55 protein-coding genes and 1 other RNA gene (2 of these 56 running past the window's edge) are annotated in these 55,678 nt (G+C 63.3%); 19 read left to right on the top strand and 37 right to left on the bottom strand.

The genetic code is table 11. The features are described from left to right. Nucleotides 1–392 carry the 3' portion of a glutathione S-transferase family protein gene (locus tag A9K65_RS17630; RefSeq protein WP_064993770.1) on the top strand. The gene continues 355 nt to the left of window position 1, outside the view, so 392 of the gene's 747 nt are visible here — the last part of the coding sequence; its start codon lies off the left edge, out of view; the stop codon is at nt 390–392. Here the strand turns inward: A9K65_RS17630 and A9K65_RS17625 are convergent. Next, nucleotides 340–1,635: an NAD(P)/FAD-dependent oxidoreductase gene (locus A9K65_RS17625; RefSeq protein ID WP_084015796.1), complete on the bottom strand. Its 1,296-nt coding sequence runs from the start codon at nt 1,633–1,635 to the stop codon at nt 340–342. The two genes, A9K65_RS17630 and A9K65_RS17625, sit on opposite strands and share 53 nt — an antisense overlap. A 44-nt stretch (nt 1,636–1,679) precedes the next feature. Continuing rightward, a complete protein-coding gene (locus A9K65_RS17620) occupies nt 1,680–2,090 on the bottom strand; it encodes a helix-turn-helix domain-containing protein (protein WP_013531060.1) in 411 nt (136 codons plus the stop codon). A 135-nt stretch (nt 2,091–2,225) separates the two neighbouring features. Here A9K65_RS17620 and A9K65_RS17615 point away from each other — a divergent pair, with 135 nt between their 5' ends. Continuing rightward, nucleotides 2,226–3,119, top strand: a complete 894-nt coding sequence (locus A9K65_RS17615) for an SDR family oxidoreductase (protein ID WP_064993771.1) — start codon at nt 2,226–2,228, stop codon at nt 3,117–3,119. Between the two features lie 185 nt (nt 3,120–3,304). On the opposite strand, the gene A9K65_RS17610 is transcribed toward A9K65_RS17615, so the two are convergent. Together A9K65_RS17610 and A9K65_RS17605 are read right to left on the bottom strand one after the other, a co-directional pair. Further along, entirely contained in the window at nt 3,305–5,224 is a 1,920-nt protein-coding gene (locus tag A9K65_RS17610; protein ID WP_013531058.1) for a potassium transporter Kup, read from the bottom strand. 103 nt (nt 5,225–5,327) lie between these two features. Continuing rightward, nucleotides 5,328–6,068 (bottom strand): pyridoxine 5'-phosphate synthase, encoded by a 741-nt coding sequence (locus A9K65_RS17605; protein ID WP_064993772.1) that lies wholly within the window; start codon nt 6,066–6,068, stop codon nt 5,328–5,330. Between the two features lie 134 nt (nt 6,069–6,202). Between A9K65_RS17605 and A9K65_RS17600 the strand changes: the two genes are divergently transcribed. Next, entirely contained in the window at nt 6,203–6,625 is a 423-nt protein-coding gene (locus A9K65_RS17600) for an STAS/SEC14 domain-containing protein (RefSeq protein ID WP_013531056.1), read from the top strand. Here A9K65_RS17600 and A9K65_RS17595 read toward each other — a convergent pair. The 10 genes from A9K65_RS17595 to A9K65_RS17550 form a co-directional block, all read right to left on the bottom strand. Next, nucleotides 6,618–7,745 carry an ATP-dependent RecD-like DNA helicase gene (locus tag A9K65_RS17595; protein ID WP_063168263.1) on the bottom strand — a complete coding sequence of 376 codons (1,128 nt, stop codon included), beginning with the start codon at nt 7,743–7,745 and terminating at the stop codon, nt 6,618–6,620. The genes A9K65_RS17600 and A9K65_RS17595 overlap by 8 nt on opposite strands. A gap of 144 nt (nt 7,746–7,889) precedes the next feature. Then, nucleotides 7,890–8,255 carry a nitrile hydratase accessory protein gene (locus A9K65_RS17590; protein ID WP_198327503.1) on the bottom strand — a complete coding sequence of 122 codons (366 nt, stop codon included), beginning with the start codon at nt 8,253–8,255 and terminating at the stop codon, nt 7,890–7,892. Beyond that, on the bottom strand, nt 8,242–8,901 hold the full coding sequence (gene nthB, locus A9K65_RS17585; protein ID WP_064993774.1) for a nitrile hydratase subunit beta: 660 nt from the start codon (nt 8,899–8,901) through the stop codon (nt 8,242–8,244). Before nthB ends, A9K65_RS17590 begins: the two co-directional genes overlap by 14 nt. Then, nucleotides 8,898–9,521, bottom strand: a complete 624-nt coding sequence (gene nthA, locus A9K65_RS17580; RefSeq protein ID WP_064993775.1) for a nitrile hydratase subunit alpha — start codon at nt 9,519–9,521, stop codon at nt 8,898–8,900. Before nthA ends, nthB begins: the two co-directional genes overlap by 4 nt. A gap of 79 nt (nt 9,522–9,600) precedes the next feature. Then, the gene (locus A9K65_RS17575) at nt 9,601–12,762 is read right to left on the bottom strand and encodes an efflux RND transporter permease subunit (RefSeq protein WP_064993776.1); all 3,162 of its coding nucleotides are present in this window, start codon (nt 12,760–12,762) and stop codon (nt 9,601–9,603) included. After that, on the bottom strand, nt 12,759–14,033 hold the full coding sequence (locus A9K65_RS17570; RefSeq protein ID WP_064993777.1) for an efflux RND transporter periplasmic adaptor subunit: 1,275 nt from the start codon (nt 14,031–14,033) through the stop codon (nt 12,759–12,761). Before A9K65_RS17570 ends, A9K65_RS17575 begins: the two co-directional genes overlap by 4 nt. 247 nt (nt 14,034–14,280) lie before the next feature. Beyond that, nucleotides 14,281–14,877: a LysE family translocator gene (locus A9K65_RS17565; RefSeq protein WP_024501399.1), complete on the bottom strand. Its 597-nt coding sequence runs from the start codon at nt 14,875–14,877 to the stop codon at nt 14,281–14,283. Between the two features lie 122 nt (nt 14,878–14,999). Further along, nucleotides 15,000–15,572 (bottom strand): acetolactate synthase small subunit, encoded by a 573-nt coding sequence (gene ilvN, locus A9K65_RS17560; RefSeq protein WP_013531048.1) that lies wholly within the window; start codon nt 15,570–15,572, stop codon nt 15,000–15,002. A gap of 86 nt (nt 15,573–15,658) precedes the next feature. Then, entirely contained in the window at nt 15,659–17,440 is a 1,782-nt protein-coding gene (locus tag A9K65_RS17555) for an acetolactate synthase 3 large subunit (RefSeq protein ID WP_081714172.1), read from the bottom strand. Nucleotides 17,441–17,697: 257 nt separating this feature from the next. Further along, entirely contained in the window at nt 17,698–18,852 is a 1,155-nt protein-coding gene (locus A9K65_RS17550; protein WP_064993778.1) for a DUF6600 domain-containing protein, read from the bottom strand. Nucleotides 18,853–19,272: 420 nt separating this feature from the next. Between A9K65_RS17550 and A9K65_RS17540 the strand changes: the two genes are divergently transcribed. Continuing rightward, entirely contained in the window at nt 19,273–21,075 is a 1,803-nt protein-coding gene (locus A9K65_RS17540) for an NAD(P)/FAD-dependent oxidoreductase (protein ID WP_064993779.1), read from the top strand. A gap of 71 nt (nt 21,076–21,146) precedes the next feature. Here the strand turns inward: A9K65_RS17540 and A9K65_RS17535 are convergent, their stop codons facing one another. Together A9K65_RS17535 and A9K65_RS17530 are read right to left on the bottom strand one after the other, a co-directional pair. Further along, nucleotides 21,147–21,737, bottom strand: coding sequence for an HD domain-containing protein (locus tag A9K65_RS17535; RefSeq protein ID WP_013531044.1), 591 nt, complete (start codon nt 21,735–21,737; stop codon nt 21,147–21,149). Beyond that, the gene (locus tag A9K65_RS17530; protein WP_064993780.1) at nt 21,734–22,885 is read right to left on the bottom strand and encodes a gamma-butyrobetaine dioxygenase; all 1,152 of its coding nucleotides are present in this window, start codon (nt 22,883–22,885) and stop codon (nt 21,734–21,736) included. The genes A9K65_RS17535 and A9K65_RS17530 overlap by 4 nt, the downstream gene beginning before the upstream one ends. Nucleotides 22,886–23,006: 121 nt before the next feature. On the opposite strand from A9K65_RS17530, the gene A9K65_RS17525 reads away from it, so the two are divergent. Then, nucleotides 23,007–23,882, top strand: a complete 876-nt coding sequence (locus A9K65_RS17525; protein ID WP_024501405.1) for a LysR family transcriptional regulator — start codon at nt 23,007–23,009, stop codon at nt 23,880–23,882. 4 nt (nt 23,883–23,886) lie between these two features. Here the strand turns inward: A9K65_RS17525 and A9K65_RS17520 are convergent, their stop codons facing one another. Genes A9K65_RS17520 through A9K65_RS17510 form a run of 3 tightly spaced genes read right to left on the bottom strand, consistent with a single transcriptional unit; the run spans nt 23,887 to nt 25,335 of the window. Next, a complete protein-coding gene (locus A9K65_RS17520) occupies nt 23,887–24,414 on the bottom strand; it encodes an N-acetyltransferase (RefSeq protein ID WP_064993781.1) in 528 nt (175 codons plus the stop codon). 44 nt (nt 24,415–24,458) lie between these two features. Further along, on the bottom strand, nt 24,459–24,767 hold the full coding sequence (locus tag A9K65_RS17515; RefSeq protein ID WP_013531040.1) for a hypothetical protein: 309 nt from the start codon (nt 24,765–24,767) through the stop codon (nt 24,459–24,461). 4 nt (nt 24,768–24,771) lie between these two features. Further along, nucleotides 24,772–25,335 carry an XRE family transcriptional regulator gene (locus A9K65_RS17510; protein ID WP_027160588.1) on the bottom strand — a complete coding sequence of 188 codons (564 nt, stop codon included), beginning with the start codon at nt 25,333–25,335 and terminating at the stop codon, nt 24,772–24,774. A gap of 154 nt (nt 25,336–25,489) precedes the next feature. Here A9K65_RS17510 and A9K65_RS17505 point away from each other — a divergent pair, with 154 nt between their 5' ends. Then, on the top strand, nt 25,490–27,319 hold the full coding sequence (locus A9K65_RS17505) for an ATP-binding protein (protein ID WP_024501408.1): 1,830 nt from the start codon (nt 25,490–25,492) through the stop codon (nt 27,317–27,319). A gap of 217 nt (nt 27,320–27,536) precedes the next feature. Here A9K65_RS17505 and A9K65_RS17500 read toward each other — a convergent pair whose 3' ends face one another. Together A9K65_RS17500 and miaA are read right to left on the bottom strand one after the other, a co-directional pair. Then, complete coding sequence (locus tag A9K65_RS17500) at nt 27,537–28,328, bottom strand: GGDEF domain-containing protein (protein WP_013531037.1); 792 nt, start codon at nt 28,326–28,328, stop codon at nt 27,537–27,539. A gap of 105 nt (nt 28,329–28,433) precedes the next feature. Next, nucleotides 28,434–29,402 (bottom strand): tRNA (adenosine(37)-N6)-dimethylallyltransferase MiaA, encoded by a 969-nt coding sequence (gene miaA / locus A9K65_RS17495; protein WP_064993782.1) that lies wholly within the window; start codon nt 29,400–29,402, stop codon nt 28,434–28,436. Here miaA and serB point away from each other — a divergent pair. Next, complete coding sequence (gene serB / locus A9K65_RS17490) at nt 29,392–30,279, top strand: phosphoserine phosphatase SerB (protein ID WP_084015798.1); 888 nt, start codon at nt 29,392–29,394, stop codon at nt 30,277–30,279. The two genes, miaA and serB, sit on opposite strands and share 11 nt — an antisense overlap. Continuing rightward, entirely contained in the window at nt 30,276–30,848 is a 573-nt protein-coding gene (locus tag A9K65_RS17485; protein ID WP_013531034.1) for a GNAT family N-acetyltransferase, read from the top strand. Before serB ends, A9K65_RS17485 begins: the two co-directional genes overlap by 4 nt. A 43-nt stretch (nt 30,849–30,891) precedes the next feature. Here the strand turns inward: A9K65_RS17485 and A9K65_RS17480 are convergent, their stop codons facing one another. The 6 genes from A9K65_RS17480 to A9K65_RS17455 form a co-directional block, all read right to left on the bottom strand. Beyond that, nucleotides 30,892–32,406 (bottom strand): DegQ family serine endoprotease, encoded by a 1,515-nt coding sequence (locus A9K65_RS17480; RefSeq protein ID WP_013531033.1) that lies wholly within the window; start codon nt 32,404–32,406, stop codon nt 30,892–30,894. A 127-nt stretch (nt 32,407–32,533) separates the two neighbouring features. After that, nucleotides 32,534–32,722: a DUF2065 domain-containing protein gene (locus A9K65_RS17475; protein ID WP_013531032.1), complete on the bottom strand. Its 189-nt coding sequence runs from the start codon at nt 32,720–32,722 to the stop codon at nt 32,534–32,536. Nucleotides 32,723–32,728: 6 nt separating this feature from the next. Beyond that, nucleotides 32,729–33,697, bottom strand: coding sequence for a protease modulator HflC (locus A9K65_RS17470; protein WP_013531031.1), 969 nt, complete (start codon nt 33,695–33,697; stop codon nt 32,729–32,731). Then, nucleotides 33,697–34,815 (bottom strand): FtsH protease activity modulator HflK, encoded by a 1,119-nt coding sequence (hflK, locus tag A9K65_RS17465; RefSeq protein ID WP_013531030.1) that lies wholly within the window; start codon nt 34,813–34,815, stop codon nt 33,697–33,699. Before hflK ends, A9K65_RS17470 begins: the two co-directional genes overlap by 1 nt. Nucleotides 34,816–34,984: 169 nt before the next feature. Further along, on the bottom strand, nt 34,985–35,503 hold the full coding sequence (locus A9K65_RS17460) for a dihydrofolate reductase (RefSeq protein ID WP_013531029.1): 519 nt from the start codon (nt 35,501–35,503) through the stop codon (nt 34,985–34,987). Beyond that, the gene (locus tag A9K65_RS17455) at nt 35,503–36,504 is read right to left on the bottom strand and encodes a DUF4424 domain-containing protein (RefSeq protein WP_063168277.1); all 1,002 of its coding nucleotides are present in this window, start codon (nt 36,502–36,504) and stop codon (nt 35,503–35,505) included. Before A9K65_RS17455 ends, A9K65_RS17460 begins: the two co-directional genes overlap by 1 nt. Before the next feature lie 47 nt (nt 36,505–36,551). Here A9K65_RS17455 and A9K65_RS17450 point away from each other — a divergent pair, with 47 nt between their 5' ends. Both A9K65_RS17450 and cobF read left to right on the top strand, forming a co-directional pair. Next, nucleotides 36,552–36,764 carry a hypothetical protein gene (locus tag A9K65_RS17450; RefSeq protein ID WP_086081321.1) on the top strand — a complete coding sequence of 71 codons (213 nt, stop codon included), beginning with the start codon at nt 36,552–36,554 and terminating at the stop codon, nt 36,762–36,764. A gap of 28 nt (nt 36,765–36,792) precedes the next feature. Continuing rightward, nucleotides 36,793–37,569, top strand: coding sequence for a precorrin-6A synthase (deacetylating) (gene cobF / locus A9K65_RS17445; RefSeq protein ID WP_064993784.1), 777 nt, complete (start codon nt 36,793–36,795; stop codon nt 37,567–37,569). A gap of 166 nt (nt 37,570–37,735) precedes the next feature. Here the strand turns inward: cobF and A9K65_RS17435 are convergent, their stop codons facing one another. The 4 genes from A9K65_RS17435 to modA form a co-directional block, all read right to left on the bottom strand. Beyond that, nucleotides 37,736–38,077: a winged helix-turn-helix domain-containing protein gene (locus A9K65_RS17435; RefSeq protein WP_013531026.1), complete on the bottom strand. Its 342-nt coding sequence runs from the start codon at nt 38,075–38,077 to the stop codon at nt 37,736–37,738. Nucleotides 38,078–38,157: 80 nt separating this feature from the next. Further along, nucleotides 38,158–39,270, bottom strand: a complete 1,113-nt coding sequence (modC, locus tag A9K65_RS17430; protein ID WP_064993785.1) for a molybdenum ABC transporter ATP-binding protein — start codon at nt 39,268–39,270, stop codon at nt 38,158–38,160. Beyond that, the gene (modB, locus tag A9K65_RS17425; RefSeq protein ID WP_063168280.1) at nt 39,267–39,971 is read right to left on the bottom strand and encodes a molybdate ABC transporter permease subunit; all 705 of its coding nucleotides are present in this window, start codon (nt 39,969–39,971) and stop codon (nt 39,267–39,269) included. The genes modC and modB overlap by 4 nt, the downstream gene beginning before the upstream one ends. Before the next feature lie 15 nt (nt 39,972–39,986). After that, nucleotides 39,987–40,781, bottom strand: coding sequence for a molybdate ABC transporter substrate-binding protein (modA, locus tag A9K65_RS17420; RefSeq protein WP_064993786.1), 795 nt, complete (start codon nt 40,779–40,781; stop codon nt 39,987–39,989). Nucleotides 40,782–40,942: 161 nt separating this feature from the next. Between modA and A9K65_RS17415 the strand changes: the two genes are divergently transcribed. Beyond that, nucleotides 40,943–41,152, top strand: coding sequence for a molybdopterin-binding protein (locus A9K65_RS17415; protein ID WP_024501417.1), 210 nt, complete (start codon nt 40,943–40,945; stop codon nt 41,150–41,152). Between the two features lie 11 nt (nt 41,153–41,163). Here the strand turns inward: A9K65_RS17415 and A9K65_RS17410 are convergent, their stop codons facing one another. Together A9K65_RS17410 and A9K65_RS17405 are read right to left on the bottom strand one after the other, a co-directional pair. After that, nucleotides 41,164–41,958: a thymidylate synthase gene (locus A9K65_RS17410; protein WP_064993787.1), complete on the bottom strand. Its 795-nt coding sequence runs from the start codon at nt 41,956–41,958 to the stop codon at nt 41,164–41,166. Nucleotides 41,959–42,118: 160 nt separating this feature from the next. Continuing rightward, nucleotides 42,119–42,430, bottom strand: coding sequence for a DUF2853 family protein (locus A9K65_RS17405; protein ID WP_013531020.1), 312 nt, complete (start codon nt 42,428–42,430; stop codon nt 42,119–42,121). 170 nt (nt 42,431–42,600) lie between these two features. Between A9K65_RS17405 and ssrA the strand changes: the two genes are divergently transcribed. Further along, nucleotides 42,601–42,960, top strand: a transfer-messenger RNA (tmRNA) gene (ssrA, locus tag A9K65_RS17400). A gap of 86 nt (nt 42,961–43,046) precedes the next feature. Continuing rightward, nucleotides 43,047–43,598, top strand: coding sequence for an AAA family ATPase (locus tag A9K65_RS17395; RefSeq protein ID WP_198327641.1), 552 nt, complete (start codon nt 43,047–43,049; stop codon nt 43,596–43,598). A gap of 64 nt (nt 43,599–43,662) precedes the next feature. On the opposite strand, the gene A9K65_RS17390 is transcribed toward A9K65_RS17395, so the two are convergent. Both A9K65_RS17390 and A9K65_RS17385 read right to left on the bottom strand, forming a co-directional pair. Next, a complete protein-coding gene (locus A9K65_RS17390) occupies nt 43,663–45,447 on the bottom strand; it encodes an acetolactate synthase 3 large subunit (RefSeq protein WP_064993789.1) in 1,785 nt (594 codons plus the stop codon). A 297-nt stretch (nt 45,448–45,744) separates the two neighbouring features. Further along, on the bottom strand, nt 45,745–46,950 hold the full coding sequence (locus tag A9K65_RS17385) for a multidrug effflux MFS transporter (RefSeq protein ID WP_013531018.1): 1,206 nt from the start codon (nt 46,948–46,950) through the stop codon (nt 45,745–45,747). A 188-nt stretch (nt 46,951–47,138) separates the two neighbouring features. Between A9K65_RS17385 and A9K65_RS17380 the strand changes: the two genes are divergently transcribed. The 4 genes from A9K65_RS17380 (at nt 47,139) to A9K65_RS17365 (ending at nt 48,918) form a co-directional block, all read left to right on the top strand. Beyond that, the gene (locus A9K65_RS17380) at nt 47,139–47,828 is read left to right on the top strand and encodes a TetR/AcrR family transcriptional regulator (RefSeq protein ID WP_013531017.1); all 690 of its coding nucleotides are present in this window, start codon (nt 47,139–47,141) and stop codon (nt 47,826–47,828) included. A gap of 118 nt (nt 47,829–47,946) precedes the next feature. Beyond that, a complete protein-coding gene (locus tag A9K65_RS17375; RefSeq protein ID WP_013531016.1) occupies nt 47,947–48,483 on the top strand; it encodes an SspB family protein in 537 nt (178 codons plus the stop codon). Nucleotides 48,484–48,499: 16 nt separating this feature from the next. Then, a complete protein-coding gene (locus A9K65_RS17370; protein WP_064993790.1) occupies nt 48,500–48,697 on the top strand; it encodes a DUF4169 family protein in 198 nt (65 codons plus the stop codon). Then, nucleotides 48,694–48,918, top strand: a complete 225-nt coding sequence (locus A9K65_RS17365; protein ID WP_064993791.1) for a ribbon-helix-helix domain-containing protein — start codon at nt 48,694–48,696, stop codon at nt 48,916–48,918. The genes A9K65_RS17370 and A9K65_RS17365 overlap by 4 nt, the downstream gene beginning before the upstream one ends. Here A9K65_RS17365 and A9K65_RS17360 read toward each other — a convergent pair. Then, nucleotides 48,915–50,717, bottom strand: a complete 1,803-nt coding sequence (locus A9K65_RS17360) for a chloride channel protein (protein WP_013531013.1) — start codon at nt 50,715–50,717, stop codon at nt 48,915–48,917. The genes A9K65_RS17365 and A9K65_RS17360 overlap by 4 nt on opposite strands. 154 nt (nt 50,718–50,871) lie before the next feature. On the opposite strand from A9K65_RS17360, the gene A9K65_RS17355 reads away from it, so the two are divergent. After that, nucleotides 50,872–51,309 carry a helix-turn-helix domain-containing protein gene (locus tag A9K65_RS17355; RefSeq protein ID WP_013531012.1) on the top strand — a complete coding sequence of 146 codons (438 nt, stop codon included), beginning with the start codon at nt 50,872–50,874 and terminating at the stop codon, nt 51,307–51,309. A 7-nt stretch (nt 51,310–51,316) separates the two neighbouring features. On the opposite strand, the gene A9K65_RS17350 is transcribed toward A9K65_RS17355, so the two are convergent. Then, on the bottom strand, nt 51,317–55,270 hold the full coding sequence (locus A9K65_RS17350) for an AsmA family protein (RefSeq protein ID WP_064993792.1): 3,954 nt from the start codon (nt 55,268–55,270) through the stop codon (nt 51,317–51,319). A 129-nt stretch (nt 55,271–55,399) separates the two neighbouring features. Between A9K65_RS17350 and A9K65_RS17345 the strand changes: the two genes are divergently transcribed. Further along, on the top strand, nt 55,400–55,678 hold the 5' portion of the coding sequence (locus A9K65_RS17345; protein ID WP_064993793.1) for a Dyp-type peroxidase. Its footprint extends 693 nt past the window's final position; only the first 279 of its 972 coding nucleotides appear in the window; its start codon is at nt 55,400–55,402; its stop codon lies off the right edge, out of view.

The raw sequence follows: 55,678 nt of genomic DNA, 5'->3' as shown, positions 1-55,678 counted from the left end.
GGTTCTATTCAACATCGACCGAGGCCGGCTTCCTTGACGAATCCAGCGCGCTGTCCGCCATGTTCGACCGTCTCGAAGCCGAGCTGGCGGACGAGCCTGGCGGCCCCTGGTTCGCCAGCAAGCACTTCTCGCTGGTCGACGCCGTTTACGGTCCGGTCTTCCGCTATCTCGATGTCTTCGACCGGATCGGTGATTTCGGCATTCTTGACCGAAAGCCCCTCGTCCGCGCATGGCGCCGGGCGTTGAGTGAACGCCCGTCGATCAGGCAAGCCGTGGCGCCGGACTACCCGCAGCGCCTGCATGCCTTCCTGCGGGCAAAGGGATCGTACCTTTCGAGCCTCATTGGCCAAAACGATCCGGCCACCGCGCTTCGACCAGTCCTATCCGCTTGAACGGGTCGATTACGGTGCCGGCCACCATCGAGGCGAGAAACTGCGGCGCCGGCGGGATTTTTGCCACCGTCGCCACCAGCCTGTCGCGGATGAAGGGCAGCGCCACCGAATCCGACTGGTAGAACGGCGTGAACGCCAGCGACAGCGCCTGGAAGATGCGGACATGCCAGCGCCGCGCCCTCGCATAGGCTTCAAGTGCCGCTTCGACACTGTCCGTCCGCGCCAGCGCATGGCTGAGCGCCGCGGCGTCGAGCAGCGCCATATTGGCCCCTTGCCCGAGCTGCGGGCTGGTCGAGTGCGCCGCGTCGCCGATGATGGCCAGCCGCCGCCCAACCGGCCGCTTCATCGTGTGGTGGCCATAGCGCGCCAGCGAGAGCTGGTCGAAACTGTCGATCTGGCTGACATACGCCTCGCTCTGCGGCCACAGCCGGATCACCCTCTCCTTCCAGGCATCCAGGCCCAGGACGCGCACCTCATCGGCGTCCGACGGCTTCAGGCTCCAGAAGAATGCCGCCATCCTTTCAGCGCCCGGCTGCGGCCGGCCGATCGGCAGCACGCCGATCATCACGCTCGCTCTGTCGTAGCGTTGCAGCAGCGCGCGCTCATCGAAACCGTCGCCGCGCCAGCCAAGCGAGGCCCAGAACGCGCCATAGGTGAGTGGTCTTGGCTCGCCTGGAGCGCTTGCGCGGCACAGTTTCGAGCGCGAACCGCTGGCGTCGATGACGAGGTCGAACGGCCCCGCCCTTCGTCCGTTGCCGCAGATCAGCGTCGTCCGTTCACCCGTCTCCAAGGCCTCGATCTCGACGCCGGTTTCGATGGCGATCGCTTCGCGTTGGGCGGCGCGGAAGAGCACGCCAAACAAGGCCGCCCGGTGCACCGCCAGCCCGAAGCGGCCACCGCGCTGCGCATCGTAGCGGACATCGAGCACGGTACGGCCTGTGGTGGCATCGGCGCCATGCAGGCGGTCGATGCGGCTGCCCAGCGCCAGCATGTCGTCGAGCAGGCCAAGATCGGCCAGCACCGTCAGCCCTGTCGGCTGCAGGATCAGCCCGGAGCCGACCGGCTTCGGCTCATCGAAGCGTTCAAAGACCGTGACCCGATGCCCGGCGCGCTTGAGATAGAGCGCCATGGCCAGTCCCGCCGGCCCGGCGCCTGCTATTGCGATGTCGTAGGAAATGCCAATGCCCCCAAAGCCGAACTGGCCGGGACAATCCTTCAGCAGCCCGGCGAAATCAAGCCGCACCCTGGGGCTTTAGCGGTCGTTCAAGCCTGGGCCTTGGCGGCCGTTCAAGCCTGGGACGCATCAAAATCGGCGCGCGCTGCGCGCACCGCATCATGGTTGAGTTCGGCCCACAGAATCAATTGATGAAAGGCGCCGAACATAGAGCGCCCGAGATCGGTCAGGCTGTATTCGACGCTTGGTGGTTTGGTCGGGAACACCTCACGATGCACATAGCCATCGCGCTGAAGATCGTACAGCGTCTGGGTCAGCATGCGTTGCGAAATGTCGGGCACAAGGCGCCGCAACTCGCCGAAGCGATAGGGTTTTTCAGCCAGCGCCATCATCAGCAGCGATCTCCATTTGCCGCTCACCCCTTGAATGACCTCGCGAACCGGACAATTGGCAATATTGCCGCCGCCTGAGATGGCCTTATAGACCTCCAACTTCGATTTCAGATTGATGACCTTGCCGTCCATGGCTGGTTCCCTGCGTGTGCCTACCTCCCGAAAAACTGCCTTCTTTACGGCACCAGGTCAATTCCTATTTTAGTGCTGGTCTCTTTTTGAGACTGCCACTCGAACCGCCTTAGCGGCGCAATGTCAGGACCTTCCATGACCGAAACCCTTCTCGTCACCGGCGCTTCCGGCCAGCTCGGCCGCGGCGTCATCCAATATCTCCTGGACAAGCACAAAGTTCCACCGGCAAACATCATCGCCGCCACACGCAATCCGGAAAGCGTGGCCGATCTGGCGCTGCGCGGCGTCGTTGTCAGGGCCGCCGACTTCAACGACGCGGCGTCGCTGGAAACCGCATTCAAAGGCGCCGACAAGGTGCTGATTATTTCGACCGGCGATCTCGATCTCAAAAGCGGCAGGCGCCTGAAGCAGCACGAAAATGCCGTCGCCGCGGCCAAAAATGCCGGCATTTCGCATCTGCTCTACACCTCGATGCCCAATCCGGAGCCGGTATCGCCGGTCCTGTTTGCCGATGACCACTACAGCACCGAGCAGGCGATCAAGGCGAGCGGCATCCCCTACACGATCTTCCGCAACGGCTGGTACCAGGAGAACCTGTTCATGGCCCTGCCGCACGCGATCGCCTCGGGAAAATGGTACACGTCGGCCGGCGACGGGCGCATTGCCCACGGTGCGCGCGACGACATGGCAGCGGCGATCGCCGCCAGCCTCGCTGGCGCTTCAAACGAAAGCAAGACCTACACCTTGACCGGTCCGCACGCCTACACCACGGCAGAGATTGCCGCCCTGGTAAGCGAGGTCACCGGCAAGTCGCTCGATGTCGTGCAGGTTCTGGATGAAGCGCTCACCGAAGGGGTAAAGGCATCAGGCGTTCCCGAGGATTTTGCTGAAGTCATCGTGTCCTTCGACGTCAACACGCGCTCCGGCCGCATCGCCATGGTGACCGACGCGATCGAGACGCTTTCCGGCCGCAAGCCAAAAACGCTGAAGCAGTTCCTCGAGGCGAACAAGGCCGCGCTGGCCGGTTGAAGCGGAGTGACATGGACTGTGCCGCAAGACACAGCTCATTCGCTAGGACATGTCGAGATTCAGGTCAGGCTGGACCGAGAATGTGGGTTCCGAGAACCGGAACGGAGCGGACACTTGGTCCGTGAGTACCGGAAGCGCAGGAACCTGCCGTTCGCAGGCCGGCCTCACCTGAATATCGGCATGTCCTAGATGGCCACCTGAGTGCCGATCTCCACCACGCGCCCGGTCGGGATCTGGAAATACTCCGTCGCGTCGGCCGCCGTGCGCGCCAGGCCGATGAACAGCCGGTCCTGCCACACCGGCATGCCGGAATTGGGCGAGGCCTTGAGCGAACGCCGCGACAGGAAGAACGAAGTCGTCATGATGTCGAATTTCCAGCCCTGCTTGCGGCAGATCGCCAGAGCGCGCGGGATGTTGGGCTGCTCCATGTAGCCGAAGGTCAGAGTCACGCGCATGAACAGCTCGTTGACCGTCTCCATCTTGACCCGGTCGCTGTCGGGCACCACCGGCTGCGGCGCGGTCACCACTGAAAGGATGACGTTCTGCTCATGCAGCACCTTGTAGTGCTTCAGGCTGTGCATCAGTGCGGTTGGCGCGCTGAGCGGATCGCTGGTCAGGAACACGGCGGTGCCTGACACCAGCTGCGGCTTCTTCTTCAACAGATTGCCGGCGAGGAAATCGAGCGGGATCTCGTTGCGGCGGGTCTTGTCGAACAGATAGCGGCTGCCGCGCACCCAGGTCCACATGGCCAGCACAATGGTGAAGGCAACGGCCAGCGATGCCCAGCCGCCCTCAAACACCTTGACGATGTTGGAGGCAAAGAAACCGACGTCGATGAAGCCGAACAGCGCCGTCAGCGAGACCGCCAGCCACAGCTTCCATTTCCAGATCCGCGTCATGACCACAAACAACAGCACCGTGGTCACCAGCATGTTGCCGGTCACCGAGATGCCGTAGGCCGATGCCAGCCTGCTGGACTCGCCGAAGCCCACCACCAGCATCATCACCACCAGCGCCAGCAGCAGGTTGACGCGCGGCATGTAGATCTGGCCGGACTGTTTCTCCGACGTATGCAGAATTTCCAGGCGCGGCAGCATGTTGAGCTGCACCGCCTGCCTGGTCAACGAGAAGGCGCCTGAGATCACCGCCTGGCTGGCGATGACCGTGGCGGCGGTCGCCAGCACGACCATCGGGATCAGCGTCCAGCCTTCATTCATTTCGAAGAACGGATGGCCGACGACGCCGTTCTTGGCCAGCACGAAAGCGCCCTGCCCGGCATAATTGAGCAGCAGGCACGGAAACACGACCCACAGCCAGGCGAGCACGATCGGCTTGCGGCCGAAATGGCCGAGATCGGCATAGAGCGCTTCCGCGCCGGTCACGGCGAGGAAGATGGCGCCGATGGTGACGAAAGCGACATCGGGCGAATTGATCAGGAAGGCGACGATGTAGTGCGGGCTGATCGCCCACAGGATTTCCGGATCGGCGATGATGTGGTTGAGGCCGGAAAGGCCGATCGCCAGGAACCACACCGCCGTCACGGGACCGAACACCAATCCCACGCCGCCCGTGCCGAAACGTTGCACCGCGAACACCATGGCGAGAATGACCAGTGTCAGCGGCACGACATAAGGCTGGAAGGTCGGCGTGACGACGTTCATGCCTTCGACCGCCGACAGCACCGAAATCGCCGGCGTGATGACGGCGTCGCCGAAGAAAAGCGACGCCCCGACGATGCCGATGCCGAGCATCAGCGCCGAGCGCTTGGGGAAACTGCCGCGCGCCAGCGCCATCAGCGACAGCACGCCGCCCTCGCCGCGGTTGTTCGCCCGCAGCACGAACATGATGTATTTGATGGTGACGATGATGGTCAGCGACCAGATGATCAGCGACAAAACGCCCAGGATGTCACCGCGGTCGGCCACTTCTCCGCCGGAAGATGCCACCAGCGCCTCGCGAAAGGCGTAGATCGGGCTGGTGCCGATATCCCCATAGACGACACCGAGCGCGCCCAGCATCAGAACCTTGGTGCTGTGCTGTTCGACTTCCGAATGGCTCGATTGTTCGACGGGTTCTGCCTCACTACCATTATTGGTAAGGGCCATGGACGACACTCCGATAAGCGCGCGGTGCTCTACGCTTGCTGCAATGCAATATCAAGTGCCGTCGCGTAATGGCAGCCATGCCTGCCATGCGAGGCTGCCATTGCTACCACCCGCAGGCCTTGAGGAACCGACCCACCGTGCCGGCCATGCCATACTCCAACGCGTCGGCTGTCAACCCATGTCCGATCGACACTTCGGCCAATGCCGGAATGCGCCTGGCAAGTGCCGGCAGATTGCTGACCACCAGATCGTGCCCGGCATTGACCTGAAGCCCGGCGGCAAGCGCGGCGTCGGCTGTTTTTCCCAGCCTTTCCAGCTCTTTGGCCGCTTTGGCGGAATCTGTGTGATAGCTGCCGTATGGACCCGTATAGAGCTCGATGCGGTCGGCGCCGGTGTCGCATGCGGCCGCCACCCAATCGGGGTCCGGATCGGAAAACAGCGACACGCGAAAGCCCCCCTTTTTCAGACGCTTGACGATCGGTGTGAGGAACGCGGCCTGGGTAGCGAAGTTCCAGCCATGGTCCGATGTCGCCTGAGCCGGATCGTCCGGCACCAAAGTCACCTGTTCGGGCTGATGCTTTTCCACAAGCAACAGGAAATCCTCGGTCGGATAGCCCTCGATGTTGAATTCCGCGCCCGGAAACTCGTCGTCGATCAGCGACCGGATCTCGGGCAGATCGGAGTGTCTTGTATGCCGTTCGTCGGGGCGTGGATGCACCGTCAGCCCATGCGCTCCGGCCGCCAGCGCGATGCGGCCGATGCCGGTGACGCTGGGCCACGGCAGGTCGCGCCGGTTGCGCAGCATGGCGATGGCATTGAGGTTGACGGAGAGCTTTGCAGGCATGCGGGTGGCCTCGGAAATCGTTAGACGCGCCCACCTATAATGCCTTTGACGGGAACAGTAATGCCTTTGGTGGGAACAGACTGGGGGTTTCGGGTGTTCCAAGCCTGATGAACCAGCGGGGAAAGGTAGCGCCGATGAATTTTCTTGATGAGGTGCCGGCAATCCGCCGTATCGAGACCAGCCGTGACGACCTTTTCGCCATCGATGTCGTCGGGCACGTTTCCGCGGCCGATGGTGAAAATCTTTTCGGATTGCTGGAGGCAGCCTACGCCCTGCATCCGCGCGTCGATGTGCTGGTGCGCCTCGTCGACCACGACGGCGTCGACTGGGCCGACATCGCTGACGAGACCCTGAAGCAGGGCGCCATTCATGCATTGGAACATGTCGACCGTTGCGCGACGATCGGCGAACCGGACTGGATAGCGGACGCACAACGCTTTCTGCCGTCCTCACCACCCATCGAAATCAGGCATTTCAGGACGGAGGACGAGGCTGCCGCCTGGCAATGGCTTGCCGCACAGCCTATCGGGGCAACAGCATCCGGCGCCCCTACCTGACGATCGTCAGCCGCTCGGCCGCCCGCGTGATGGCGGTGTAGAGCCAGCGCTGGCGGGTTTCCTTGAAGGCCCAGCTTTCATCGAACAGCACAATCTCGTTCCACTGCGAGCCCTGCGCCTTGTGCACGGTCAGCGCGTAGCCATAGTCGAAATCGTCGAAGCGCTTCTTCTGCTGCCAGGGGATATCGGCGTCCGGATCCTCGAACGCCGCCTTGAGCAGCTTGATCTTGGCGACGCCGCGATCCGGATCGTCCTCTTCCGGCGACACCAGAAGGTTGATGCCGGGCTTCACCGTCTCGCGCGACGATGTCATCACCTTCCACAGCGAGCCGTTGAGCAGGCCCTTTGCCGGATCGTTGCGCAGGCAGACGAGCTTGTCGCCGGCCTGCGGATAGTCGGCGTTGAAGCCCTTGAGCTCGCGCAGCCGCTGATTGTAGCGGCGCCGCGTGCGATTGGTGCCGACCAGCACCTGGTCCGCCTTCAGCACCAGTTCCTGGGTAACGTCTTCCTTGCCGATCACCTGCGCCGTGCCATAGTCGCCACGCATGAACTCGCGGCCCTCGCGCACATCGAGCGCCAGCCGCAGGATCGGGTTGTCGCGCGCCTGCCGGTGGATTTCGGTGAGCAGAAAATCCGGCTCGTGGTCGGTGAAGAAGCCGCCGCCCGAGATCGGCGGCAACTGGCCGGGGTCGCCAAGCACCAGGATCGGCGTGCCGAAACTCATCAGGTCGCGGCCGAGTTGCTCGTCGACCATCGAACATTCGTCGATGACGACCAGCTTGGCCCGCGAGATCGGGCTCTGCCGGTTGAGCGAAAAAGTCGGCGACATCGACGTCTTGCCGGTGATTTCGTCCGACACCGATTCCTCGCCTTTCGGCCGGTAGATCAGCGAATGGATGGTACGCGCATTGACCGCGCCCTTGGAGCGCAGCACCTGCGCGGCCTTGCCGGTGAAGGCGGCGAACTGCACCTGGCCGTCGACATGCTCGGCGAAATAGCGCGCCAGCGTCGTCTTGCCGGTGCCGGCATAGCCGAACAGCCGGAACAGCTGCGGCTGGCCGATCTTCAGCCAGCGGGCGACCGCTTGCAGCGCCTCGTCCTGTTGGGGAGAGAATTCCATCAGCGCGAGAGACCGGATTCGCAAGGGAAAGACAAGACAGCCGCCATCATCATCGATGCGCCGGGACGCTTCAGTGCCGCCGACGGGTCAGGCTATCAGGCACAGACAAGAACGTAAAGGGAACATACAAGCTCACCCCAGACCTTATCGAATCCGCTGGGGATCGTTCTCCAGCAGGATCGGCTTGCCGTGCGGGGTGGCATGCGCGGCGCGCTCCCAGGCCTCAGCCATCGCGTCGACATCCGACTTGGCAGCCAGTCCCTTCGAGGCAAGCAGGCTTTCCAGCGCCGCCAGCCAATGTTCGTAATAATCATGGCCGTCCGCTGCGGCGCCCGGTCTTTTCACTTCGCTCGACAGCGCCTGCGCCCACTCGCTCCACGAAAACAGGCCCTTGTCGTGCAGCGCCACCGTCATGGCGAAGGCCTCGGCCTGCCACGGCTCGGCAAACACCGGGGCCTCGACGCCAGGCGGCAAATCGGCGGTGGGACCATTCACCTCAGGCTGGCTCAAGATAGGTCTCCCAGGCATCGATCGACACGCTTAGCGTCGGGTCGGCCCCCTCGCCCCAGATCTCCGATCCTTCGAAAACCACGGTGTACACCCATTGCGGATTTTCGCCGTGTCCATGCGCGTTGCTGTCGGGAAAAACAAAACCGTCGTGCACCGCCTCGACCACGCCGTGCTTGCCGCGTGCGTAGCGTGGCAGCCGCGTGTGGCCGGTCGGGTTGAAGTTCTTGGTCCGCACGGCGTCGCCCGCCTTGAACCGCGCCGCTTGCGCCACCGGCCGGTCGCAAGGGCTGCCCTTGGCCAGCACTGCGGGCACGTTTTCCGCCTTCAGCACCCTCTTGGGAGTCGCTGCTGGATCGACTGCCTTGCCCGCTTCGAGATCGCGCTGGCTGACGAAGCCATGGCGCTTTAACAGCACCTCCAGCGCCTTGATCCATATCTCGTAGTAGCTCGATGAATAGTAGACAGCCGGATGCAGCGATTCCCGTGCATGCCGGCTCTCGTCGATGTTCCAGGCGCCCATGGCGCCGGCAGTCAGCGTCACGCCGAGCGCCCGCCTTTCCCAGGCGGCATGGAAGTAAGGTTCGTCCTTTTCCGGCGCGACCGGGCCGAACCCCATCTGTCCGCCGAGATCTTGCGGCCCGTTCATGCCGGCTGCCCCTCTATTCCAGGTCTTTGGGCCAGGCCGGTGCCGATCATCGCATCGCGGCTCACCAGCTCCGCCAACCGCTCCTCGCTCCAGCCCTCGGTACCCTCGGGCCGCATCGGCACGACGAGATAGCGCAGCTCGGCAGTGGAATCCCAGACGCGGATTTTCTTGTCCGCCGGCAGCGTCAGCCCGAACTCTTCCAGCACGCCGCGCGGATCGATCACCGCGCGCGAACGATAGGGCGGCGCCTTGTACCAGACCGGCGGCAGGCCAAGCACCGACCACGGATAGCAGGAGCACAGTGTGCAGACGACGAGATTATGGGTATCCTGCGTGTTGAACACCGCCTGCATGTGCTCGCCCTGGCGGCCGGTATAGCTCAGCGATGCGATCGCCGCCGTCGCGTCGCGCTTCAGCCAATCGGCAAAGGCAGGATCGCTCCAGGCCTTGGCCACCACCCTGGCGCCGTTGCGCGGCCCGATCTTGGTCTCGTAGGTATCGACGATGACGTCGATCGCCGCCGGATCGATCAGCCCCTTCTGGGTCAGGATGGTTTCCAGCGCACGCACGCGGGCGGCAAACGGATCGAGTTCGTTGTCGTGGTCATGATCGTGTGACATGGCTACAAACTACGTTTGCAGTGATGCCGCCGCAAGCGCGACGGCTTGGGCCAACGGACCATGGCGCCAGCTCTACCCCCTATTCGGCGGCCGCCCGCTGCGGCTCGGGCAGCATGTCTTCCCTGGGCTTGAACAGCGAGGGCTGATCCCCCGCTTCGACCGAGCCCGGCTCGCCCTTGCGCTTCGACCAAAGCCCGACCAGCCAGCCCGAGAAATTCTCCATGTAGACATAGATCACCGGCGTCACGAACAGGGTCAGTGCCTGCGAGGCAAGCACGCCGCCGACAACGGCAACGCCCAGCGGCTGGCGCAGTTCGGCGCTGGCGCCGGTGCCGAGCGCAATCGGGAATGTGCCCATGAGTGCCGCCAGCGTCGTCATCATGATCGGCCTGAACCGCATCAGGCAGGCCTTGTGGATCGACTCGGTCGCCGACATGCCTTCTCGTCGCAGTTCGAGCGCGACATCGACCATCATGATGCCGTTCTTCTTGACGATGCCGATCAGCATCAGGATGCCGATCACCGCGATGACCGACAGATCCATGCCGGCGAAGCGCAGCGCAACGACCGCTCCCAGTACGGCCGATGGCAGGCCGGTGAGGATGGTCAGCGGGTGGATGAAGCTTTCGTAGAGGATGCCGAGCACGATGTAGATGGTCAGGATTGCGCCGCCGACCAGAAAACCCTGGTTGGCCAGCGAATCCTGGAAGGTCTTGGCCGTGCCGGCAAAGGTCGTCGAGATCACCGTCGGCATGCCGATCTGCTCTTTCAGCGCATTGATGCGCGTCACGCTGTCGCCCAGCGCCACGCCCTGCGGCAGATTGTAGGAGATGGTCACGGCTGGAAGCTGGCCGAGCTGGTTGACGGTCAGGGCGCCGGCCGTGCGATCGACGCGGGCGAAGGCGCCGAGCGGAACAAGACTGCCGCTCGCCGTCCTCATCTGGATGGCCAGCATCCGCTCGGGCGACCACTCGATCTTGGGATCGAGCTCGGTGATGACCTCATAGCTGTCGGCCGAACCGAAGATGGTCGAAACCTGGTCGGTACCGAACCCGCCATAGAGGGCGGAGCGCAACGTGTCGGTATCGATACCGAGCTGGGCGGCCTTGTCGCGATCCACCACCAGCGTCGCCTGCAGCGCATTGTTCTGCAGGTCGCTCGTGACGTCGGTGAAGTTCGCATGGTCGGCCGCCATCGCGTCGTTCAGTTTCTGCGCCCAAATATCGGTGAGGCCGGTATCAAGGCCCTGAACCACGAGCTGGTAGGCGCTTGCGGACGACCGCGAGCCCAGCCTCAAATTCTGCACCGGCTGCATGTAGGTCTCGATGCCAGCAACGCCGGCCAGTTGCTTGCGCAGATCCGAAAGCACCTTCTCGATATCGGGGCGCTGGTCCTTGCCCTTGAGCTGGACGAAGAGCTGCCCCTGGTTGAGCGCATTGTTGCCGCTGCCCGCCGACCACGCCACATGGTCGACATAGGGCGAATGCGAGAAGACGCTGGCGACCTGTCCTTGCAGCCTGGACATGGCGTCGAAAGAGATGTCCTGACGTGCGATGGTGGTCACCGATATCTGGCCGATGTCCTCCTGCGGGAAGAAACCCTTCGGCGAAGTCTGGATCAGCCACACCGACGCTGCCGCGGTGCCGACGAAGACGAGAAACACCAGGAAGGTGTGCCGAAGGCAGAAGCTCAAGACCCTGTCGTAGCCGCGCGTGACGAGGTCCTGCTTGTGGCCGGGGCCATGCTTGTCGCGGTCGGCTTTGGTCACCGACAGCAGCCGCGAGCACAGCATCGGCGTCAGCGTCAGCGACACGAACATCGACGCCAGGATGGCGACCGTCACCACCACGGCGAACTCGTTGAAGATGCGCCCGATGACGCCGCCCATCAGCAGCACGGGGATGAAAACCGCCACCAGCGAGATCGAGATCGAGATGATGGTGAAGCCGATTTCGCGCGCGCCCTTCAGCGAGGCGTCGAAGGCCGACAGCCCGTCCTCCTCCATGTGGCGGAAGATGTTTTCAAGCATCACGATGGCGTCGTCGACGACGAGGCCGACCGCCAGCGTCAGGCCCATCAGCGAGATGTTGTCGATGGAAAAGCCGAACAGGAACATCGCGCCGAGCGTGGCGATCAGCGAGATCGGCACCGCCACGGCCGGGATGATTGTCGCCGTCACCCGGCGCAGGAACACGAAGATCACCATGATGACCAGGGCAATGGTGAGCAGCAGCGTGAACTGCACGTCGCTGACCGCCTGCCGGATCGAACTGGAGCGGTCGTTAAGCAGCTTGATGTCGGCGGCGGCCGGCATCTGGTCCTTGAAGGACGGCAGCATCGCCTTGACCTTGTCGACGACGTCGACAGTGTTGGCGTCGGGCTGACGCTGCACGGCCATGATGATCGCGCGGGTGCCATCGTACCAACTCGCCGTCGTGGTCGTCTGCACCGAATCGACCACGCGGGTCACCTCGCCCAGCCGTACCGGGTGACCGTTTTTGGTGGCGATGATGATGTTGGAGAAACCGGCGGCGTCGGTCAGCTGCGTGTTGGCGGTGATGGTGAGCTGCTGCTTGTCGTTCTGGAGCACGCCGAGCGGCGTGTTGCTGTTGGCCGAGGCAACCGCCGCCTGCAGCTGATCGATCGAGATGCCGCGTGCGGCAAGCGCGGTCGGGTCGATCTGGATGCGCACCGCGTATTTCTGCTGGCCGAAGATCGAGACCTGCGCCACGCCGTCGATGGTCGACAGCGACGGCGAGATGACGTTTTCCGCGAACGCATCGAGGTCGGTCAGCGGAACCGTGTCGCTGACCAGCGACATCAAAAGGATCGGCGCGTCGGCCGGATTGACCTTGCGATAGCTCGGCGGCGCCGTCATCTGCGGCGGCAATGATTTCTGCGTGCGCGCGATCGCCGCCTGCACGTCGGCCGCCGCCGCGTCGATGTCGCGGTTGAGCACGAACTGGATGGCGATCGAGGTCTGGCCAAGCGAGTTGGTGGTCGAGATCGAATCGATGCCGGCGATGGTGGCGAACTGCTTGATCAGCGGCGTCGCCACCGATGTCGCCATGGTTTCCGGCGAGGCGCCGGGCAGCGAGGCCGAGACGTTGACCACCGGGAATTCGGCGCTGGGCAGTGCCGCCACCGGCAGGAACTTGTAGGCGAACAGCCCGCCCAGCACGAGGGCGAACGACATCAGAAGGGTGGCGACGGGCCGGCGTATGCAGAATTCGGAAATCATTGGGCGGCCTCGCCGGCGCTGGTCGCCTCGGCCACCTTGGGCGCAGCGGCACCCGCCGTGGTCTTGCCTTCATGCACCGCGGCGCCGTCCTTCAGCCGTGTCTGGCCCTCGGTGACAACCTTCTCACCGCTTTTCAGCCCCTGGCTGATGGCGCTGTTGTCGCCTTCGGTCAGCGCCACCTGCACCGGCCGCATCTCGACCGTGTTGTCCGGCTTGACCACATAGACGAAAGGGCCCTTCTGGCTTGGCTGCACCGCGACAGTAGGAACCGATGTCATCTGCGGCATGATGCCGGCGTCGAGCACGACATTCACATACTGGCCGGGCCATAGCGAAAGGTCGGCATTGGGAATACTTGCCCGCGTCGCGATAGTGCCCGACGCGGTGTCGACGCTGGAGTCGACGAAATCGAGCGTGCCCTTGCCGATCGGCGTCGGGTCACCATCCTTGGTCAGTGTCACCGCGCCCTGCTGCGGATTGGCAAGCGCCTTGTGCAGCAGGGCGAGATTGCTTTCCGGCAGATTGAAGTTGACCTGCAGCGGGTCCATCTGGGTGATGGTCACCAGCGGGGTCGCCGTGCTGCTGTTGCCATTGCTGACGGTGACGAGATCGCCGACGGCGACGCTGACCGCACCCAGCCTGCCGGAAATCGGCGCCGTGATCGTGGCGAAGCCAAGCTGGACATTGTCGGCGTCGATTGTCGCCTTGTCGGCGTCAACGGTCGCAGCGGCAGCCTTCTGCGCGGCGACGGCCTGGTCGTAGGTCTGCTGCGTGCCGGCCTGCTTGGCAACCAGATCCTTGGCGCGCTGGAGATCGGACTGCGAGCTGGCGAGCATCGCCTGATCCTTGGCGAGCGCCGCTTGATCCTTGGCAAGCTGCGCCTTCAGCGCCCGGTCATCGAGCGAGAACAGAACGTCGCCGACCCTGACCATCTGCCCATCCTTGACGTCGATCGAGACGATCTGGCTGGACACCCGCGCGTTGATGTTGACGACGGCGGGAGACGAGACGAAGCCGATCGCATAACGCCGGATCGGGAAATCGGCTGTCGAGGCGACGGCCGAGAGGATGGAAGCCGAGCGGGCGGCACCGCCGCCACCTGCCGCCTTGTCGCCCGCTGCCGGCTTGCCGGTTGCCGATTTGTCCGCGGCAGCGACCTGCTTTGCGCCGATGAGCTGCTGAGCCTTGCTCAGCGCGTCCGGAGACACATAGAGCCAGGCCGCGCCCGCACAGGCGACGGCAAGCAACGAAAGAACGACTTTTCCACGCATGGTCAAAGGCCCTCTCCACCCGACACGTCGTGGTCCGATGGTTCTACTCTAGCGCAAATCACGGCCCGTTGCCGCGATTTCGCCGAATAGATAGGACGCGCCTTTGTCGGAAAAGGGCCAAAACACGGCATTACGAAGATTTAATGTGCACTGCACAATGGATGTGCAACGCGGGCTGAATTCCCATCCGACGGCTTGCGAGCCATCGTCTTCCGGCCTGAGACGACCAGAATGTGCGCGTCTCGACCTATTTGAGCATCGGCCAAAGCGTCGCCGCCAGCAGCACCCCCATGGCGATGTTGAACCATTTCAGCCGTACCGGGTCCGACAGGAAACCGCGCAGCGCGGTGCCGAACCCAGCCCACACCGAGACGCTCGGCAAATTGACGATGGTGAAGGCCACAGCGATCAACACCACCGACAGGAACGGGTGCTCGGCATTGGCATAGACGGCCATGGCGGTGATCGCCATCACCCACGCCTTGGGATTGACCCACTGGAATGCAGCCGCCTCGATGAAGCGCATCGGCCGCGCCTTCGTCTCGCCCTTGCCGGTCAGCGTGCGCGACATGGCGATCTTCCAGGCGAGGTACAGAAGATAGGCGCCGCCGGCGATCTTGAGCGCGGTATGCAGCGCCGGAAACGCCGTCAACACAGCGCCAAGGCCAAGACCGACGGCAAGCAGCAGCACGAGGAAACCCATGCTGATGCCAAGCATGTGCGGAACGGTTCTGACGATGCCGAAATTAACGCCCGATGCCAGAAGCATGAGATTGTTCGGCCCCGGCGTGATCGAAGTCACCAAGGCGTAGACAAGCAGGGCAAGGAAAGCGTCAAGCGACATGGATATCCTCCCCGACAAGTCAGGATCGTTGTCTTTTCTAGGCAACCCGCAGAGGCCCACGGACGGCCCACAGCGGGCCAGAAGCCTCACTGTGGAAGCTGGCTGGCGCGCCCGGCGCCAGCCTACATCGCCTGCGGGCCGCGGTTCAACGCCGCCACGCCGGTGCGGCAGATTTCGACCAGGCCGAGCGGCTTCATGATGGCGATGAATTGATCGATCTTGGAGCCCTTGCCGGTGATCTCGAAGATGAAATGCTCGGTGTTGGCGTCGATGACGCTGGCGCGGAACGCATCGGCCAGCCGCAGCGCCTCGACCCGGGCCTCGCCGATGCCGGCGACCTTGACCAGCGCCAGTTCGCGTTCCAGCGGCCGCTCCTGGCCGGATTCATGCGAACGCACGGTCAGGTCGACGACGCGGTGCACCGGCACGATGCGCTCCAGCTGGTGCTTGATCTGCTCCAGCACATGCGGCGTGCCGCGCGTCACGATGGTGATGCGCGACAGGTGTTTTTCATGCTCGGTCTCGGAGACGGTCAGGCTCTCGATGTTGTAGCCGCGCCCGGAAAACAGGCCGATGACCCGGGCAAGCACGCCCGGCTCATTGTCGACCAGCACGGAAAGCGTGTGGTTTTCCGGCTTTTCCGTTTCCTTGGCGATAAAATAGGCCGAACCGGTCGGTTGTAGCTGTGCGTTCATGACAATGAATCTCGATTTCAAGCTCTTGAGCTAATTCGTTGTTTGCGCAGGGCTTTCTCGCGACAGCCCTGCCTTGGTTCTGCCGGCTACACCAGTTCCCTGCCCTTGGCGTCGATGGCATTGGCCACCGCCTCGTCGGTCGCCTCGTCGGGCAACAGCATCTCGTTATGCGCCTTGCCCGACGGGATCATCGGGAAGCAGTTGGCGAGCGTCGCCACGCGGCAATCGAACAGCACCGGCTTCCTGACCGAGATCATCTCCTTGATCGCGTCGTCCAGCTCGTCCGGCTTTTCGCAGCGAATGCCGTGGCCGCCATAGGCCTCGGCCAGCTTGACGAAGTCCGGCATCGCCTCGGTATAGGAATGCGACAGCCGGTTGCCGTGCAGCAATTGCTGCCACTGCCGCACCATGCCCATATACTGGTTGTTGAGGATGAAGATCTTGATCGGCGCATCGTGCTGCACCGCCGCGCTCATCTCCTGCATCGTCATCTGCACCGAGGCGTCGCCGGCAATGTCGATGACCAAAGCGTCGGGATGCGCGATCTGCACGCCGAGTGCTGCCGGCAGGCCATAACCCATCGTGCCCAGCCCGCCCGATGTCATCCAGCGGTTCGGCTTCTCGAAACGATAGTGCTGCGCCGCCCACATCTGGTGCTGGCCGACCTCGGTGGTGATGTAGGTGTCCATGCCCTTGGTCAGTTCGTAGAGCCGCTCGATGGCGTATTGCGGCATGATCACGTCGTTGTTCATCTTGTAGGCGAGCGAGTCGCGCGCACGCCATTTGGCGATCTGCTCCCACCATGGGTAGAGCGCCTTCTTGTCGGCCTTGGCGCTCGCCCGCCACAGCCGCACCATATCCTCCAGCACCCGGCCGACATCGCCGATGATCGGCACCTCGGTGTGGACGTTCTTGTTGATCGACGACGGATCGATGTCGATGTGGATCTTCTTCGAGTTCGGCGAGAAGGCGGTCAGCCGGCCGGTGATGCGGTCGTCGAAGCGCGCGCCGATGCAGATCATCACGTCGCAATCATGCATGGCCATGTTGGCTTCATAGGTGCCGTGCATGCCGAGCATGCCCATCCAGTTCTTGCCTGATGCCGGATAGGCGCCGAGGCCCATCAGCGTCGAGGTGATCGGGAAACCGGTGAGATCGACCAGTTCGCGCAGCAGATGGCTCGCTTCCGGGCCGGAATTGATGACGCCGCCGCCGCTGTAGATGATCGGCTTCTTGGCGCCCGCCATCAACTCGACCGCCGCCTTGATCTTCTCCAGGTCGCCCTGGACCTTTGGCTGGTAGCTGGTGCGTGGCGCGATCTGCGGCGGGACATAGAATCCCTTGGCGAACTGCACATCCTTCGGGATGTCGACGACGACCGGACCGGGACGGCCGGTGGTCGCGACATGAAAGGCCTCGTGGATGGTGGCGGCGAGCTCGTTGACGTCCTTCACCAGCCAGTTGTGCTTGGTGCAGGGGCGCGTGATGCCGACCGTATCGCATTCCTGAAAAGCGTCCGAGCCGATCAGCGAGGTCGGCACCTGCCCGGTCAGGCAGACCAGCGGGATCGAATCCATCAACGCGTCCTGCAGCGGCGTCACCGCATTGGTGGCGCCCGGGCCGGAGGTCACCAGCATCACGCCGGCCTTACCGGTCGAACGCGCATAGCCTTCCGCCGCATGGCCGGCGCCCTGCTCATGGCGCACCAGTATGTGCTCGACCTCGTCTTGCTGAAAAATCTCGTCATAGATCGGAAGGACAGCGCCGCCGGGATAGCCGAAGACATGCTTGACGCCATTGTCCTTCAGCGCCTGCACCACCATTTCGGCGCCCGTCATCTCGCGCCGCTCGTTCTGTCCGTTGCTCATCGGTCTGGTCCCGTACTGTCGCCATTGGGCGTTTGCTGGTCGTTTAGTCGTGTTTCAGGCAATAAAAAAGGCCCCCGAGGGAGCCTGTGTCTTGCGCATGGGGGGTTTTCGCCCGGCGGTTACACCGCCTTGCCCACGCGCTTTCCTACGAGAATGAGTGCTGTTTTCATGGTGGCGGACACTAAGGGCGGGCAAGGCGACCTGTCAACGGGAAAAATCACACCGGCGCGCACAGCGTGCCGGCGCGATTGAGGCGATCAGCGCGGCGCCTTGCAGCGGGAAACGCGCGGATCGCATCTGGACACCTTCCTCGCCTGCATCTTCGCTGGCGGATGGTGAGGTGCCACCCTTGCCGGGCCATGGTGCTGGGGCATATGCATTGCCATCGCCTGCTGATGCGGCTTCTGTTGCCCGGCACCGCGTGCAGGACGCTGCCCCGAGACCGGCTTGGCCGACCCCGGTTTGGCCGACGATTTGACAACGATACGTCCATCGCCCGCGGTCCTGTCGGCATGCAGCTTGAGCGCATCGGCCTTCGCGCCGTTGCCGGCGACCATCCGCTTGCGCACAGTGTTGCCAGGCTTCACGACGGCTGGATTGCTGGCAGCCACCGCGCCCGGGGAAATGGCCTTGCCGCCGATCGCAGTCTTGGGGCCCGCCACGATTTGCCCGTTCCCCATTGCATTGCCGGCAAGCTTCTTGATTTCGGCGCCCCTGGAAGCATCGAGACGTGCACTGGCAAACACGCCTTTGGGCGGAGGAACCAGTCTTGCCGCCTTGATCGAGTCGATGACTGGCTTCGGGAGTTGCTGCAGCCGGGGTCCGGCATTGATTGCAACCACCTGGTTGCCAAGCCGCACGCGTGGCGCATTGTTGACCACGACCGTCTGGTTGATGAATGTCGTGTTGCGCACGATGACGACGTTCTCCTGAACCGGCCGCACCACCCTGACCAGATCCACCGCGCCGATCGCCGCCACCGGCACGAAACACCACCAGGCGTCGTCGAAGGCGGCACCGACGTCGGGCGGCGCCGGAGCCCAGCCGACATCATTGCCGCCCTGACGCCAGACCACCCAGGCTGGCGCCCATTGATCGCCGGCGATCCACACCCAGCCGAAATCGGGATCATACGCCCAGCGGCCATAGTGATAGACGACATCGCCGAATGGCTCGGTGGACTGCCAGTACCAGCCATTGTCAGTCCAGACCCACCTGCCTTCGGTGTAGGGCCGCCATTGGGTATGCACCGAGGGAACCCAGACATCGCCGAAGCGGCTGGAGGTTCGCCATCCGCCATAGTTCGAAAGCCTTTCGCGGACGGTGACGGAAATTTCCGCCGCATGCGCCTGTGTTCCGGGCAGCACCAGCGGGCCGGTCAGCGTCGCGCTCAAGGCGATGACCGCGGCCATTGCTGCAGCACGTCCACGCCGGCCGAGAGAGTGGCGTGAAGACGCTTGGAAAAAGGATATGATAATCATAACGGGCTCCAGAGTTCCGCATCCAGAAAATCCCGGGAACCGCCCTGCTGCCCGCCACCGCTTCCCGGCTTCTCACCGATCGGTTGTCATCGGCCCCGGTGACCGCATTGCGGCATTTGACCATCAACTTTGCGCGACCGGCGCGGCATTCACAAATGGGACGGTCGTTTCCGGCGCCCGGGCGATTGCGAAACCGCCGGGTGATCCCATTTTGCGAATAAACCATTGAAACCGCTGGAAACTATGGTGGGGCGTGACGAGGGCCGCCATCTCTGACGATACTTGATCGTCCGGCGGCAAGCCCGTCGGAGCCATCACCATGACGATCTGGATTTCACGGGAGGAAACCTGATGCTCGACAAGCCCTCTAGCAAGAAACTGTCTGACGTACTCGACCAGTTCGGCGCCGCGCTTGCTGCCAATGACATCGAGAAGGCGGTCGATTGCTTTCAAGAAGATTGCTACTGGCGCGACCTCGTTACCTTCACCTGGAACATCAAGACCATGGAAGGCCGCGACCAGGTCCGCGACATGCTGAAAAGCCAGTTGTCGAACACCAGGCCATCGCACTTCGCCATCGCCAAGGGCGAGGACGCGACCGAGAGCGGCGAACTGATCGAGGGCTGGATCAGCTTCGAGACGGAGGCGGCACGCGGCTTCGGCCATATCAGGCTGAAGAACGGCAAGATCTGGACGCTGCTGACCACCATGGCCGAACTGAAAGGCCACGAGGAGCCGGCAGGCTTCGCGCGGCCGATGGGCGCCAGGCACGGCTCGGGCAAGAACCGTCCGACATGGAAGGAAGAGCGCGAGAGGGAAGCCGCCGAGCTCGGCTTCAAGACGCAGCCCTATACGGTGATCATCGGTGGCGGCCAGGGCGGTATCGCGCTCGGCGCGCGGCTGCGGCAGCTTGGCGTGCCGACCATCATCATCGAGAAGAACGAGCGTGCCGGCGACAGCTGGCGCAAGCGCTACAAGTCGCTCTGCCTGCATGACCCGGTCTGGTACGACCATCTGCCCTATATCGATTTCCCCAAGAACTGGCCGGTCTTCTCGCCCAAGGACAAGATCGGCGACTGGCTGGAAATGTACACCAAGGTAATGGAGCTGAATTACTGGTCCTCGACCGAGGCCAAAAGCGCTTCCTATGACGACAAGACGAAGGAATGGACCGTTGTCGTCCACCGTGACGGCAAGGACATCACGCTGAAGCCGAAGCAACTGGTGCTGGCGACCGGACAGTCCGGCAAAGCCAATCTGCCGAAATTCAAGGGCATGGAGACCTTCAGGGGCGATCAGCACCACTCGTCGAAGCATCCGGGTCCCGACGCCTATGCCGGCAAAAAGGCCGTTGTCATCGGATCCAACAATTCCGCCCATGACATCGCTGCCGCACTTTGGGAAGCCGGCGCCGACGTGACCATGGTGCAGCGCTCGAGTACCCATATCTCCAGGTCCGACACGTTGATGGAAATCGGACTGGGTTCGCTCTATTCGGAGCAGGCGCTGCAGAATGGCATCACCACCGCCAAGGCCGATCTCATCTTCGCTTCGCTGCCCTACAAGATCCTGCACGAGTTCCAGATCCCGGCCTATGCCGAGATGAAGAAACGCGATGCGGCATTCTACAAGGGACTGGAAAAGGCCGGTTTCATGCTCGACTGGGGCGACGACGAGTCCGGCCTGTTCATGAAGTACCTCAGGCGCGGCTCTGGCTATTACATCGATGTTGGCGCATCGCAGCTGGTCATCGATGGTTCGATCAAGCTGAAGAGCGGCGTCGACGTCGAAGAGATCAAGCAGCACTCGGTTCTGCTCAGCGACGGGTCGGAACTGCCTGCGGACCTCATCGTCTACGCCACCGGCTACGGCTCGATGAACGGCTGGGCCGCCGATCTGATATCGCGCGAAACCGCCGACAAGGTCGGCAAATGCTGGGGCCTCGGCTCGAACACCACCAAGGATCCCGGCCCCTGGGAAGGCGAGTTGCGCAACATGTGGAAGCCTACACAGCAGGAAGCGCTGTGGTTTCACGGCGGCAACCTGCACCAGTCACGCCACTATTCACAATTCCTGGCGCTGCAGCTGAAGGCCAGGCAGGCCGGCTTGGCGACGCCGGTCTACGGGCTGCAGCAGGTGCATCACAAGGGGTAGGCGAGCGCGATTCCGGCGAAGCCGGAAGAAAGGAGGCAGGGCTTGCACCCTGCCTCCTTCCTTTGAGGGAATTACGCCGGCTTACCCGCCGCGAATTGCGTCACCACCCGCTGCAACAGCGGCACGTAATCGCGAAACGTCCGCGTCTTCATGTTGGCAATCTTGCCGCTCTCGTCCCAGATGCGGACCCGGACCGCTTCCTCATGGAACGGGTTCTTGCGGAACTCGGCCACCTCCTCGGCATTCATCGGCCCACCCTGCAGCGACAGCGTATGCACCGAGGCCTGCGACAGCTTGCCGAAATAAGTCGGATCGGTGGCGCAGAGATAGCGCTTGGCGGCGACATGCAGCCTGACGCATTCGACGATGACAGGTGGAAAGAACGGCGCCAGCACTTCGCCGCCGGCTTCGTCATGATGCTTGTCCTCGACATCCTCGGGCGAATAGGTGCCGAACTCGCTGGTGTAATGGCCAATGTCGTGCAGCAGCGCCGCCGCCACCAGCTCGTCCGGCGCGCCGTCCTTTTCGGCGAACCAGGCGCCCTGCAGCATGTGCTCCGACATGGTGACGGGTTCGCCGAGGTAGGATTCCGCACCCCGGCGCTCGAAGATGTCGGCAATGAATTCGACGATATTGTCCGCGTTCAAATCCTGGCTGCTCATTCCGCCGCCTCCTTGAACCCGTGTTCTATCGACGCGAGCGTCGACAGCAGGCCATCCTTGTCGGCGTAACAGCCCTGCAGCCAGCGCTTGCCGGTTCCGGAAAACGCCTTGCGGGCGTGCATGACGCGCGTGTTGTCGACGATGAAAGCCTGCCCCGCTTCGAGCTTGAACGTCACTTCGAAGGATGGATCCTCGATCAGTTCGGCGAACCGGCGGTAGGCCGCGTAGTACGCCTCCATATCGGCGAAGGGCACGTCGACCGTCGGCGCCAGCGAGCGGTTGTTGAAGCGGATGCAGATCAGCTCGCCATCGGGCCCGAGCTCGATCATCGGCCGCTTCGCCTGCAGCCGCACACCGGAAGAGCCGGCATATTCGAAGCGCGCCGGGCATGAGCTCAGCAGCCGGAAGCCTTCCGGGTTCTCAGCCTGCAGCGCAGCCGCGACGGCAAATCCGTCGACGACGCTGGATTCGCCGCCCTCAACCGTATTCTCGATGCAGGACAGGATCTGCAGCGTCGGCACGGGGTCGCGATAGGGATTGTCGGTATGCGCCTGGAGCCCGAGATTGGTGTAGGCGAGATTGCTCGGATTGACCTCGGCGCGCACTTCGAACCAGCGCCCGTAATTGGTCTCCCTGATATAGCCGAACAGATCGGACACCTTGCACAGCGCTCCGGATTCGGCCGGCAGATCGTCCATCACCGCAAAGCCATAGGTTTTCACCGCCGACAGCCATTGCCCCAGCACAGCGCGATCATGGCTGGCCGCAGCATAGCCGGCGCGCGGCACCGAATTCTGCATCGAGGCCTTGGTCCATCGCACGGTGGCCTCGTCTGTCCAGCCGGGCTGGCGGGCCGCGTCACGATCATAGGCATTGGCACTCAGCCATGCCGCCGGGAAACTCACTGTTTTCTGCTCCGGCACGAAGCTGACTTCCAGGGCGCCGCCCTTGAGCGATGCCGCGCCGATCCTGGTGTCGGCGGGAATGTCGAGGATGGTGATCAGCCGTTGGCCATTGCCGGCGCTGCGCGTCTTGTCGTCCAGCGCATTGTCGCGCAGCCACATGGCGTGAAAGCGGCTGCGCGACCCGTCCTTCCAGCCAAGTTCGATTGTTCTACCTTCGTCGCCGATCAGCGCCTGGGTGAGCATGGAGATCCGTTCCTGTCCATTGCGTCCCCCGCAGCTGATCCGCAGGGTTTCGATTGCATGTTGATCGCGCGAGAGGCATAATTCAAATTATCCTTTTTTGGCCAATGACCACGATATACTAATGTCTCGAACCACACCCCTGCCGCCGCTCGACTGGCTGCGCAGTTTCGAGGCTGCGGCGCGGCTGTCGAATTTCACCGCGGCGGCAGCCGAGCTTGGCCTCACCCAGGCGGCCGTCAGCCAACACATCCGCTTTCTCGAGGAGCGGCTAAAGACACGTTTGTTTTCGCGGCTGGCGCGCGGCGTCGCCCTGTCGCCGGAGGGGGCAGCCTACCTCCCCCACATCCAGTCGGCCTTCGCCACCATCGGCAACAGCACCGCGGAACTGTTCGAGCCGCGCGCCGTCCAGACCGTGACCATCCGGGCGCCGATTTCCTTTGCCTTGCTGATGCTGGTTCCGGCGCTGCCCGATCTCGCGAAGGCACTGCCGCGCATCCAGCTCGACCTGGTGACGATCCATCGCCCTACCGATTACGACCTGCCAGGCTCGGTGCTCGATATCCGTTTCGGCAACGGATCCTTCCCCGGCCGCGAAGCCGACAGGCTGACCGCCGAGCGGCTTGTGCCGGTGGCGGCTCCGGGTCTGGTCGGCGACGCAGACTGGACCTCCTTGCCGCTGCTTCTGGTTGCCGGCGCGCGCGAGATGTGGGCGGAATGGTTCGCTGCCGCCAGGCTGGCCGGCCATCCCAGGCGATCGCACCGCTTCGACAGCTTCGTTGCCGCCATGGAAGCGGCCAAGGCCGGCGCCGGCGTGCTTTTGGGCTCGCGGCCGCTGGTCGATGCGGCGCTCGACAGCAAGACGCTGGTCAGGCTTTCCGACTTCGAACTCTCCAGCACATCGGGCCATTTTCTGACCAAGGCGTCGACAGCGCGCCTGACCGGCGCCGAGCAGGATTTCCGCCAGTGGTTGCTGTCGCGCCTCTCCGCGCCGGCATGATTGGTTACGAGATTTGCCCGATCCGCTTCCAGTAGATCAGCGTGCCGGTCAGCCCGCCATGCGGCTTCAGTGCATAGTCCGGTATCTCACCGGCCAGCGTGAAGCCCAACCGCTCATAGAGGCCTGAGGCGCCCTCCTCGGTTGCCGTGTCCAGAACCAGCAGCGTGCGGCCCTTCTCCACCGCAAGGTTCTCGGCGGCCCGCATCAGGCGCGTTCCCACGCCCCTGCCCCGGTAGTCGGTGCGTGTCATCAGCTTGGCGATCTCGGCCCGGTGCGGCTGGTTGGGCGGACAGTCGAGCAGCAAGGTCACGGTGCCGACCAGGTTTTTGCCGTCCCAGGCGCCAAGCACCGCTCTTTCGCCCCTTGCCGCCGCGGCCAGCGATCTCTCCCAGAAACCCCTCGCCGCCTGCGGCGCCAACGGATGCATGAAGCTGACCGAACCGCCTGCCGCCACCGTTGCGACCAGCAATTCGGCCAGCCTGTCCTGCGTCTCGGCAGCCGGGGTCAGGGTTGCGATCTCGATCGAGTTCATGTGCGGGATATCCCGTGATTGCGATAGAAGCGGGCGCATTGTTGTCACTCCAGATGGCGCGCGCGGCGACGCTTTCGCGCCGCCTTGATGGCGCTGATGCGGTCGGCATCTTCGTGCCCGAGGTGCCGCCCGCGCTCGAGAATCTCGAGCGTGTACTCCTCGTAGGTCAGGCCAAGCCGCTCGGCTCTGTCCATGCGCAACAGCATGACCTCGTGGCTCGGCGCCTTCCACGCCTTGGCGTGCGCTGCCTGCCAGGCCAGGAAAATATAGGGATCGCCCGTGCCCCATGGCGGGCCCTTGTACTCATCGAGAGGCGGCCCCCCATTGTGGGAGCGCTTTGGTCTCTTTGCCATTGTGTCAGCCTCTGACCAGGGCGACCAGATAGTCGGCGCCGGGCTCCAGGGCATGGAAGGTGCAGTCCGACGGCGCCCCAAGCGCCAGGCAGTCGCCGGGCTCGAGCTTGTGCGCCATATCGCCTTCGATGAATTCGAGCCGCCCGGAAATCAGCCATATCTGCTGCTTGATGAAGGCGTATGAAGCAGCCGGAAAACTGACCCTGGCGCCCGCCGGCAGATGCACCTTGATCAGTTCCAGCGGCATATCGCCAGCCGGCGAAAGATGCCGCCTGACATAGCCGGTATCGGGATCGCGCCATACCGGCTGGTCGGCCTCGCGCAGCAGCCCGCCGCCCTGCAGCTCGGCGCGCGCGATCAAGGTCGACAGCGTCATGCCGAAGGCCGACGCGATGCGCACCAGAAGCGCCGCCGTCGGGCTGGTCTTGCCTCGCTCGATCGTGCTGAGCATCGCCTTCGAGACGCCGGAATGCTCCGCCAGTTCGGCCAGGGACCAGTCACGCATGACCCTTTCGGCGTGTATCCTGCGGCCTATCGTCGAGGAAATTTCGTTCGCTATATCATCCATATGTCTATTATAGCGAAATATTGACGCCGGAGAAGAGCCGCCTTGCGACAATTTTCACAGGCCCCTTAATGCTCTCTACACCATCCGACCTCATCGGGCCTTAACCCCATTCGGGTAGGATCGACTCTCCAGGGAAATGGGGATTGGCCTGTCCATGTATGTCGAACGCGAAGCCTCCGTGGGGGAACCGACCTCGCAGGAGCGCCGCCAGACCGAGCAGAACGACAAGCGCATTCTCGGCAATGTCGTGCAATGCGACGGCGCTCGCGCCACCATCAGCGCCTATGCGGACGATGCCGACGGCGCGGTGACCGGCCTGTGGACAGTCGGGAAGATGATTTCCATCAATCTCGGATCGACGCGAACCGTCGGCCTTGTCTACGCGATCGGCAAGTCGGACCGCGCCTGGAGCAATGAGGGCCAGAACGCCATCGAGGTCAGCATCGAGCTGATCGGCGAAGTCCGTGACGGTGCGGAGCCCGGCGCCAGACCGGTCTTCGACCGCGGCATCACCACCTATCCGCATATCGGCGCCGTTGCGCATCGCATCCGCACCCGCGACCTGCAGGCGGTCTATGACCTTGCCGGGCGTCATTCGATCACGATCGGCACGCTCGCGCAGGACGAGACGATCGCCGCCAACATCGCTATCGACGATACGCTGGCGCGTCACTTCGCCATTGTCGGCACGACCGGCGTCGGCAAATCCACCGCCGTTTCGCTGCTGCTGCGCAAGTCGATCGCGGCACGGCCGGATCTGCGCATCCTGATCCTCGACCCGCACAACGAGTTCGCGGCATCGCTGCCCGAATACTGCGTCAGGGTCGATTCCAAAACTTTGGATCTTCCGTTCTGGATGTTCACGCTGGAGGAATTCGCCGAGGTGCTGTTCCGGGGCCGCGAGACCGAGCCGGAAGAAATCGATGCCTTGCGCGACCTGATCCCGGCCGCCAAGAATCTCTACCGCAACCCGAATTCGGGCTCCTATATCAGGCGCGGCAGCGATGCGCTGACCGCCGATACGCCAGTGCCTTACCGCATCGCCGACCTGCTCAAGCAGATCGATGAGCGCATGGGCATGCTCGAAAGCAAGACCGATCGCCCGACGCTCAAATCGCTGAAGACGCGCATCGAATCGGCGGCGGCCGATCCACGTTATCGCTTCATGTTCAACTCGCGCCTGATCGAGGACACCATCCACGAGACGATCGGCAACATCTTCCGCGTGCCGCATCATGGCCGCCCCGTGACCTGCTTCGAGATGGCCGGCATGCCGTCCGAAGTGGTCAATTCCGTCTGTTCGGTGCTGGCGCGCCTTGCCTTCGATCTCGCTCTGTGGAGCGAAGGCAAGCTGCAGCTTCTGTTTTTGTGCGAAGAGGCGCACCGCTATATGCCGGCCGACCCGCGTCTCGGATTCGCGCCGACCAGGCATGCGCTGTCGCGCATTGCCAAGGAAGGCCGCAAATATGGCTGCTATCTCGGCGTCGTCACCCAGCGCCCCGGCGAGCTCGACCCGACTATCCTGTCGCAATGCTCGACCTTCTTCGCCATGCGGCTTGCCAATGAGCAGGACCAGGCGATCATCCGCTCGGCGATTGCCGACTCTTCTGCCTCGACGCTTGCCTTTCTGTCCTCGATGGGCCAGCGCGAAGCCATCGCCTTCGGCGAAGGCGTGGCGACGACCATGCGGCTGAAGTTCGAAAAGCTGCCGAGCCACCTGCTTCCCGGCACCGCCAAACGCGAAGAGGCCACGTCGAAGCCGGGCGACGATGTCGATCTGGTGGCGATCGTGGAACGATTGCGCAACGTGCCGAAATCGACGCAGCAGGCGATGGCCTTCGCCGAGGTCGTGGATTCAGGCCGCCAGGCCGGCGACCCCGACTACCGCAAGCCACCCGCCGCACGCCCGCCATCGGACGACGATTTCGACATGCGCTACGGCCTCAAGCCCGCAACCTTCGGCCTGCGCCCGCAAAACGATTGAGCTTGCGACCCGGCTGTTCTGCCGGCCGATTGAGAAGCCGCGCTAAGCTCGCGCCCTGCCTGGACCGCTTGGGTAAATCCCGTCAGGGAATTCGTCAGGCTGAGTCGGGTGGTGCTGTTTTCGAGAACCGAAGCGGAGCGGACATTTGAGTCCGTGAGCATCGGAAGCACAGAAAACGGCGCCAGACGGCCAGCCTCACGAATTCAGTGACGGGATTTTAGGCGCAGACGCGGTTGCGGCCTTGCCTCTTCGCCTCGTAAAGCTGGCGGTCGGCGCGGCGATAGAACTCTTCCGCTGTTTCCTTGCGGTCCCAGACGGCTAGCCCGACGCTGGTGGTGATCTTGAGGCGGACATTGCCCGACAGCACCGACATGTTGGCGATCGCCTTGCGGATGCGCTCGGCAAACTTGCCCAGAAGCTCGGCGTCCATGTTGGGCGTGACCACGGCGAACTCCTCGCCGCCCAATCGCGCCACCACATCGTGGTAGCGCGTCATATCCTTGAGACAGCTTGCGACGGCCTTGAGCACTTCGTCGCCGACGTCATGGCCGTGGGTGTCGTTGACCTGCTTGAAATGGTCGAGATCGAGGATCATCAGCCCGACGGGCTTTTCGATGCGCCGGAACTCCTCGAGATACTCCTTCAGCGCATCATCGAAATAGCGCCGGTTCTGCATGCCGGTCAGGCCGTCGGTCAGCGCCGCATGCTCGAGCGTTTCCGACCGCGCGCTGAGCGAGACCGTCATGGCGCGCAGCTTGCCCTCCTCCGTCGCCTGTTTTCGAATCAGCGGATAGATGAAGAAAATGCCGAAGAACAGCGCGGTGGCCAGGAGCACGCCGGTCGCGAACAAGAGCTTGTTGAGATAGATGACCTTGTCCAGACCCGAAGCCGTATGCAACTCGTCGGCGAAGGACTGCAGAAGTCCATAAGCATGCAGCGTCACCAGGCCGGCGGCCAGGATCACGAATATAAAGACGAAAAACGCTGATTCCGCCTTGTGGAAACGCATCTGCTCCCCATTGGAAAAGTGCCCATCGACCTTATGGCATGGGCGGGCTTACGGAGGGTTAATTTGGACAACCACAACGGGAACCTTTCCTTGCAGGTAAACTTTTCAGGTTGCATCGGAAGCAAGCGCTGAGATCGTGGTTTCCAGATCATCACCGGGGTGCAACCTCAGCCATTCCGGCCCCAATTGATGCCTGAACCAGGTGGTTTGCCGCTTGGAATATTGCCTGGTCGCGATCTTGGCGCGTTCGATTGCCTCGGGAAAGCCAATCCCCCCGGCCATCGCCGCCTGCAGTTCGCGAACGCCGATCGCTTTCATCGCCGGCAATTCGGGATCGAGGCCAAGTGCCGCAAGCCGCTTGACCTCGTCCAGCGCGCCCTTGTCCAGCATTTGGTCGAAGCGTTTGTCGATGCGTCCGACCAACGCCGCCCGATCCGGCTCGATCACCAGGAAACGCGCGCTTTGCCTGTCGATGAGCGGCTGGCCGCGCTCTGCCTGCCATTCCAGGATCGAACGGCCAGACGCATCGAGAACCTCCAATGCCCGCACGATGCGCTGGCTGTCGGTTGGCTTGAGCGTCATGGCGGCCGCCGAATCCTCGCGCAGCAGCAGGCTGTGCAGCTTGACGGCGCCCTGCTCCTTCAATTCGTAGCGCCAACGGTCGCGGACCCGTTGCGGAATGTCGGGCATTTCCGAAATGCCCTCGGCCAATGCGCGAAAATAGAGCCCGGTGCCGCCGACAAAAATCGCTGTCCGTTCGGAGAATGTGCCGTCGTCGATCAGTTTCATCACGTCGCGCAGCCAGGCGCCGGTGGAATAGGGTGTCGCCGGATGGACATGGCCGTAGAGGAAATGCGGTGCGCGGGCGAGGTCGGCCGCCTCCGGCCGGGCGGTCAGCACGTCGAGCACCGAATAGCCCTGCATGGAATCGGTGTTGACGATCACGCCACCCCTGCGCTCGGCCAGATCGAGCGCAAGCGCCGACTTGCCGCTGGCGGTCGGCCCGGCTATCAGGATCGCGTTCTTCACGCGGCCCTTGCCCGCCTGCCCGCCGGAATGTTCCATGCCGCTCATCGCCACGCTTGTTTCCCGTCCCACTGAGCGCGCTTTGTCGCTGTCGCTTGCGAATATGGCCTCACGGTCGGTCGGCGCAAGCGCTGTTGTCTGGCTGGCTGAAGGTATCGCCTGCGATCTCGTCCTGCCTGAGGCAGCCGACGCCGCCGCTGCGAGTGCCGTCTTGCGCACGGCACTCGCCAGCGAGGCGGTCGACGTGATCGTGCAAGAGGCCGAAACCCGCCGCAAGAAAATCCTGATCGCCGACATGGATTCGACCATGATCGACCAGGAATGCATCGACGAGCTGGCCGACGAGATCGGCGTCAAGGATCATGTTGCCACGATTACCGCGCGATCCATGAATGGCGAGATCGCCTTCGAACCGGCTTTGCGCGAGCGGGTGGCGTTGCTGAAGGGCCTCGACGCCGCCGTGGTCGATCGCATCGTCGCCAATCGCCTGACGCTGGCCTCGGGCGGCCGTGTTCTGGTCCGGACCATGCGCGCCAACGGTGCCTGGACGGCACTCGTGTCTGGCGGGTTCGAGGTCTTCACGACGCGAATCGCCGCAATGCTCGGCTTCCAGGAGAACCGCGCCAATCGCCTGCTTGAGCAGGACGGGCGCTTCACCGGCCTGGTCGGCGAACCTATCCTCGGCCGCGCCGCCAAGGCCGACGCGTTGATCGAAATTTCAGCGCGCCTCGGCCTGACGCCCGCCGACGCCATTGCCGTCGGTGACGGCGCCAATGATCTCGACATGATCCGCCTTGCCGGTACCGGTGTCGCGCTTCACGCCAAGCCGACGGTGGCGGCACAGGCCAAGGTCCGCATCGATCATGGCGACCTGACCGCGCTGCTCTATATGCAGGGCTACAGGCAGGAGGACTTTGTGCAATGAAACCAATGCGTACCGAGCGCCTGATCCTGCGCAACTGGGAGGATCGCGACCGCGACCTGTTCCACCGCATCAACTCCGACGACCGGGTGATGGAGTTCTTTCCATTCCGCCGTGACCGCGCCCAGGCGGATGCCAAGATGGACGAGCTCCGGGCCTGGACCACGAAGGACGGATACGGTTTTGCTGCCGCCGAGATCACCGCCACCGGTGAATGCATCGGCTTCATCGGTCTCCTCGACACCGATCATGTGCCATCCCTGCCAGCCGGCACCATCGAGATCGGCTGGCGGCTGGCACCTGAGTTCTGGGGCAAAGGCTATGTCACCGAGGCAGCCGAAGCGTGGCTGGCCTACGGCTTCGAGACACTTGGCCTCGATGAAATCGTGTCATTCGCCGTCGCGGCCAACCGCCGCTCCACCGCCGTCATGCAACGCCTCGGCATGAGCGCGGATCCGTCCGGCGATTTCGACCACCCCAGCATTCCCGACAGCCATCCGCATCTCAAACGGCATGTCCTCTACAGACTGTCGCGCCAGGACTGGCAGGCAAGAAAAAGGGCAGCTCGCTAGCCGCCCTTTTTTCAGTGTTGTCGTGTTGTCGATCTTCCGGACCTCAGTCCATCCTGATCGTCACGAACCTGAGCTCGCCGGTCTTCGAGGCCAGCATCAGCAACGCATTCTTGCGCCCCTGTTCCTTCAAGGCGCCGATCCGGTCCATGACGTCCTTGGGGGTAGCAACCGATTCCTGTGCGATCTCGGTGATCACCTCGCCGGGCTGGATGCCGCGTTCGGCGGCGGCCGAGTCCTTGGTGACGTCGGTGATGACGACGCCCGAAACATCGGCCGCAATGCTGAACTTCTTGCGTGTCTCGTCGTTCAGTTCGCCGACCGTCATGCCGAGCACCGAAGCAGTGGAAACGGCCGGAGCCTTGTCGCCCTTGTCCTGATCGGTGTTGCCCTCCTCGGCGTTGGCGGCCTTCTCGCCATCCTCGAGCCGGCCGAGGGTCACTTTCACCGTCTGTTCAACGCCCTTGCGCACGATCAGCACGTCGACCGCCTTGCCGACAGGGCTTTCGGCGACGACACGTGGCAGGTCGCGCATCTCATGAATATCCTTGCCGTCGAACTTGATGATGACGTCGCCGGCCTGGATCGTGCCATTGTCGACCGGGCCGCCCTTGATCACGCCGGCAACCAGCGCACCCTTTGCGGTCGCCATGCCGAGGCTTTCGGCGATGTCGTCGGTCACCGGCTGGATGCGCACGCCGAGCCAGCCGCGCCGCGTCTCGCCGAACTGGCGCAACTGGTCGACGACACCGGACGCGAGCTGCGACGGGATGGAGAAGCCGATGCCGATCGAGCCGCCGGATGGCGAGATGATCGCCGTGTTGATGCCGATGACTTCCCCCGCGCTGTTGAACAGCGGTCCGCCGGAATTGCCGCGGTTGATCGCGGCATCGGTCTGGATGAAGTCGTCATAGGGGCCGGAATTGATGTCGCGGTTGCGGGCCGAGACGATGCCGACCGTCACCGTGCCGCCGAGGCCGAACGGATTGCCGATCGCCATCACCCAGTCGCCGACGCGCATCTTGGTGGAATCGCCGAACTTCACCGCCGTCAGCTTGTGGCCTTTCGGATCGACCTTGAGCACGGCGACATCGGTCTTGGTGTCGGTGCCGACCAGCGTCGCCTTCAAGGTGACGCCATCGGAGAAATTGACCTCGATGTCGTCGGCATCGGCAATGACATGGTTGTTGGTGACGACGATGCCTTGCTCGGCATCGATGACGAAGCCGGAGCCCAGCGACTGCACCTTCTGCGAGCCGTTGTCCTTGTCACCGCCGCGGTTCTTGAAGAAATCGTCGAAGAAATCCTGGAAGGGCGAACCTTCGGGCAATTGCGGCATCGGCACCGCGCCCGGGCCTTCGGTACCCTTGACCGTCTGCGAGGTCGATATGTTGACCACCGCGCCGAGCAGGCCTTGCGCCAGATCGGCGACCGAAGCGGGCCCATCGGCGGCAAATGTCGGCGCCGTGAAGGACGGGACAGCGACGGCGCTGACAAGAAGTGCCGCCGCGCCGGCGATGAATGTCCGCCGCGCCGCGCGCAAAATTGTATTGGATGTCATCGAGAAGCCTCCCGGTATTCTTGAAAAGAAAAGCGCTTCGACGAAAACGCCGCGTCACGCCATGTTGGCAAAAAATACGGCACGTTTGCGGCTATGACTATCGGCAGAGGATAAATCATCGCCGCCCTCATGCGCCTCGTACCAGCCAGACTATGCCGACGCCGATCGCGATCGCCGCCAGCCCGGCAATCCGCAGCGCGTTCTCGGGCAGCGACAGCACTTCGGTGGCAAGCTTCCTGGCCAGGCCGGGAAAGCCGCCATAGACCAGACCCTCTATGACGAGGACGAGGCCCATGGCGGCAAGAAAATCCTGCACCGGCCGCTACTGGCCGGTGCTGGGCTGTGCCGCCGGCGCGGCGGGTGCCGTCGCCGGAGCGTTTGGCGCAGGCGAAGCCGGCTTTGCCGGTCCCTCGCTGCCGTCGGGATTGCGGAAGAAGCGGAAGAACTCCGAGTTCGGCGACAGCACCATCGTCGTTCCGGTGTTGTCCAGCGCCGTGCCATAGGCATTCATCGACCGGTAGAAGTCGAAGAAAGCCGGATCGCGCTGATAGGCTCCCGCGAAGGTGGCGCTGCGCTGGGCCTCGCCCTCGCCGCGCAGGATTTCCGACTCTTTTTGGGCTTCGGCGACGATTTCGACCACTTCGCGATCGGCGCGGGCGGTGATGCGCTGTGCCGCCTCATTGCCGCGCGCCCTCAGCCGGGCAGCTTCCGCCAGGCGTTCCGCCTTCATGCGGTCGAAGGTCTGCTGCGAGACTTCGGCCGTGAGATCGGTGCGGCGAATGCGGACATCCTCGATCTGCAGGCCGAGCGATGTGGCATCGGGCCTGAGCTGGTCGCGGACTTCGCGCATCATCACGCCGCGCTCTTCGGAGAGTGCTGCCTCGAAATCACGCAGACCATAGACACGGCGCAAGGCAGCGTCGAGACGCGTCCTGAGCCGGGCCTCGGCCAATTCGATCTGACCGGACACCGCGGCGCGGAAGACCCGCGGATCCGAGATGCGATAGGCGATGAAGGCATCGACCTCATAGAACTTGCCGCCCGAGACCTGGACGCGAATGTTGTCGAGATCGAAGCGCAGCACCCGGTTCTCGATCAGCTGCACGGTGTCGGCGTCGAAGAACGAGAACGGCGCCTTGAAGTAGATGCCGGGTTCGCTCTTGACGTCGACAATCTCACCGAACCTGAGCACCAGCGCCTGCTGGCGCGCATTGACCACGAAGACCGACGAATAGAGCAGGAACAGGATAACCGCTGCTGCGACGACGATGATGGGAAGACGGTTGGCCATCACTGGTTACCTCCCGTAACGGGGGCGGCCGGTGCCGGCGCTTTCGGCTGCAATGCCGGCAGCGGCAGATAGGGAACGACCCCTTGCCCGTTGCCCTGCTCGACGATGACTTTGCTCGAATCCTTCAGAACCTTCTCCATGGTTTCCAGGTAGAGGCGCTTGCGCGTTACATCGGGCGCCTTGGCATATTCGTCATAGACCGAGATGAAGCGCTGCGCCTCACCCTCGGCTTCCTGCACGACCCGGTTCTTGTAGGCGGCCGCGTCTTCGCGGATCTGTGCGGCCTCGCCGCGCGCCTGCCCGAGCTTCTGATTGGAGTACTGGTTGGCCTGCTCGACGAACTTGTCCTCGTCCTGCTCGGCGCGCTGCACCTCGTCGAACGCATCGGCCACTTCGCGTGGCGGTGCCGCATCCTCGATCGAGACGGCGTTGACGTTGAGACCGGCCTTGTAGCCGTCCAGCGTCGTCTGGATGATCTCACGCACCGAGGCGGCAATGCCCTGGCGGTCGTCGCGGAAGATGTCCTGCGCCGGCCGGCGGCCGACGGCTTCACGCATGGCGCTTTCGGCAACCTGCCGCAGCATGCCGTCGGGATCGGACACATCGAACAGATACGCGCGCGGGTCGGAGACCTGATAGGCCACGGAGAACTGGACGTTGACGATGTTCTGGTCGCCGGTAAGCATCAGCCCGGACGTATTGCCACTTGTCGCGCCGCCGCCGCCGATATCGACGAGCTGCTCGGAAATCTTGGCCGTCTCGACGGTTTCGAGCGGCCACCAATGGAAATGCAGGCCAGGCTGCGACAGTTCGGTCTTCGGCTTGCCGAAGCGCAGTTCGACCGCGACCTCATCGGGCTGCACGGTGTAAACCGCCTTGAACGCCCACAGCACCACAAGTGCAGCCGCGATCAGCGCGAAGATAGCCGGGCTCGCGCCGCCGCCGCCCGGAAGAGCGCGCCGCAGCCGGTCCTGGCCGCGGCGGATGATGTCTTCGAGATCGGGAGGCGAGCCCTGCGGCCCGCTCGGTCCTTTTGGACCCTGCCCCCAGGGTCCCTGATTGTTGCCGCCGCCACCCCATGGGCCGCCGCCACCGCCGCTTTTGTCGTTCCAGGGCATGAATGTCCTTTCGCTTGGAATTCCCTCAAGCGCCGGCATTACGGCGCAAAATCCAGTATTGTTCTTCTATAGGCACGCCACGGGGCGCTTTCAACGCGATGCGCTTCCGACTTCGTCCGATTTGGTCCAGTCGCGACCCTTTGTCTTCCTTCAATGGCTCTTTTTTCGTTCAATGTCTCTCGCGACGCCGCTCGTAAACCGAATAGCGCGTCGGGTGGCTGTCCTTTTCCCCGGCAGGGACGTCCTGCGAGCTGACAATGCGCCAGGAATCGGGATCGATCGGCGGGAAATGCGCATCGCCGTCGACCGCTGCCAGCACATGGGTGACGTGCAGCCGGTCGGCCAGCAGCATGGCCTGGGCATAGATTTCGCCGCCGCCGATGACGCACACCTCGTCGACATCGGCCATGCCGCGCCCGCGCACCGTCGCCAACTGGATCGCGGCTTCGAGCGAATGTGCCACCTCGACGCCCTCGGCGCGCCAGGTCTCGTCGCGGGTCACGACGATGTTCAACCTGCCCGGCAGCGGCCGACCGATGCCCTCATAGGTCTTGCGACCCATGATGATAGGCTTGCCCATCGTATCGGCCTTGAAGCGCTTGAGATCGGTGGAGAGCCGCCACGGGAGCCCGCCGTCACGCCCGATCACGCCGTTCTCGGCAATGGCAACGTAGATTGCGACATGCATCAATTTTCGCCCGTCGGCTCGAGGATCAGGATGTCGATGTCGCGCTCGGGGTAGAAATCATCCGCCGTCATCTCGAAGGTCGTCGGTCCGGTCTTTTTGACATTGTCGCCGCAGAACGAGACCAGGGCTTTCGGATTGCCCTTGTCGATCGTCAGCTTGAACTTGCCGATCGTGCCCGTAGCCCAGTTGCCGCCGGTGGTCAGGATATAGGCGATGCGGCTCTCGAAATATTTGGGGTAGCCGTCAGGGTCGTCCTTGGCCGCCTTGCGCACCGCATTTTCGAATGTGCCGTCCATGCAATACCGGGTCTTGTAGGCCGCATACTGACCCTGGAATTTGCCGTCGTAGAAGAAGCTGACCGAAGACGTGCCGCCGACGCTCGGTCTGTAGTGGTGGGAAACATGGACGTCCTTGTTGGCCGGAAAGGTCGAGCGCCACCAGTAGGTCGAACGCAATTGCCAGAACGGGGTGTAGACCTTGCTCGTCTCGGTGCCGTCGCTGCCGGTGTCCTCGATGATGATGCCGCGGTTGACCCAGTCATCGACAACCGCTTGCGGCAGCTTCGCCAGCGCCGCCTTCGCCGCATCGCCGAAAGGATAGAACGGCACGTTTTGCGCCTTCAGCTCAGCGCTGATGTCGATGCCGAGCGCCAACACCTTCTGCTCGAGCTGCGGCTTTGCGGCGACACCGTCGATCGTCACCTCGAAACCGAGGAAATTATCGCTCTGATTTTCAGGAATCGCCGGGATTTCTTCGGGATTGCCCGATATGTCGGGCATCGGGAAGGCGACGATGGCCTGGACATCCTGATCGGTGTTGTTGTGGAAGACATAGTCGACCGTGACCTTTTCCGGCGAGATGAAAAGGTCCTCGCTTTGCATCGCCACGGCATCGCTGCGCGACAGGATCAGGCCGCCGGTGCCAAGTTCGGCAACCGAATCATTGGCGAAAGCGGGTGCGGACGACAAGGCCAGCACGGCGGTCAGAACATATCGCAACATGGAAGCCCCCTCGGCTGGAATGCCTGCAGGACCCTAGCCGTTTCAATGTGGCGTTCAAAGCCCTTCCGTATCCGCGGACGCACCAAAGGGAGCTGGACTGCGGTCTGGACACGCGCCTGCGCGGTCTGGACACGCGCCTGCGCGGTCTGGACACGCGCCTGCGCGGTCTGGACACGCGCCTGCGCGGTCTGGACACGCGCCTGCGCGGTCTGGACACGCGCCTGCGCGGTCTGGACACGCGCCTGCGCGGTCTGGACTAACGGGTTCCGATCGGGCAGGAGTTCGCCCATGCGCAAGCTTCTCGTCATCGGCATCGGCGCCGGCAATCCCGACCACATGACCGTTCAGGCCATATCAGGCCTGAACCAGGCGGATGTGCTGTTCATTCCCGACAAGGGCGCGAAAAAAAATGAATTGGCCGAACTGCGCCGTCAGATCTGCGACCGCTTCGTCACCAATCCGAAGTCGCGGCGCGTCGAATTCGACGTGCCGGTGCGAGACCTCCCGGTAGAAGATGGTCCGGCGCCCTCCTACCGCTCGACCGTCGATGACTGGCATGAAGCCATCGCCGCCATTTACGAAGGCCTGATCCGCGACGAGATTGCAGGCGACGGCTGCGGCGCCTTCCTGATCTGGGGCGACCCTTCGCTCTATGACAGCGCGTTGCGCATCCTTGAGCGCGTGCGCCTGCGAGGCGATGTGGCGTTCGAGCTTGAGGTCATCCCCGGCATCACCGCCGTCCAGGCACTTGCCGCCAGCCACAAGATGGCGCTGAACCGCATCGGCGATTCCGTCCTCATTACCACCGGCCGCCGCCTGACCGAAGAAGGCATGCCGGACATTGCCGGCAGCGCGGTCGTCCTGCTGGACGGCAAATGCGCCTTCAACACGCTGGCCGACAAGGATGTCGTCATCCATTGGGGCGCCTATCTCGGAACGGAAGACGAGATCACTCTCTCCGGCAGAATCGGTGACATCGGCGCAACGATCGAAAAAGTTCGAGAGGAAGCCCGTCGGCGGAAGGGCTGGATCATGGACAGCTATTTGCTGCGCAAGCCCGAATAGGAAGGCAATAGGGGAGTAAGGCAGTAGGGCAGTAGGTGAATGACGTTTTGTGTTGGAAGACAGCACGCGAATGCCTCCCTACTGCCCTACTGCCCTACTGCCCTACTGCCCTACTGCCCTACTGCCCTACTGCCCTACTGCCCTACTGCCCTACTGCCCTACTCCCTCACCCAGCCTCAATCTCCGCCTGCAACGCCTCCATATGCGTCGCTGCCGCGGCCGCCGCCGCGCGCTCGATGGCGCGGAAGCGGCTGACCACCGCCAGCCCGACCGCCGTCAACTGTGCGCCGCCGCCCTTGCGGCCGCCGGTCTGTGCCGCCACCAGCGGCTTGCCGAATACCCGGTTCATGTCCTCGACCAGGTCCCAGGCGTGCTTATAGGACATCTCCATGCCGCGCGCGGCGGCCGAGATGGAGCCGAAGGCGGCGATCTGTTCCAGGAGTTCGATCTTGCCCGGCCCGACGCGCCCGTCGGGATCGAGATTTATCCGCAAGCTCAGCGACGGCATCTTTGCTCTCCGCGGTCACATCCCAACATCATACTAGAAGCTCCCTGGCGAAACCGCTATTCCAAAAAGACATAGCGGGATCATCCACCCGTCTCGGCGGGCAGGCCGGCGCCGGTGTTCGCCCGATCGAAGCTCACCGTCTTGATCACCGCGAAAACCTTGCCGCCAAGATGAAGCTTCAGCGCCTGCCGCGACTGTTCGGTGATGCGGGCAAGCACGGTTGCGCCATTGCAGTCGATACCGACCTCGACCGCCGGTCCCTCGCCGGGGCTCATCGCGGTAATGGTTCCCGGCAGGATGTTGAGCGCGCTGAGACCCCTCGGCTTTTCGGTGGCGATCATCACATCGCGGGCGCGGATACGGATGCGCACCGGCGTACCTGTCTTCATCGCCAGCTGTGGCACCCGGAGCTCGCCCGCAGCCGAGCCGAGCACGGTCATGCCGAAACTCTCGTCGTGATGCAGCACCTTGGTGTCCAGCACGGCGCCGCCCTCGCCGCGCTCCTCCGCCGGCAACAGGTCGAGCCTTTGCATCACCGCCTCGGTCGGCCCGCTGGCAACGACATTGCCCTGCGCCAGCATCACCACGTCGCTGGCCAGCCGCGCCACTTCGGCGACCGAGTGACTGACATAGACGATCGGGATTTTGATCTCGTCGCGCAGCCTTTCGACATAGGGCAGGATTTCAGCCTTGCGCGCCTCGTCGAGCGAGGCCAGCGGTTCGTCCATGAGCAGCAGTCTGGGGCTGGCAAGCAATGCCCGGCCGATCGCCACACGCTGTTTCTCGCCACCCGAGAGCTTTGCCGGCCGCCTGTTCATGAGCGGCCCGATGCCGAGCAGGTCGACGACGGCATCGATATCGGCGTAGCGCTCCGCCGGCGGCGTGAACCAGCGGCCGTAGCGAAGATTGCCGGCAACGCTCAAATGCGGAAACAGCCTTGCGTCCTGGAACACCATGCCGATGCGGCGCTTGTGCTTCGGCACGAAAATGCCGGCACCGGTATCGACCAGCACACGGCCGTCAACCTCGATGCGTCCCTTGTCGGGCCGGATCAGCCCGGCAATCATGCCGATCAGCGTCGTCTTGCCCGACCCCGACGCTCCGAACAGCGCCGTCAGCCGCCCGGCGCTTTCGAAGCGGGCGCCGATGGCGAAACCGCCCAGCCGATGGCTGATGTCGACGAGAACGCTCATTCGATGTCCAGCCGCCGGCCGACACGCCGCGCCAGCACCTCCGAAGCCACAAGTGCTGCCATGGAGATGACAATGGAAATCAGCGTCAGGCGGAGCGCCCCTTCATCGCCACCCGGCACCTGCGTGAAGGTGTAGATCGCCGACGGCAATGTCTGCGTCTCATTGGGAATGTTGGAAACGAAGGTGATGGTGGCGCCGAACTCGCCCATCGCCTTGGCGAAGGCCAGGATGGCGCCGGCGATCAGCCCGGGCAGGATCAACGGCAGCGTGATGGTGGCAAACACCCAGAGCGGATTGGCGCCGAGCGTTCCCGCCGCCGCTTCCATCCTACGGTCCACCGCCTCGATCGACAGCCGGATCGCCCGCACCATCAGGGGAAAGCCCATGACGCCGCAAGCCAGCGCCGCACCTGTCCAGCGGAAGGAGAAGACGATGCCGAAATGCTCGGCCAGGAAGGCACCGGCCGGACCGCGCCGGCCGAAGGTGAGCAGCAGCAGATAGCCGGTCACCACCGGCGGCAGGATCAGCGGCAGATGCACCAGCCCGTTGAGAACCGTCTTGCCCCAGAACTGTCCCCGGGCAAGCAGAAGCGCGATCAAGATGCCCGGCGGCAGGCTGGCGAGCATCGCCACCGTTGCCACCTTGATGGACAGCCGGACCGCATTCCATTCGTCGGGAGTGAGGTCCAGCAGCCAGTTCATAGTGCCCCTTGGAACTCAGTTGCTCGGCGCGAGCACGGTAAATCCCTGATCCTTGAACAGCGCGGCCGCCTTGGCCGACTGCAGGCATTTCAGGAAAGCCGGCGTATCCTTGTCCTTCGAATCGGCGGTCTGGGCAACCGGATAGATGATCGGCGGATGCGAATCCTCCGGGAAGGTGCCGATCACCTTGACCCCCTTTTCGGCATGCGCGTCGGTGGCATAGACAATGCCAAGGGCGGCTTCGCCCGTCGAAACCAGTTTCAGCGCCGCGCGCACGTTTTCGGCCTGCGCCACCTTGCCCTCGACCGAGGACCAGACGCCGAGCGATTCAAGCGCGGCCTTGCCGTATTTGCCGGCCGGCACCGCCTTGAAATCTCCCATGGCGAGCTTGCCGTCGCCGATCAGCTTGGCGAGGTCGAAACCCTTCTCGATCCTGGTGTCGACCGCCGAGTCCTTCGGCGCCACCAGCACGATCTGATTGCCGAGCAGCTTCACTTCGGTGTCCGGCTTGGTCAGCTTCTTGTCGGAGAGATATTTCATCCAGTCGAGATCGGCCGAGATGAAGACGTCGGCAGGCGCCCCGCCCTCGATCTGCTTGGCCAGCGCCGAGCTCGCGGCATAGGAGACAGTCGCCGCCTCGCCGACATCGGCCTCGCAGGCCTTGTTCACCGCGTCGAGTGCGTCCTTGAGGCTGGCTGCGGCAAACACCACCACCTTGTCTTCCGCATGCGCTGCCGGCACGACTGCCATCAGCGCCGCAGCCAAACCGCCAATGGCGATCGCCCTAGATCCAAAACCTTTGCGCGTCATGGAAAACTCTCCCTGGTTTGAAATCCGGCCGGCTCGAAGCCTGCTGACCGATATATCCGTACGAATATAACAAGGGAAGGCCCGGCGCCTCATGAAAGCGTCTGTACGACACCAATTGTTTTGGTAAGACCGGGAAAAGAAACCTTGGAAAGGAAACTCCGATGAAGATCAGCGCCCGCAACGTCCTCAAGGGAACGATCGCCGAGATCGTCAAGGGAGCCACCACCTCGCATGTCAGGATCGACATTGGCGGCGGCGCCATCGTCACCGCCTCGATCACCAACGAGGCCGTCGCCGATCTCAAGCTCGAAAAGGGCAAGCAGGCCTATGCCGTGGTCAAAGCCTCGGACGTGATGGTCGGCATCGACTGAAAATTGCGGCCTTAGACCGCGATCGGCGCCTTGATCGACGCGTCGGCGACGTAGTTTTCCAGCCGGAAATCCTCGAAACGGAAGGCGAAGAGGTCCTTCACCTCCGGATTGATCCACATCGTCGGCAGCGTCCTAGGCGCGCGCCGCAGCTGTTCGCGTGCTTGCTCGAAATGGTTCGAGTAGAGGTGCGCATCGCCAAGTGTGTGGACGAAATCGCCGGGTTTCAGCCCTGTCACCTGCGCCACCATCAAGGTCAGCAGGGCATAGGACGCGATGTTGAACGGCACGCCAAGGAAGATATCGGCGGAACGCTGGTAGAGTTGGCAGGAAAGCCGCCCTTCCGAAACATAGAACTGGAACAGGCAGTGGCAGGGCGGCAGCGCCATCGCTTCCACCTCGGCTGGGTTCCATGCCGAAACAATCAGCCGCCGCGATTGAGGATTTCTGCGTATCTCCTTGAGAAGATTCGCGATCTGGTCGATCGAGCCGCCATGGCCGTCCGGCCAGGAACGCCACTGCTTGCCGTAGACCGGGCCGAGATCGCCATTCTCGTCGGCCCATTCGTCCCAGATCGAGACGCCATGGTCGGTGAGATATTTGATGTTGGTGTCGCCGGCCAGGAACCACAGAAGCTCATGGATGATCGACTTGAGATGCAGCTTCTTGGTTGTGGTGACGGGAAAGCCGCGCGCCAGGTCGAAACGCATCTGGTAGCCGAAGACGGAGCGCGTTCCGGTGCCGGTGCGGTCGCCGCGGTCGGCGCCGTTGTCCAGCACGTGCTGCAGGAGGTCGAGATACTGGCGCATCGGTTCCGGCTCGATTCGGTTGTCCAGCCATCATAACTGACAGACGGGCGATCGAACACCACAAAGCAGCGCGCAAGCTATGCCCGAAGCCAGTCAGTCCCCAACAACATCACCGGCTGGCGCATGGACCGCGCCAGCCCGGCGAATTGAAGCGCGGCCGTCAGAGGGAGCCGAGTTTACCCAGGTCCTTGGCAACCAGGTAGTAGAAGGTAACCCGGTTCTTGGTGTTGTCGGCGGCCATCGCCTTGCAGACCTTCTCGATCGAAGCGTCGGCCTTGCTGTCGTCCGATATGCCGAGCTTCTTGGCAACCCAGCCAGCCTTGACGCGCTCCAGTTCCTTCGGATCGGTGCAAGACACCAGCGAGGAATCGCGGTTCCGAAGCGCAATGCCAAGATGCTTCACGATTTTGTCGACCACGTCGGCACTCGCCGAGGCATCGTATTTCTTCACGTCTGCAAGATAGTCGGCCATCAAAATTCCCCTCGTCGGCGCCACGGATCCGATCGATGAGGGCTGTGGCGCGCTGCTGCAACTTGTGCGCTATGTCGGTAACTCCTCACCGGGGCAAAGCTTCGGTTGAGACCGCGCTCAAGTCAACCCTTCGGACTTGCGGTTTTGACACGGGGACAAAGTGCCATTGCGGCCTTTCATTTCCTGCGATCGCCCCCTATATTCGGTTTGTCGGCTTGACCGACTATGGCGATAAATGGGCGATGAAATAAGCCGTTCGGACCCGGGGGCGGTACCCGGCGCCTCCACCAAAAGCCGCTGTTGACGACAGAGCGGTTTTTGCTGGGGGCGAAATAGGATCGACGAAGGTGTAAAGATCGTACTTTTGCCCGGCATGGTACCACCGTCATCGGGCTAAACCTGTAGTTGCAAATGACAACTATGCGGAAGCACGTCTCGCCGCGTAAGCGGTGCGATAGCTTCAAATCAAGCCCTAGAGGTTCGCACTTCTAGGCGGGGTTCGGAGGTACCTGGCAACAGAAACCTCCACTTCTCCCCTCCTCCGATATCCAGCATGCGCGACGGCAGTTCCGCCGCGAACGCGCCCTGCCGCGTGCTCCCTCGCCATGGACAAAACATGCAAAACGATTCCGATCGCTTTTTTGTGCTGACCGGCGGTCCCGGCTCCGGCAAGACCACCTTGATCGAAGCCCTGGGCCACGCAGGCTTTGCCACCTCGGTCGAAGCCGGGCGTGGCATTATCCGCGACCAGTCCGCCATTGGCGGACCCGCTTTGCCTTGGCACGATCGCGCCCTGTTCGCCGAGTTGATGCTGTCATGGGAGATGCGCTCGTATCAAATTGCGCAAGAACAGACTGGGCGTCCTGTTTTTTTCGATCGCGGCGTTCCGGACACGCTCGGCTATCTCAGGCTGAGCGGCCTGCCGATACCCGAACACGCCCACGCTGCCGCAGAGCGCTTCCGCTATCATCGGCGCGTCTTCGTCGCCCCGCTTTGGCCGGAGATCTTCGCGCAGGACAAAGAGCGCAGGCAGACGCTCGACGAGGCCGAGCGCACCCACCATGCGCTGGTCGGCGTCTATACGGAACTGGGCTACGAGATGGTTCCGTTGCCGCTGGCCCCCGTCGAGGCGCGGCTGCGCTTCGTGCTGGCGCAAACCGGGCTGTAGCCTTGAAGTCGGACGCAATCGAGCGGGATGCACGATTCAATTCGAATGCATCCCGCTCTGGGGTCTATACCAGTCCCTGGCCGATCTCATCGGTTGCACTGGCGAAGGTCTCGCCGGGCAAGAGCATCTCATTATGGGCTCTGCCCGTCCGGATCATCGGAAGGCAATTGGCGAGTTCGGCAACACGGCAGTCGAAGAGCACCGGCCGGTTTACATCGATCATTTCCTGAATCGCATCATCGAGGTCGGCCGGCTTCTCACAACGTATGCCGACCGCACCGAACGCTTCAGCCAGTTTGACGAAATCGGGCAAAGTTTCGGAATAGGAATGCGCCAGGCGGTTTCCGTGAAGCATTTGCTGCCACTGGCGAACCATGCCCATGTAAGAGTTGTTCAAGATGAATATCTTGATAGGCGCATTGTACTGAACCGCCGCCGACATCTCTTTCATTGTCATCTGGACAGATGCGTCGCCGGCAATATCGATGACAAGGCTTTCCGGGTGCGCGATCTGCACGCCCAATGCCGCCGGCAAGCCATAACCCATCGTACCAAGGCCGCCCGACGTCATCCAGCGACGCGGCTTTTCGAAACCGTAGAACTGGGCCGCCCACATCTGATGCTGGCCAACTTCGGTCGTAATGTAGGTGTCGCGATCCTTCGTCAGCGCGTAGAGACGCTCGACCGCATATTGCGGCATGATCACCTCGTTGCTCATTTCGTAAGTGAAGGAATTGCGCCCGCGCCAGCGCGCGATCTGTTTCCACCATTCGTCGAGGCGTCTTCTGTTAGGGTTTTGCGGCAGCGCACGCCATGAGCGAACCAGGCTGTCCACCACCTTGCCGGCATCGCCCTGGATGCCGACGTCGGCACGGACGGTCTTGTTGATCGAGGAGGGATCGATATCGACATGGATCTTCCTTGAGTTCAGTGAAAAAGCCTCCACGCGCGAAGTCACGCGATCGTCAAAGCGGGCGCCGATGCAGAGCATAACGTCGCACTCATGCATGGCCATGTTCGCCTCGTACGATCCGTGCAGGCCGACCATTTTCAGCCAGTTCTTGCCGGATGCCGGATATGCGCCAAGCCCCATGAGGGTCGAAGTGATCGGGAAATCAGTCAGTTCGACAAGCTCCCGCAGCAGTCTCGATGCCTCCATGCCGGAATTGACGATGCCACCGCCGGTATAAATGACTGGACGACGGGCATTGGCCATCAACTCTATCGCCTTGCCGATCTCGTTGATGTCGCTCTCCACCGTCGGCCGACAGCTCTTCAGTGCAGCAGCATCCGAGGGCGGCGTGTACACGCCGGTGGCAAACAGGACGTCCTTTGGCATGTCGACGAGGACAGGTCCCGGTCGTCCGGACTTGGCGATGTGAAAAGCCCTGTGGATCGTTGACGCCAGTTCGTTGACGTCCTTGACCAACGAATTGTGCTTGGTGCAGGGCCGCGTAATACCGACCGTGTCGCATTCCTGAAAGGCATCGGAGCCGATCAGCGTTGTCGGCACCTGTCCTGTCAGGCAGACGATCGGCACCGAATCCATAAGCGCATCCTGCAGTGGCGTTACCGCATTTGTCGTGCCTGGACCGGATGTGACGAGCATGACGCCGACCTTGCCCGTAGACCGTGCATAGCCTTCGGCGGCATGGCCCGCACCTTGCTCATGGCGCACGAGGATATGCTTGATGTCATCCTGTTGGAATATCTCGTCGTAGATCGGCAGCAAGGCGGCGCCAGGATAGCCGAAGACATGCTCTACGCCATTGTCTCTGAGTGCGTGGAGAACGATCTCCGCGCCTGTCATGCGCTTGCTCGCGGTTTGAATAGGGTTCTCGCCCGTCATGGTTCTGATCCGTGGTGTATTGCGTGATGAGGATGATTGACGGGGCATCGCCCGGATTTCGGGCATAAAAAAAGGCCCCGTCAGGAGCCTGTTTACCGCGCATGGGTGGCTATCGCCGGATGGTTACACCATCCTGCCCATGCGCTTTCCTACCACCACGAGAGCCGTTGCGATCATCATGACCATCGCTGCTACAGCCGAAACCGGGCGTCGTCAACGCCTTTCGGACGGAACTGTCCGCGCCCAATGGCAAAGAGGCCGGCATGAGCCGGCCCCTTCGTTCTCATCGAAAGTCTACTACTCGGCCGGCGCCTCGACGGCCTCGCGAGAGCGGCCGAGCGTGACCTTGGCCAGCGTGAAGGAAATCACCGCGCAGAGCGTGATGCCGGCCACCATCGGCAGCGGCGTACCGTCGAAGAACACGCCGGCAACACCCATGGCGAGTGCGCCGATGGCGAAATGCAGCGTGCCCATCAGCGCTGACGCCGTGCCGGCAATCTCGCCATGCTCTTCCATGGCCAGCACCGACGTGGTCGGAATGACCAGACCAAGGAAGCCGTAGCCGACGAACAGCAGCGCCGCCATCACGTCGAGCCGGTCGATGCCCGTCGCCATCACCGCGAACAGCACCACCATCGTCGTGGCATAGCCGGTCACCGCGACGCGCACCACGCGCCTCAGGCCGAAGCGCTCGGCCAGCAGCCCCGTCATCTGCGACATGCCGATGAAGGCGACCGCGTTGATCGAGAAGAACACGCTGTAGACCGAAGGCGACAGGCCGTAATGGTCGATCAGGATGAACGACGAGCTCGACAGATAGACGAAGAAGCTGGCAATGCCGAAGCCGGCAATCGCCGTCAGGCCGAGGAAGTTACGGTCGCCCATCAGGAAGCGGTAGGCCGACAGCGCGGTGCCGAAGGAGGACCCGGCGCGATCTTCCACCGGCCGCGTCTCCTTGAGCGAGGTCGCCAGAAGGATGGTGGCCAGCAGAGCCGCGCCCGTCACCGTCCAGAACACGGCACGCCAGCCGAAATTCTCGATGATCACGCTGCCGGTCAGCGGCGCCAGGATCGGCGACACCGAAAATACCAGCATCAGCAAGGACATCAGCTTGGCAGCCTCATTGCCGGTATGCAGGTCGCGCACGATGGCGCGCGGAACGGCCATGCCGGCGCTGGCGCCAAGCCCCTGCAGGAAGCGGAAAGCGATCAGCCATTCGATGGTCGGCGCCATTGCCGAACCGATGCCGCCGACCATGAACAGCGCAAGGCCGCCGTAGAGCGGCAGCTTGCGGCCGACCATGTCGGAGATCGGCCCGACGACGATCTGGCCAAAGCCCATCGACAGGAAGAAGATCAACAGGCTCATCTGCACGGCAGCGGTGCCGGCATGCAGATCGGCGCCGATCGACGGCAGCGCGGGCAGATACATGTCGATGGCGAACGGGCCGATGGCGGACAACAAGCCGAGCACGACCGCGATGCGGAGGAATTTGGGACTCATGATAGAGGCTTCTTTCAAATCTGGTTGCCGCCACCAGGCGACGTCTAACCTAGGACGTTCCATCCCGTGAGATTCCGACACCTCGAGAGCGAGTTCTGTTCGTCTCTCTCATGCGAAATCTCTTTATCTTGTGTCCACAAATTTAGACACTCTTGTCTAAATCGTCAATCGCCTCTATATAGTTTTTTATGAAGCTGCACGTTTCTCCTGACATTTTCCCGCCACGCGGTCATGAGGCCAAGCGCCTGTCGATCGTCGACTCCGCCGCCACCGTGTTTTGCCGCGAAGGTTTCGCCGGCGCCAATATCGACCTGATCGCCGCCGAAGCCGGCGTCTCGCGCCAGACCATCTACAACCATCACGGCGACAAGGAAAAACTGTTCGTCGCTGTGGTCCGTGATCTGACCGAACGTTGCAATGCCGGAATCTTCGCCACCATTGCCACCTTCCCCGATCAGCCGGGGGATCTCGAGGCCGACCTGATCGGCTTTGCGGTGCGCTTGAATCAGAATTGCATCTGCAACCGCGATGGAAAATTCCTGCGCAAGCTGATCCAGACCGAAGGCGAGCGCTATCCCGAACTGTTTGCCGAATGGCGCGAACAGGGACCGGGCAGGACATGGCCGGCAATCGCCGCCCGCTTCGCCCGCCTCGCCTATGGCGGCTATCTCACGATCGAGGACCCGGACGTGGCGGCACGCCAGTTCCTTGGCCTCGTCAATGCCGAACTGCAGACCACGTTCATGCTTGGCGGCTCGCCGCGCGAGGACGAGGTGCTGCAATCCGCGACCAATGGCGTGCGCACCTTCCTGCGCGCCTTCGGCAAGCGCCGCTCCGCGGCATCGTCCGAAAAGCAAAGCGCGCTCGCCAGCGCCTGAGCGATCAAATCGCTGGCAATAGTCTTCGCTTCCGCGCGAGGGTGATCTATATGCGGTTTACGCCGCGCTCAAGCTTGATTACAGCTATGCGGACGATTCAACGGAACCCGACCGCCACATGGCCGACGACCACATCCGCTACGACATTCTGGCCCAGGAGGCGTTGCGCGGCGTCATGCGCAAGGTCCTGGCCGAGGTCGCGCGCACCGGCCTCCCCGGCAACCACCACTTCTTCATCACCTTCCTGACCGGCGCGCCGGGCGTACGCGTGTCCTCGCGGCTGCGCGAGCGCTATCCCGAGCAGATGACCATCGTCATTCAGTTCCAGTATTGGGACCTGAAGGTGACCGATACCGGCTTCGAGGTTGGCCTGTCCTTCTCCGATGTGCCGGAAAAACTCGAAATCCCGTTCTCGGCCGTGCGCGGCTTCTATGATCCCTCGGTCAATTTCGAACTCGAATTCGACGTCAAGACGGATGGTGCGGCAGCCGATGAACCGGCTGCGCCAACTCCGGAGCCGTTGACCATCGTCTCCGAGAAAAAGCCGAAGGCCGAGAAGAAGGCCGCCGCGGAGGCGGAGAAGAAGCCCGCGGCCGCGGACGCCGCCACCAAGGGCGCCGAAGTGGTCTCGCTCGACGCCTTCCGCAAGAAATAGGCCGGCGACTTACGCCGTGGCCGAAATCGTCAATCTCCGCAAGGCCCGCAAGCAAAAGGCGCGGGACGAAAAGCTGCGCGCCGCCGAACAGAACCGCGCGCTGCACGGCCGCTCCAAGGCCGAAAAGGAACGCGATCGCGTCGCCGCCGACAAGAGCGAAAAATTCGTTGCCGGGCATCGTCGTGAAAAGCCCGGCGACCCCGGCCGTCAATGAGCCCGGTCGAAAAGCGTTCGGTGACCATTCGCGGCCACCGCACCAGCTACTCGCTTGAAAAGCCCTTCTATGACGACCTCGTCGCGATCGCGGCGACCAGGGAGCTGACGCTCGCTGCTCTTGTCGCCGAAGTCGACGAGACGCGGCCCCGCGACACCAACCTGTCCTCGGCGTTGAGGCTCCATGTGCTGGAGTGGGCGAAGCGAGGAGAGAATATCTAAAGGCTTTCGACCGCGTCGTCCTTTTTCCTGCGTCTGGTGCCAAAGCCAAGCAAGGTCGAACGCTCGCGCTCCTCGGCCTGTTTCCTGGACCGCACGCGCATCAGATCCTTCCAGCCGACATAGCCGACCAGCAACGAGCCTTCGCGAGTGACGACGGGCAGATGGGAGACGTTGGCCATCAGCAGCTTGTCGGAGAGGCCTTCGAGATATTCGTCCGGATAGGCCAGCGTCACCTTGCTGCCGGCCAGCAACGCGCCAAGCGTGGTGGTGCGGTGCGTGCCGGCGCGTCTCCAGCGCAAGATCGCCGGCGGATCGATGAGGCCCAGCACCTGACCGTTCTCGTCGACCACCGGGAAACTCGGATGCCGTGTTTCCGGCGCCGTCAGGAAGGCTGCTGCGCCATGCAGCGTCATCGTCGCCGGCACGCTTTCGACCTGCGACGTCATCACCTCGCGCACCCTGGTCAGGGCGAAAGGGTCGACACGGTATTCGCGAACCAGATGGTGTCCCCTTCTGGCGATCTTTTCGGTCAGGATCGAACGCTTCATCAGAAGCACGGTCACGGCATGCGCCGCGGCGCAGGCGGCAATCAGCGGCACCAGCATATGTGTGTTGCCGGTCAGTTCGACGGCGAAGAACGTGGCGGTCAGCGGCGCGCGCATCGTGCCGCCCATGGTGGCGGCCATTGCCAGCAGCGCCCAGAAACCCGGATCCGCGGCAGGCAGAACGCCGGCGAGCACAGCGCCCATAGCGCCGCCCATGATCAACAGCGGCGCCAGCACACCTCCCGACGTTCCCGAGCCGAGCGCTACCGACCAGATGATCGCCTTGACCACCAGCAGCAGGAGTGCCGCCGTCGCGACGGTGCGGCCATCCAGCATGTCGGTGATGTTGTCATAGCCGACACCGAGCGCGTGCGGTTCGATCAGCCCGCCTATGCCGACCACCAGGCCGCCAAGCATCGGCCACCACATCCAGTGGATCGGCAGCTTCTGAAAACCGTCCTCGCAGGCATAGACCATCTGCGTCAGCAGTCCCGACAGAAGTCCTGCACAAACGCCGATCGCCACCCAGCCGGCAAGGCCGACAAAAGACACCTCCATGCCGCCCTGAAACGGAAAGATCGGCCCGGGCAGATGCAGCATGGTGCGCTCGACCTCGGCGATAACGGCCGCGACCGCCACCGGAATGAAGCTGCGCGGGGTCCATTCGAATAGCAGCAGTTCGACCGCCAGCATGATGGCGGCGATCGGTGTTCCGAACACCGTGGTCATGCCCGCTGCCGCACCAGCCACCAGCAGGGTCTTGCGCTCGTTGTCGCTGACCGGCAGCATCTGCGCGATCAGCGAGCCGATCGCGCCGCCTGTCATGATGATCGGTCCTTCCGCGCCGAACGGTCCGCCGGAACCGATCGAGATCGCCGACGACAGCGGCTTCAGGATCGCCACCTTGGCGTCGAGTTTCGAGCGCCCGAGCAGGATCGCCTCGATGGCTTCGGGAATGCCGTGGCCGCGGATCTTCTCGCTGCCATAGCGCGCCATCAGGCCGATGATCAGCGCACCGATCACCGGAACGAGGACGGCGGCAAGCCCAAGCGGCGTGTTCTCGAGCTTCAGGTCGGCAAGCGAGAACTGGCCGAAATAGGCAATGTTGGTGGCAAGCCGGATCAGCTTCAAAAGCGCGATGCCGGCAAACAGCCCGGCTGTCGCCACCACCACGGCAATGGCGGCGACGAGCAGCACCCTGGGATCCGTGGTGAAATCGCGCAGGTGCTCCGGGTTCGAATGATGGGTCTTCATGGCAGTTGCTTCCTGGCGGCGGCCGTATGTCTGGGATGCGGCACGGTCGAAGCGGCCAGCCGGGTTTGTCGGTGGCTATGTATCGTAACACGATATAAATATTCAAGCCGGTTTCGCCCGAAATCCGTTTGAGCTTTCGCCGGAAAACGAACACATGTCTGATATGTCGCAGCCACGAGAACAACGTCCCGCCATCAGCCAGGCCGATTACCAGCGGCTGTCGGAGTTTCGCTACCTGATCCGCCGGTTCCTCGAATTCAGCCAGGTCCAGGCGGAAGACGCCGGCCTGACCCCGCGCCAGCATCAGGCGCTGCTGGCGATCAAGGGATTCCCCGGCGGCGGCCCGGTGACGGTTGGCGATCTCGCGGAACGCCTGCGCATTCGCCACCACAGCGCCGTCGAACTGGTCAACCGTCTCGGCGAGGCAGGGCTGGTCACAAGGGATCAGGACAAGGACGACCATCGCCGCGTGCTGCTGCAACTGACCGAGCGCGCCGACGATTGCCTGGCCGAGCTGTCGGCGGCGCATCTCGACGAACTGTCACGCATCGAACCGATGCTGCGGCGGCTGCTCGATCGAGACCGTGGGTAGTCGACTACTACTGCAGCGACTTCAGCAGATTGTCGATCGTGAACGGATTGGACTTCGGCTTGGCCGGCGGCGGATTGTCGTTGGCCTGCGGCAGCGGCGCCCGTTCCACCTTCGGAGGCTGCGCGGCCTTGCGTTCGGCTTCGAGCCTTGCCTTTTCCTGCGAGGCAATACGCATCGCCTCTTCCGCCTTCTGCCGCTCCTGCTCGGTCTGCGCCTTGGCGGCCTCGTCGGCGGCCTGCTTTTCGGCAGCCGCCTTCGCATCGGCCTTGGCTTTGGCATCTGCGTCCGCCTTGGCTTTCGCCTCCGCATCGGCCTGAGCCTTTGCGTCCGCCTCAGCCTGAGCCTGTGCATCCGCTTCGGCCTTGGCCTTGGCGTCAGCTTCGGCTTTGAGCCGCGCTGCTTCCTCCTGCCGGCGCAATTCCTCGGCCGCCTTGTCGCGAGCATCCTGCAGCGCAGCGTAATAGCGCACTTCGCGCCGCAGCCGCTGCTTCTCGAGCAGCGCGGCCTGCATCGCCTCGACGCGCTGCTGCTCCTTCTCCAGCGCGCGCTGGGTCAGGAACTGCGCCAGCGGCTCACTGTCGAATGCTCGTTTGACCGCGCCGAACGGCCCCTCGGCGGTGAAATTCACAACCGGCTCGGAGCCGACCAGCGCCTCGTCGCCAGGCTGATAAGTGATCGCACCCTTGGCCGACACCGTGGCCGCGTTGAGATCCGCCGTGATGTCGGCGGACAAGGTCGCCGCTGGATTTTCCAGGCTGACCGGCGGCGCCCGCAGCGTGCCGCCGGCAACCGTGAAGGCTATGTCGGTATCGCCGGCGGCAAAACTGCCATCAGCGGCGATCTCGGGCGCGAAGCCGGCGGTCTTGGCCGCATCGATGTCGCGCCCGATCACATCCGCCTTGGCGAGGAACGCACTGAACGCATCTGGATTGAGGCCAGCAACTTTCACGCCCTTCAACGCCGCAGTTCCGGAGCCTGACAAGGCAGCCACCATCCCTTCGACCGATTTGCCGCTGCTTGACAGCGCCGTCGACAAATCGCCGATGCCGCTGATGCCGGCATCCGGCAGCACGGTCGCCAGATCGGCGCCCGCCAGTTTCATCTGGCCAGAGAACAGCCCGGTGCCGTTGTTGTTCTTCAACTCGAATAGGCCGGTCAGCGCTCCGCCCAGCAACTTCGCCTTGAGATCCGAAACGCGGATGCCTTCCTGGTCGAGCTTGAGCGAAAAGGCGGCGTCATAGGCGGTGGCGAACCGGCCGGCGGCCAGTGCTGCCGTCGTCAGGTCGAGGTCGGCGGTGAATGGCAGGCTGGATTTCTGGCTGAACGGTGTCGCCGGCCACACGCCACCCTTGCCTGCCCCGTCTTTGGCTGCGCCCTCCTTGTCGGCCAGAAAGGCGGAGTCGCCGAACAGCGCCACCGCCAGGGGATCGAGGTCGAGTTCGTCGAGCGCCAGCGCCCCGGCCAGATGTGGCACGCCGTCCTTTACATCGATAGTGACGTCGCCGGACACCGCCGCTTCGTTGATGGCGCCGCTGAGTTCGTCCAGCACCAGCAGGCCGTTGCCGTAGTCGCCCTGCGCGGCGAGCGACGTCGACATGCCCGCCCCCATGCCTGGCAGGCCGATGCCCGACGTCATCAGCCATGGCTCGATGTCGGCGGCATCGAGGCTGAGCTTGCCCTTGGCGGCGAGGCCTTGCGGCGTGTCGGCGATCGTTCCCTCGAAACCGGCCTTGAAGTCATTGCCGGAAAGGCTGAAATTCGTCGCCAGGCCGCCGCCAAACGTGCCCTTGGCCTGAATATCGGTGTTTGCCTCGCCCAGCATGCCGAGCGGCAGCGCCGGCAGGCCATAGAGCGCCAGCAGCGCGGTGGCATCAGGGTTCTTGGCGTTGAAGGTCAGCGCCACCGGCGCTTCGAGAAGCTTGTCCACCGCCCCCTTCCCCGACAGCGACGCCGAAAAGGCCGAGCCGCCCGCCTTGCCTTGCCCGCTCACCGCCAGGCCCGTGGTGCCGTCGCCATTGTCGGCTGCACTCGCCACCAGGTCGATGCGCGCATCCTGGAACAGCTCGGGATAGGCAGCAGCACGGCTCGACAGTCCCCTGAGCACGGCACTGTCGGGATAGTGCTGGGCGGCGACATCGATCAGCGGCTTCAGATCGACGGCAACCACCGACGCATCGAGCTTGCCGGTCGGGCTCGCGGGGAAATCCTTGATCCGGCCGGTGGCGCTGATCGAGGCGCCGGCCAGCCCGCCCACCGAAAGCCGGTCGATTTCGAGCAGCCCGTCGCGCAGCCTGAGCGCCGTGTCGACCGTGTCGGCGGTCAACCCGCCGGCGTTGACCGGCCCGGCCTTGATCTGGAAATCGAGGTCGCGGTCGGCAAAGCGATTGGCGCCCTTGTCGCTGACGAAGATCGAGGCGAAGGCCGCCAGCCCGTCGACATCGAGATCACCGCCTTCAAGCCGCATCAGCACCGAGGGCTTGGCATCGTCGGGCTGGCTGGAATCGATGCGGCCGGAAAACTTCGCCTTGCCCAGGATCAGTTCGAGATCGCTGAAGGCCTGGCGCTTCTGCGAGAGGTCGACCTTGGCCTTGAAGCCGGCGGCCGGCAGGCGGCGGATCGCCTCGTCGACATCCTTCGACAGCCAGGCGGCAAAGCCGGAAGGTTGCGCCACGGCCAGCAGCAGCGAGCCGTTGAAGCCGAAATGACCTTCCAAATTGAGCACCAGCATGCCATCGGCTTCCAGCGTGGTGCGGCCGGGCAAGGTCGCGGCAAGCGATTTCACCGACCAGCCGCCATCGACCGGCTCGGCGGAAAGATGCACGTCGCGCACCGTGGTGTCGCCGACCACCACCGCCGGCAGCTTGACCTCGACAGTGCCGGGGATGGTCGGCTTCGGCATATCGAGCAGCGCTTGCTCAAACGCCGCGATGCGCTGGTCCAGCGTCAGGCCGGCGCCGGCTTCGGCGCCCACCGCCTCGTCGAACTGCACCTGCGCGCCATTGGCCTCGATGGCGAAACTCGGTTTCAGCCCGAGATCGACAGAAGCCTTGCCATCGGCGGTGTAGGGGTTGTCGAGCGGCCCGGTCTCGAAGCGGAATTCGTCGACCCCGAGTTTCTGGTGGTCGAGCGAAAATTTGCCGTTCAGCCGAAAGCCCGGATCGGGCTTACCGGCCGAGACTTTCACCGTCTCGCCATCGGTGCCGCGCAGCTCGGCGCTGTTCTTGTCGGCACCGGAGATCTTGAACTGGCCGGAGTAGACGGCAGCCCCATTGACGATGCCGGCATTGCCGTCGGTCTCGATGACCAGCGGATAGGCGTCCGGATCGGCCTTCAGCCGAAACCGCATCTGTCCTGAGCCTTCGGCCTTGCCGGTGGACGCGGTGACCGCGGTGCGCAACCCGTCCAGCCGCAGCGTGCCGTCCATGCGCCATGGGCCGGCCAGCGACTTGGCCGAGACGGTCGAATTGATCTCGGAAAACAGATGGCTGCGCCCGCCAGCGGCATGGCGAACTTCGATCTGACCCTCCGTCACCGTCAGCTTCTCGATCGAGATCTGGCTGGGGTCGAAGGGCGAGGACGGCCGTATCGCCCAGTCGACAGTGCCGTCATTGGCGATATCGATGGTCGCTTTCGGCCGCACCAGCCGCATGTCGAAGATCAGCACTTCACCGCGCAGGAAGGGCGCCAGTTCCGCGTCCATTGAAAACGTCTCGACCGTCATGGCCGGCTGGCCGTTGGGGCCGCCGGCGACGGCGACATTCGAGAAGGTCACCGAGGGAAACGGCAACAGCCTTGCGGTGGCGTCGCCCTGCACGGTCACCTTACGGCCGAGAATGGCGCTCGCCTCGCGCTCGAAGTCGGCGCGGTAGCCGGTCCAGTCGATAAAATACGGCACCACCAGCGCCGCACACAGCACCAGCACGAACAGGCCACCAAAGATCACGAACAGGCGTGCGAGCATCAGCTCCGAATGGGTTGAATGAAATTCTGCCGCACTCTACCCGCATCCGCGTGTCGATAAAGAGGCAATTCATCCAGTTGCGCGATCTCCGGTGATCTGAAACAAATCCCGGCGAAGCGGAGAAATCGGATGTCGGGCAAGAACTGGGATCGCGTGCCGATCGATGCGCAAAGTGTCGACGCTCCGCTGTCGCTTTCGGCGGTCTTTCTTGTCGTCGCCGTCGCCAGTGGGCAGAGCGCGCTCGCCAAGGTTGCGTCGGTGCTCGGCAAACTCGACGACCTGGTCAAAAATGTCGGATTCCGCGACCTTTCCGGGCGGCTGTCGTGCATCGCCGGCATCGGCCGCGATCTCTGGGATCGTCTCTCTCCAGACCGGCGGCCGCTGGAACTGAAACCGTTCGCGCCGATC

Origin of the sequence: Mesorhizobium sp. WSM1497, assembly GCF_001672455.2 — a bacterium.
In the GTDB taxonomy this organism is placed as follows: domain Bacteria; phylum Pseudomonadota; class Alphaproteobacteria; order Rhizobiales; family Rhizobiaceae; genus Mesorhizobium; species Mesorhizobium ciceri.
The sequence above is the reverse complement of the archived record's forward strand: the minus strand, read 5'-3'. Positions and strand labels throughout refer to the sequence as shown.

Excerpts from the sequence above, each read along its gene's own strand:
- A9K65_RS17550 (WP_064993778.1), bottom strand. The coding sequence starts at position 18,852 with ATGGCCGCGGTCATCGCCTTGAGCGCGACGCTGACCGGCCCGCTGGTG.
- A9K65_RS17360 (WP_013531013.1), bottom strand. The coding sequence starts at position 50,717 with ATGAAGACCCATCATTCGAACCCGGAGCACCTGCGCGATTTCACCACG.
- A9K65_RS17405 (WP_013531020.1), bottom strand. The coding sequence starts at position 42,430 with ATGGCCGACTATCTTGCAGACGTGAAGAAATACGATGCCTCGGCGAGT.
- A9K65_RS17510 (WP_027160588.1), bottom strand. The coding sequence starts at position 25,335 with ATGGATGATATAGCGAACGAAATTTCCTCGACGATAGGCCGCAGGATA.
- A9K65_RS17620 (WP_013531060.1), bottom strand. The coding sequence starts at position 2,090 with ATGGACGGCAAGGTCATCAATCTGAAATCGAAGTTGGAGGTCTATAAG.
- A9K65_RS17455 (WP_063168277.1), bottom strand. The coding sequence starts at position 36,504 with ATGTTGCGATATGTTCTGACCGCCGTGCTGGCCTTGTCGTCCGCACCC.
- A9K65_RS17500 (WP_013531037.1), bottom strand. The coding sequence starts at position 28,328 with ATGCGTTTCCACAAGGCGGAATCAGCGTTTTTCGTCTTTATATTCGTG.
- A9K65_RS17385 (WP_013531018.1), bottom strand. The coding sequence starts at position 46,950 with ATGAGTCCCAAATTCCTCCGCATCGCGGTCGTGCTCGGCTTGTTGTCC.
- nthA (WP_064993775.1), bottom strand. The coding sequence starts at position 9,521 with ATGTCACACGATCATGACCACGACAACGAACTCGATCCGTTTGCCGCC.
- cobF (WP_064993784.1), top strand. The coding sequence starts at position 36,793 with ATGCGCAAGCTTCTCGTCATCGGCATCGGCGCCGGCAATCCCGACCAC.
- A9K65_RS17390 (WP_064993789.1), bottom strand. The coding sequence starts at position 45,447 with ATGACGGGCGAGAACCCTATTCAAACCGCGAGCAAGCGCATGACAGGC.
- A9K65_RS17380 (WP_013531017.1), top strand. The coding sequence starts at position 47,139 with ATGAAGCTGCACGTTTCTCCTGACATTTTCCCGCCACGCGGTCATGAG.
- A9K65_RS17575 (WP_064993776.1), bottom strand. The coding sequence starts at position 12,762 with ATGATTTCCGAATTCTGCATACGCCGGCCCGTCGCCACCCTTCTGATG.
- A9K65_RS17365 (WP_064993791.1), top strand. The coding sequence starts at position 48,694 with ATGAGCCCGGTCGAAAAGCGTTCGGTGACCATTCGCGGCCACCGCACC.
- A9K65_RS17515 (WP_013531040.1), bottom strand. The coding sequence starts at position 24,767 with ATGGCAAAGAGACCAAAGCGCTCCCACAATGGGGGGCCGCCTCTCGAT.
- A9K65_RS17520 (WP_064993781.1), bottom strand. The coding sequence starts at position 24,414 with ATGAACTCGATCGAGATCGCAACCCTGACCCCGGCTGCCGAGACGCAG.
- serB (WP_084015798.1), top strand. The coding sequence starts at position 29,392 with ATGCCGCTCATCGCCACGCTTGTTTCCCGTCCCACTGAGCGCGCTTTG.
- A9K65_RS17595 (WP_063168263.1), bottom strand. The coding sequence starts at position 7,745 with ATGGAATTCTCTCCCCAACAGGACGAGGCGCTGCAAGCGGTCGCCCGC.
- A9K65_RS17605 (WP_064993772.1), bottom strand. The coding sequence starts at position 6,068 with ATGCCTGCAAAGCTCTCCGTCAACCTCAATGCCATCGCCATGCTGCGC.
- A9K65_RS17535 (WP_013531044.1), bottom strand. The coding sequence starts at position 21,737 with ATGAGCAGCCAGGATTTGAACGCGGACAATATCGTCGAATTCATTGCC.
- A9K65_RS17610 (WP_013531058.1), bottom strand. The coding sequence starts at position 5,224 with ATGGCCCTTACCAATAATGGTAGTGAGGCAGAACCCGTCGAACAATCG.
- A9K65_RS17505 (WP_024501408.1), top strand. The coding sequence starts at position 25,490 with ATGTATGTCGAACGCGAAGCCTCCGTGGGGGAACCGACCTCGCAGGAG.
- A9K65_RS17565 (WP_024501399.1), bottom strand. The coding sequence starts at position 14,877 with ATGTCGCTTGACGCTTTCCTTGCCCTGCTTGTCTACGCCTTGGTGACT.
- nthB (WP_064993774.1), bottom strand. The coding sequence starts at position 8,901 with ATGAACGGGCCGCAAGATCTCGGCGGACAGATGGGGTTCGGCCCGGTC.
- A9K65_RS17375 (WP_013531016.1), top strand. The coding sequence starts at position 47,947 with ATGGCCGACGACCACATCCGCTACGACATTCTGGCCCAGGAGGCGTTG.
- A9K65_RS17410 (WP_064993787.1), bottom strand. The coding sequence starts at position 41,958 with ATGCGCCAGTATCTCGACCTCCTGCAGCACGTGCTGGACAACGGCGCC.
- A9K65_RS17395 (WP_198327641.1), top strand. The coding sequence starts at position 43,047 with ATGCAAAACGATTCCGATCGCTTTTTTGTGCTGACCGGCGGTCCCGGC.
- A9K65_RS17435 (WP_013531026.1), bottom strand. The coding sequence starts at position 38,077 with ATGCCGTCGCTGAGCTTGCGGATAAATCTCGATCCCGACGGGCGCGTC.
- modA (WP_064993786.1), bottom strand. The coding sequence starts at position 40,781 with ATGACGCGCAAAGGTTTTGGATCTAGGGCGATCGCCATTGGCGGTTTG.
- modC (WP_064993785.1), bottom strand. The coding sequence starts at position 39,270 with ATGAGCGTTCTCGTCGACATCAGCCATCGGCTGGGCGGTTTCGCCATC.
- A9K65_RS17470 (WP_013531031.1), bottom strand. The coding sequence starts at position 33,697 with ATGGCCAACCGTCTTCCCATCATCGTCGTCGCAGCAGCGGTTATCCTG.
- A9K65_RS17415 (WP_024501417.1), top strand. The coding sequence starts at position 40,943 with ATGAAGATCAGCGCCCGCAACGTCCTCAAGGGAACGATCGCCGAGATC.
- A9K65_RS17530 (WP_064993780.1), bottom strand. The coding sequence starts at position 22,885 with ATGCTCACCCAGGCGCTGATCGGCGACGAAGGTAGAACAATCGAACTT.
- A9K65_RS17460 (WP_013531029.1), bottom strand. The coding sequence starts at position 35,503 with ATGCATGTCGCAATCTACGTTGCCATTGCCGAGAACGGCGTGATCGGG.
- hflK (WP_013531030.1), bottom strand. The coding sequence starts at position 34,815 with ATGCCCTGGAACGACAAAAGCGGCGGTGGCGGCGGCCCATGGGGTGGC.
- A9K65_RS17355 (WP_013531012.1), top strand. The coding sequence starts at position 50,872 with ATGTCTGATATGTCGCAGCCACGAGAACAACGTCCCGCCATCAGCCAG.
- ilvN (WP_013531048.1), bottom strand. The coding sequence starts at position 15,572 with ATGAACGCACAGCTACAACCGACCGGTTCGGCCTATTTTATCGCCAAG.
- A9K65_RS17540 (WP_064993779.1), top strand. The coding sequence starts at position 19,273 with ATGCTCGACAAGCCCTCTAGCAAGAAACTGTCTGACGTACTCGACCAG.
- A9K65_RS17485 (WP_013531034.1), top strand. The coding sequence starts at position 30,276 with ATGAAACCAATGCGTACCGAGCGCCTGATCCTGCGCAACTGGGAGGAT.
- A9K65_RS17555 (WP_081714172.1), bottom strand. The coding sequence starts at position 17,440 with ATGAGCAACGGACAGAACGAGCGGCGCGAGATGACGGGCGCCGAAATG.
- miaA (WP_064993782.1), bottom strand. The coding sequence starts at position 29,402 with ATGAGCGGCATGGAACATTCCGGCGGGCAGGCGGGCAAGGGCCGCGTG.
- A9K65_RS17525 (WP_024501405.1), top strand. The coding sequence starts at position 23,007 with ATGTCTCGAACCACACCCCTGCCGCCGCTCGACTGGCTGCGCAGTTTC.
- A9K65_RS17350 (WP_064993792.1), bottom strand. The coding sequence starts at position 55,270 with ATGCTCGCACGCCTGTTCGTGATCTTTGGTGGCCTGTTCGTGCTGGTG.
- modB (WP_063168280.1), bottom strand. The coding sequence starts at position 39,971 with ATGAACTGGCTGCTGGACCTCACTCCCGACGAATGGAATGCGGTCCGG.
- A9K65_RS17600 (WP_013531056.1), top strand. The coding sequence starts at position 6,203 with ATGAATTTTCTTGATGAGGTGCCGGCAATCCGCCGTATCGAGACCAGC.
- A9K65_RS17480 (WP_013531033.1), bottom strand. The coding sequence starts at position 32,406 with ATGACATCCAATACAATTTTGCGCGCGGCGCGGCGGACATTCATCGCC.
- A9K65_RS17615 (WP_064993771.1), top strand. The coding sequence starts at position 2,226 with ATGACCGAAACCCTTCTCGTCACCGGCGCTTCCGGCCAGCTCGGCCGC.
- A9K65_RS17570 (WP_064993777.1), bottom strand. The coding sequence starts at position 14,033 with ATGCGTGGAAAAGTCGTTCTTTCGTTGCTTGCCGTCGCCTGTGCGGGC.